We start from the raw sequence: 57,424 nt of genomic DNA on the forward strand, positions 1-57,424 counted from the left end.
CGGGCAGGTCGTGTACCGGCGTGACGCCGACCGATTTCAAATGATCGGCCGGGCCGATGCCCGACTGCATCAACAGCTTCGGCGAGCCGATGGCGCCGGACGAGACGATCACCTCGCGGTCGGCGCGCAGGATGTTTGTCTCGCCGCCGGGTCTGTCGACAATCTCCACACCAATGGCGCGGCCTTTCTCGACGACGATGCGGGTGACCAGCACGCCTGTCCTGACGGTGAGGTTCTTGCGATCGCGGATCGGCTTCAAGTAAGCGACCGAGGCGGAGGAGCGCCGGGCATCCTTTTGGGTCAACTGGTAATAGCCGACGCCTTCCTGGGCGGCACCGTTGAAATCCGGGTTGAAGGGAATGCCCATCTCCTGGCCGGCGCGGAAATAGGCCTCGCAGATAGGCAGCGGCGCAATCGGGTTCGACACGCCGAGCGGACCCTGGTCGCCGTGGAAATCGTTGGCGTAGCGCTGGTTGTTCTCGGCGCGCTTGAAATAGGGCAGCACGTCGCGATAGCCCCAGCCGGCCAGCCCTTCCTCCTTCTCCCAGGCGTCGTAGTCGCGCGCATTGCCGCGCGTGTAGATCTGGGCGTTGATGGAGGAGCCGCCGCCGACCACCTTGGCCTGCGTGTACCAGAAGACGCGATCCTTCATGTGCTTCTGCGGCACGGTCGACCAGCCCCAGGAGGCAATGCCCTTGGTCATCTTGGCGAAGCCGGCCGGCATATGGATATAGGGGTGCCAGTCCTTGCCGCCGGCTTCGAGCAGCAGCACGGAATTGGAGGGGTCCTCGCTCAGCCGGTTGGCCAGCACGCAACCGGCCGGACCGGCGCCCACGATGATGTAGTCGGTCATTATCTCATCCACTCACAGCCGGGGCACGGAAAGCGCGCCGTCGACATTAATGATCGAGCCGGTCGAAAATCCCAGTCTGCCGGCGGCGAGTGCCGCCACCATGGCGCCGATGTCGGAGGCTTCGCCCCAGCGTTTCGCCGGCACCAGGCCGCTGTCGATCAGCGCATCGTATTTGGCGGTCACGCCCGCCGTCATGTCGGTGCGGATGATGCCGGGCCGCAGTTCGAACACGCCGATATTTTCCGGGGCGAGCCTGAGCGCCAGGTTCTTCACCCACATGGAAAGCCCGGCCTTCGACATGCAATATTCGGCGCGTTCCGGAGAGGCCATCTCGGCGCTGACCGAGGTGATGGTGATGATCGATTTCGCATGATCGCCGGGCTGGCGCAGCATTGCCTTGGCGACGGCCTGGCTGAGGAAGACGGTGCCACGCAAATTGATGCCCAGCGCGCGGTCGAAATTATCGGGTTTGAGGTCCAGCAGGTCGCCCCGCACGACGGCGCCAACGCCGGCATTGTTGACGAGGCAATCGATGCGGCCGAAGGCCTGTGTGGCAGTGTCGACCAGGGAGGCGTGGCTGGAAAGATCGGCGATGTCGCATTGGGCGTAGGCAAACTTCGCGCCACGCGCGGCCAGGTTTTCCGCAAGCCGGTCGGCAGGCTTGTCGGCAAGGTCAGCGACAAGAATATCGAAGCCGGCGTCGGCGAGCGCCTCAGCGCAGGCCAGCCCGATACCACGCGCACCGCCGGTGACGATAGCCGCGGGGCGGGTCATTGGAAACTAGCCTTACGGACGTAGGCGCTGCCCCTCATCGCCCTGCCGGGCACTTCTCCCCGTTTAGTGACGGGGAGAAGGATGCCGTCATCGCCGCTTTCGCCAATCGCCAGCGCTGCAAAAAGGTCGCCGGCGTTGCGGCCAAGTCCCTTCTCCCCGTCCTTCACGGGGAGAAGGTGCCGGCAGGCGGATGAGGGGCGGCGCTGACCTTTCATCATGCAAGTTCCACCTTGCGGATATGGTCCGCCACCCGCAGCGCCTGGGCGGCGATAGACAGCGCCGGATTGACCGCCGCCGAGTTCGGCAGAAAACTGGCGTCGACGACGAACAGGTTCGGGTGGTCGAAGGCACGGCAGAACGGATCGAGCGGCGACGTGGCCGGGTCGTCGCCCATTTTCACTGTCCCGCACTGGTGCGAGGGCGTGCGCTTGTCGAAGGGCCGTGACAGCACGATGGGATACCCGCAGGCGCGAAAATTCGCGCGCATCACCTTGGTCAGCCCGTCCAGCGACTGCATGTTGGAGCGCCGCCATTGCATGACGATGTCCTTGCCGTCGACCATGATGCGGCTTTCGGGGTCGGGCAGGTCCTCGCACATCAGATACCAGTCGACCGCATGGCCGGCCATGAAATCGAGCACGAATTTCGGCACTCGTTTCACGTTGGCCCTCAGCATGTTGCCGTCGATCTTGCCGAGAAGCTGGACATTGCCGAGCGGTTTGCCGCCCTTGCCGTCGCTGAGATAATAGTCGTTCAGCATCAGCGTCTTCTGGTAGACGGCATCGTTCCTGCGGCGCGGATCGATCGCCAGCATGGCGCTCGAATTGTGGTTCATGAAATTGCGGCCGACCTGGTCCGAGCGGTTGGCAAGGCCTTTGCCTCCCCCCTTGCCATTACCGGGCGAGGGCGAGCGCAGCAGGATGACCGCCGAATTGACCGCACCGGCCGACAATATGACCAGTTTCGGCGCGACTTTCCTCGGCTCACCGTTCAGGCGGTAGTGAACCGCCGAGATGGTTTTGCCGTCAGCTGATGTCTCCAGATATTCGACATAGGCGCCGGTTTCGAGCTTGATGTCCGGATCGGTCAATGCCGCCGCCAGCGGTGCCGTCTGGGCATCCATCTTACCCTGCCCGGTGTTGGGAAACGCGTCCCAGCCGGTCCTGCCCTCCTTCAGCCAGGTGTCGATGTCGACGCCGAGCGGCAGCGAGGCCGGATGCAGGCCGAGCCCCTTGAGCTCGGCGCGGGCGCGCGCGATCGGCGCCTCGTCGGGCACCGGCTTGAAGGCATAGGGAATCGAGTGGAACGGCTCGGTCGGGTCTTCGCCGAGCGCGCCGCGCACACGAAACAACTGCTCGGCCCTGGAATACCAGGGTTCGAATTCGTCATAGGAGAACGGCCAGGCCGGCGAGACGCCGCCGAAGTGCTCCATGTCGGAGAAATCCTCTTTGCGGTAGCGGATCAGCACCGCGCCGAAGAATTTCGAATTGCCGCCGACATAGTAGTAATTGCCGGGGTTGAAGGCGGCGCCGCCGGCCTCGCGCCACATCTCCTTTGGCCGGTAGTGCCCGTCGACGAAGATCGAGCGTGTGTCGCGCGCGTGCGGCGTTGCCGGCAAGGGTTCGCCACGCTCCAACATCAGGATGGAGGCGCCGCTGCCGGCCAGACCGGAGGCGATCGTGGCGCCGCCGATGCCGGAGCCGATGATGACGATATCCGGGTTTGCCATGTCTAAAGGTCTTTGTTTTGATGCATGTCGTTGTCCCAAAACCGGACCCACTTTTGGGCGACAGGCATCAGCGAATACGGCTCTCGGTCGCCGGGTCGAAGAACACCGCCTTGGTCAGGTTGAAGGCCAGCGGGGTGTTGGTGCCCGGCTGGATGTTGGCATCGGCGCGCAGCCGCGCCACCACGCCCTTGCCACCGAGATTGGTGACGGCGAAAGTGTCGGAGCCGGCCGGCTCCACCACCTCGATATGGCAATCGGCGGTGGCGATTTGCGAGGCGTTGCGTTCGGCGCCTTCCGGATCGGTGAGCGCCTCCGGGCGAACGCCGAAGATGACCGGCTTGCCCTTGAACGCCGACAATCCGGCCGGCGCGTTGGCCATCGGCAAGGTGATCGGCTGGCGGGCCTCGCGGTCGAGCACGACGGCCAGATCGCCGCCATTGCCGCCAATGGTCGCCGGGATCAGGTTCATCGCCGGCGAGCCCATGAAATCGGCGACGAAGACATTGCTCGGGTTGTTGTAGATTTCGGCCGGCGTGCCGAATTGCTGCACCTCGCCGTCGCGCATGACGGCGATCTTGGTCGCCAGCGTCATCGCCTCGATCTGGTCGTGGGTGACGTAGACGATCGTCGTCCCCGTGGTTGCGTGCAGGCGCTTGATCTCGATGCGCATGTCGACGCGCAGCTTGGCGTCGAGATTGGAAAGCGGCTCGTCGAACAGGAACAGCTTGGGGTCGCGCACCAGCGCCCGGCCCATGGCGACGCGCTGGCGCTGGCCGCCCGACAGCTGGCTGGGCTTGCGGTTCAGCAGATGGCCGATCTGAAGCACCTTGGCCACCTTGTCGATCGCCTTCTGGCGTTGGTCGGCCGGCACGCCGCGCATCTCCATGCCGAAGGAGATGTTCCCGGCCACCGTCATGTTGGGGTAGAGCGCGTAGCTTTGGAACACCATGGCGATGTCGCGCTTGGACGGGTGAAGATCGGTGATGGTGCGGCCGTCGACGCGGATATCGCCCGAGGTGATCGTCTCCAGTCCGGCAATGGTGTTGAGAAGGGTGGACTTGCCGCAGCCGGAAGGACCGACCAGCACCAGGAAGCCGCCCTTTTCCAGCTCGAGATTGATCCCTTTCAGGATCTCGACCTGGCCGAAACGCTTCCTCAGACCATCAATTTCCAGAAAAGCCATTGGGTTATCCTTTGACCGCGCCCGCCATCAGGCCACGCACGAAATAGCGGCCGGCGAGCACGTAGACGAGAAGGGTGGGGAGTGCGGCGATCATCGCCGCCGCCATGTTGACGTTGTATTCGACGACGCCGGTCGAGGTGTTGACGACGTTGTTCAGCGCCACCGTCATCGGCATCGCGTCGCCTGTGCCGGCATAGGCGGAGGCGAACAGGAAGTCGTTCCAGATGTTGGTGAACTGGTAGATCACGGTGACGACGAAGATCGGCATCGAGTTCGGTAGCATGATGCGGCGGAAGATCTGGAAGAACGATGCGCCGTCGACCTGCGCGGCCTTCACCAGTTCGGTCGGGAACGCCTCGTAATAGTTGCGGAAGAACAGGGTGGTGAAGCCGATGCCGTAGACGACGTGGACGAACACCAGGTTGACCGTCGGATTGCCGAGGCCGAAGCTGGTGCCGAAGGTGTTCTGCAATGTCACGCCGAAGCGGCCGAGGCTGCCCAGGATCGTCGCCATCGGCAAGAGCACCGACTGGAACGGGATGAAGCAGGCAAACAGCATCAGCCCGAACACCAGCGTCGCGCCGCGAAAACGCCATTTGGTCAGCACGTAGCCGTTCAGCGCACCCAGCATGGTCGAGATCAGCACGGCCGGAACCACCATCTTGATGGAGTTCCAGAAATAGCCCTTGATGCCGGCGCAGGTGAGGCCAACGCAGGTCTCCCCCCAGGCCTTCAGCCAGGGGGCGAAAGTCGGCGCCTTGGGCAGCGACAGCATGTTGCCGTTCTGGATCTCGTCCATGGTCTTGAACGAGGTTACCAGCATGACGAACAGCGGCATCAGGTAGAACAGCGCGAACAGCGCCAGCAGCCCGTAGATGACGATGCGGTTGACGAGTTTGACGTTCATGCCGCCGGAGGAGGGGCGGGCGGGAGTGGCGACAGCACTCATCGCGGCTTCTCCCTGAGTTCGGAATAGAGATAGGGCACGATGATGGCGACGATGGTCATCAGCATGATCACGGCACTTGCCGAGCCGACCGCCATTTCGTTGCGCTTGAAGGTGTATTCATACATGAAATTGGACGGCAGCCAGGCCGAGCCGCCGGGTCCGCCGCTGGTCAGCGCCACCACCAGATCGTACGACTTGATGGCAAGGTGCGCGAGCACGATGAAGGCCGACAGGAAGATCGGCCGTAAGAGCGGAATGACGATGCGGCGGTAGAGCTGGAAAGTGGTGGCACCGTCGATCTGCGCCGCCTTCATGATCTCGCCGTCGATGCCGCGCAGCCCGGCCAGGAACATCGCCATGATGAAGCCGGAAGCTTGCCAGACGCCGGCGATGACCACCGTGTAGATGACGAAGTCCTTGTTCTTGATCCAGTCGAAATGGAAGCTCGTCCAGCCCCATTGATGCAGCGTCTGCTCGAGGCCGAGACCTGGGTCGAGGAACCATTTCCAGGCGACGCCGGTGACGATGAAGGAGAGCGCCATCGGGTAGAGGTAGATCGGGCGCAGCACGCCTTCGCCGCGGATCTTCTGGTCGAGCAGGATGGCCAGGAACAGGCCGAGCGCCAGGCAGATCAAGATGTAGAGAAAGCCGAAAATGCCCATGTTGGTGATCGACGTGTACCAGCTCGATGGCGGGTCGGTGTCGAAGGTCCAGCGCCACAATCGCTGATAGGCGCGCCCGCCCGTAATGGCGTAGGAGGGGAAGGTCTTGGAGTTGGTGAAGGACAGATAGATCGTCCACAGGATGAAGCCGTAGACGAAGACGATGGTGATGGCGAAGCTAGGCGCCAGCACGATCTTGGGCAAGGCATCCTGCAGGCGCGAGCGCACCGAGGCGCGTGACCGTTCCGGCGTCAGTTTGATCTGGGTTGTCGCTACACTGCTCATGGGGGTCCTCCCGTCGGCTTCCGGCCGATCGGCCTCAGAGACCGGGAACCTTCCCCGCCGGAGCGGGGAAGGTGTTTTGGTGCGTAACGCTTACTTGGCGTCGTCGATCGCCTTGACCAGTTCGGTCACGGCTTCGTCCGAGGTCTTGATCTGGCCGTGGACGAACTTGGAGACGACGTCCTTGTAGGCATTGGCGACAGCCGGAGGCGCGCCGTAGCCCTGGGCCAGCGAGCCGAACAGCGTGCCGCCTTCATTGGCCTTCTTCAGGTCGGCGATGCCCTTCTTGCCGCAAGCGTCGAAGTCGGTGTCAGGCACGTCGGTGCGGGCCGGAACCGAACCCTTGACGACGTTGAAGGCCGACTGGAAGCTCTTCGACAGAGTGGCGGTGGCCAGAGCGACCTGGGCGGCCTTGCGGTCGTCCGGGACGTTGAACATGCCGAACATGTCGGAGTTGTAGATCACCGAGCCGTCGGTGCCCGGGAAGCGGTAGCAGAGGAAGTCGGTGCCCGGAGTCTTGTTGGCGGCATGGAATTCGCCCTTGGCCCAGTCGCCCATGACCTGCACCAGCGCATCCCCCTTGATGACCATGGCGGTGGCGAGGTTCCAGTCGCGGCCCGAGAAGTTCGGGTCGACATAGGTGACGAGCTTGGCGAGGTTGTCGAACGACTTCTTCATCGTGTCGGACTTGAGCGATTCATCGTCCAGGTCGTTCATAGCCTTCTTGTAGAACTCCGGCCCGCCGGTCGACAGCACGACGGAATCGAACATGGTGGCTTCCTGCCAGTTCTGGCCGCCAAGCGCGAGCGGGGTGACGCCGGCCGCCTTGGCCTTGTCGAGCAGGGCGATGAAGTCGTCGAAGGTCTTCGGCTCGGTGCCGCCGATCTTGTCCATCACCGCCTTGTTGATCCACAGCCAGTTGACGGAGTGGACATTGACCGGAGCAGCCACCCACTTGCCGTCATAGACGGAGAATTTCTGCAGGGCGGCCGGAACCGACTTGTCCCAGCCTTCCTTCTTCGCCGTCTCGGTGAGATCGCCCATGACGCCGGCCGCGGCATAGTCGAGCACGGTATAGCCGAGCATCTGCGAGGCGGTCGGGTAGTTGCCGGCCGCGACCATCGCCTTCAGGGCGGTCATGGCGGCATCGCCGCCGCCGCCGGCCACCGGCACGTCCTTCCAGGCATAGCCTTCCTTGGCGAGATCGCCCTTGAGCACGTTGAGGGCGGCGGCTTCGCCGCCCGACGTCCACCAATGCAGCATCTGCACTTCCTTGACGTCTTCCGCATGGGCCGCGAAAGCCAGGCCCGATGCGAGCGCCGTTCCGATAAGCAGTTTGCGCAACATGTACTTCCTCCCTTGTTGCATTACACGACCGGTGGCAGCCCACCGGGTTCTTCCCAACTCAGCCGACCCACCATCCGGTGCGCTGGCCGCGATGAAACTGGATTGTCTTTTCCTCGGTATAGTCCTCGACGGCGCGCTTGCCGAGTTCGCGGCCCAGGCCCGACTGCTTGTAGCCACCGAACGGCAGTTCTGGATAACCTTCCATGAACGTGTTCACCCAGACCGTCCCCGAACGCACGCCCCGCGCCACCGACATGCAGGTGTCGATGCTGGCGCTCCACACACCCGCCGAGAGACCATAGGGCGTGTTGTTGGCGATGTGCAACGCCTTTTCAATCGTTTCAAAAGTCAGCACCGAGAGCACCGGCCCGAACACTTCCTCGCGGGCGACGGCCATGTTTTCGGTGACGTTGCGTAAGATCGTCGGGTCGAGATAGTGGCCGGCATTGGAAGGCAGTTGCGCCCCGCCGCTGTAGATGCTGACGCCGTCGCTCGCGGCTGCGGTCACGTAGTCGGTCACCTTGGCCAGATGGTCGGACGAAATCATCGCGCCGACCTTGGTCAGGTCGTCAAGCGGGTCGCCAACCGTTACCTTGGCCGCCAGCGCCTTCACGGCGGCCAGGAAATCGTCGGCGATCGCCTCGTGCACGATCAGCCGGCTGCCGGCATTGCAGCATTCGCCGGCATTGAAGAAGCCGCCGAACACCGCTGCATCGGCGGCGGCGGCTAGATCGGCGTCGGGGAAGACGATCTGGCCGTTCTTGCCGCCGAGCTCCATCGAGACCTTCTTCAGGGAATTCGAGACCGAGGCCATGGTCATCTTGCCGACACGGGTGGAGCCGGTGAACGAAACCATCTCGACCAGGGGATGGCTGACCATCGGCGCGCCGACATCGCTACCCAGACCGGCGAGGATGTTGACGACGCCGGCGGGCAGGCCGGCCTCGATCAGGATGTCGCCGAGAACGAAGGTCGAGGCCGATGTCATCTCGCTCGGCTTGACCACCGCCGTGCAGCCGGCGGCGAGCGCGAAAGGCAGTTTCTGGCTGACGATCAGGAACGGAAAATTCCATGGCGTGATGATCGAGACGACACCGATCGGCTCGCGCAGCACGACGCCCAGCATGGTATCGCCGAGATTGGCGTAGCTCTCGCCGTGCAGCGTGCGGGCAAGCGAGGCGGCATAGCGCCAGATGTCGACGGCGCCGCCGATCTCGCCGCGCGCCTGGGCGATCGGCTTGCCCGATTCCAGCGCATCGAGCCGGGCGATCCCTTCCAGCCGCGCCTCGATCAGGTCCGCGGCCTTGAGCAGGATCGCGGCACGCTCGGCTGCCTTCATGCGGGGCCAGGGGCCGGTTTCGAACGCCTTGTGCGCGGCCTGCATCGCCGCTTCCACCTCAGCCTCGCCGGCCTGAGCATAATGTGAGACGGTGAAGCCGTGGCCGGGGCTCCTGCGTTCCAGCACTCGGCCGTCGCGGGCATCGACATGCTTGCCGTCGATCAGCAGCTTGTATGCTTTCGGCGCGGCGGCAGCCTCGGCCGGCATGGAAATCTTCAGAGCTGCATTCATGTGATTTCCACTCTGTCCTAGGAACGCGAAAAGACGGGCTTCTGCCTTATCTTAAAGGCGTCGACGCCGGCCTTGAGATCCCCGGTGAGCGCAATGAAGCCGCTGGCAAGGGCTTCGGTGGCGGCAGCGCTTTCCTCGCCTTCGGCAACTGCGATCATCAGCTTGGCGGCTTCGGTCGCCAGCGGGCCGCGCTGGGCGATCTTTTCGGCCCAGGCCCTGGCTTCATCCGACGCCTTGCCGGTCTCGACGACGCGGTCGACGATGCCTAGCGCAAGTGCTTCGGCGGCCAGGAAAATCTCGCCGCCGAGAGCCATGCGACGCACCGTCTGCGCGCCGAAGCGGCGCACCGCGCGTTGCGTGCCGGACCAGCCGGGGACGACGCCGATCGAAGTTTCGGGAAAACCGAGCTTCGCCTGGGTTTCCGCCACACGAAAATCACAGGCGACGGCCAGTTCCAGCCCGCCGCCGAGCGCATGGCCGGACAGAACGGCGATGGTCGGTTGCCGCAGCCGTGCCAGCCGGTCGAAGACCCGATGGCCATAGCGCACCCATTGCACCTGGAAATCGGCGGCACTCATGCCGCCCCAGGCCTCGACATCGCCGCCGGCGCAAAATCCCTTGCCTTCGCCGCACAGGAGAACGACGCGCACGTCTTCGGCGCTTTCCGCTTCATCCAGCGCCGCCTCCAGCGCGCGCAGCATCGGAATGTCGAGCGCGTTGAATTTTTCCGCCCGGCGCAAGGTAATGACCCCAATGGCGCCATCCTGCTCGAAGGTGACGAGGCGTTCAGCCATGCGCGCCTCCGAGCGCGGCGCCGCCATTGAGCGACAGGCCGATCGGCCGATCCTGATAGAGCGCGGCCGGCGTCACCTTGAGGTCGTTGGCTACATTGAGCGGGATCTCGGCTTGACCAAGCACATCGCGCTCGAGGTCGACGCCCGGCGCCAGTTCCGTCACCATCAGCCCGTCCGGCGTCAGCTTCATCACGCAGCGCTCGGTGACATAGGTGATGTCCTGTCCCTGCGCGACGGCGCGCTTGCCCGAGAAGGAGATGTGCTCGACCGCCTCGACGATCTTCTTAACCTTGCCTTCCGCGTCGATGCGGATGCCGCCATTGGCGAGCGACAGCTTGGCGCCGGCATTGAAGAAACCGGAAAACACGATCTTCTTCGCCCGCGCCGTGATGTCGACGAAGCCGCCGGCCCCGGCGGTGACATGCGGTCGCGCCGAAAGTTTCGAGACGTTGACCGAGCCGTGGCGGTCGATCTGCAGGAAGGACAACAGCGAGGCGTCGAAGCCGCCGGCCTGGAAGTAGATGAACTGGTGCGGCGAGGGCATGATCGCCTCGGCGTTGGAGGCGCAGCCGAACTTGAAGTCGAGCAGCGGCACGCCGCCGACGGCACCCTGTTCGATCACCCAGGTGACCTTGCCGTGCTGGCCTTCTTCCAGGAGGATGCGTGGCACGTTGGCCGAGATGCCGAAGCCGATGTTGACGGCCATGCCGTCGCGCAACTCCATGGCGACGCGGCGCGCGATCACCTTCTGGACGTTCATCTCCGCGTTGCGGAAGCTCGACAGCGGCCGGAAGATCTCGCCCGAGATCGCCGGATCGTAAGGCGTCAGCGTCGTCTGCAACTGGTCCGGCGCCACCACGATATGGTCGACCAGCACGCCGGGCACGCGCACGTCGTGCGGCTTCAGCGTGCCGTTCTCGACGACGCGCTTGACCTGCGCGATGACGATGCCGCCATTGTTGCGGGCGGCGAGCGCCTGTTCCAGCCCGCCGAGATAAGCGCCCTCATGCTCGTAGGTCAGGTTGCCGCGCTCGTCCGCCGTGGTGGCGCGGATGATCGAAATGTGAGGGACGATGGCGCGGAAATAGAGCCACTCCTCGCCGTCGAATTGCTGCACCGAGACGATCGGCTCGTTCGCCGCGTCGTTCATGGCGCAGCCCTGGTGGCGTGGGTCGGCGAAAGTGTCGAGCCCGATCTTGGTCAGCACGCCCGGCCGCTTGGCGGCTGCTTCGCGATGCATGTCGAACAGGATGCCGGACGGCACGTTATAGGCGGCGACCGAATTGTCGCCGATCATCTTCCAGATCTGCGGCGGTTCGGCGGACGAGGGGCCGGACGGATAGGAGCCGCACAGCGTGCGCTTCAACAGGCCGGGCTTGGCCAGATGATCGATGCCCTTGATGCCATACATGTCGCCGGCGGCGATCGGGTGCAGCGTGGTGATGTCCTTCGGATGGCCTTCGCTGTCGAAGCGTTCGCCGATGGCAGAGAGCACGGCGTCGGGACAGCCAAGGCCGCTCGACGACGAGACCGAGACGACCATGCCGTCCTTGATCAGGCTGGCTGCCTGCGCCGATGAAACGACCTTGCTCAATTCATGCTCCCGAGTTTCGGGTCGATCTTGAAGGCTCTGGCGAAATTGCCCGATTGCAATGCCGCCTCGGCCGTGGCGAGCGGCCGGATCATGCCGGCGCCACTCAGACGCCACTTGATGCTCATACCGCGCCTCCCGCGGGCCGGTTCCGCGTGCGGCGATCCGGACCACAGCTTTCCCTGACCACGAGATTGACGGCGCCGATATGGTCCTCGGCGCGCGTGGTGCGCGATTGGATCATCTTGAGCATGACATGGGCGGCGCGTTCGCCGAGGCCGGCGGTGTTGACCGCGACGCTGGTCAGCGCCGGCACATAGTGTTCGGCCTCGACCACATCGTCGAAGCCGACGACGGCGAAATCCGCGCCGGGCTCGAGTCCGCGCTTGCGCAGCGCCAGCATGGCGCCGAAGGCGACGGCATCGTTGAAGCAGAGCGCCGCGGTCGGCGGCTCGGCCAATGCAAACGAGGTTTCCAGGCAAGCCATGCCGCCCTTGCGGTTGGTCTCGCCCTCGATGACCAGAGCGTCGCGGGCAGCGATGCCGAGCGTCTCGCAGGCCTCATGAAAGCCGCCCAGGCGCTCGTGGTAGACCACCAGGTCGGACGAGCCGCCGAAGAAGGCCAGGCGGCGATGCCCCTTGCCGATGAGATGAGCGGTGGCGAGATAGGCGCCACGATGATTATCGGGGGTGATCACCGGGATGCGGCTTTCCGGCAAGCGGCGCATGGCGAAAACGACAGGCACGCCCGCCAACTCCAGCCGCCGGAAGGCGCCTGGCGTGGTGCCGCGCGCCGGCGAAACGATGAGGCCGGCGACGCCTTGCTCCATCAGGGATTTCAGGACCTCTTCCTGGCGTACCGGATTCTCCGCCGTATTGGCGATGAACGGCACGATGCCGGCCGACTGGAAGACGCGCTCCATGCCAACCGCCAGTTCAGCGAAGAACGGATTGGTGAGATCGTTGATGACCATGCCGATGACGTTGGAATGGGCCTTGCGCAGGTTGGCGGCGCCGCGGTTGTAGACATAGCCCACATCCTCGATCGCCTTGCGAACCTTGACCGCGGTCTCGGGACGGATCAGCCCGCTGCCCTGGAGCACGAGCGACACCGTCGATTTGGACACGCCTGCCTCGCGGGCAATGTCGAAGATCGTCGCCTTGGCCCGGCTGGCCATCCCGATGTCTCCTCCCGGTTTTCTCGATCAAATTTATTGGAACGTTCTAATCACTGGGCCATGGGTGAGTCAATTGGGTTTCTTTCTCCATCGGAAGAGGCGATCATACGTGCTCTAACAACATGCAGGTCAAGGCGCTTGGTGTTGCGACGCAGCAATGGTGCTGCGGCGCGCTTCGAATCTTAAAGGTCTTGATTTATTGGAACGTTCCATTTATTAGGCGCGACCTCAGGGAGAGATCGATGGATATTGCCTTGCCTGGCGAGGGTGGCCGCAGCCGCCGCTACGCACTTGTCGGACAGCCCGTCCAGCCAGACATCGGCGCGCGGTTCCCGCGCATCGCCTTTGCCGCCGCGCATGTCGTTGCCGATCCTCTGGGAATGACCGATCCGTGGTCGCGGCCCGTTGTCGACTGGGACAGGACGATGGCGTTTCGTCATCATCTGTGGCGGCTCGGCTTCCGCATCGCCGAGGCCATGGACACGTCGCAGCGCGGCATGGGTTTCGACTGGACGAATGCAAAAGAACTGATCCGCCGTTCGATCGCGGAGGCGCGCAGCGTCGCCGGCGCCGATCTCGCCTCTGGCGCGGGCACGGACCATCTGGCGCCGGCGTCGGCCAGGACACTGGACGATGTGATCGCCGCCTATGAGGAGCAGTTCGCTTTCATCGAAGGGCAGGGCGGCAAAACGATCATGATGGCCAGCCGCGCGCTCGCCGCCGTCGCCAAGGGCCCGGACGACTATGCCTTGGTCTACGACCGCATATTGGGCCAGGCCTCCGGCAAGGTCATCCTGCACTGGCTGGGCGACATGTTCGACCCGGCCTTGAAGGGTTATTGGGGCAGCGACGATTTCGAGGCCGCGCTCAATACGGTGGTTGCCATCATCGAGCGGCACGCCGACAAGGTCGAAGGCATCAAGATATCGCTGCTCGATGCAGGCAAGGAGGTCGCGCTCAGGAACCGGCTGCCGGATGGTGTGGTGATGTTCACCGGCGACGACTTCAATTATCCCGAACTGATCGCTGGAGACGGCAAGCGGCATTCGCACGCGTTGCTCGGCATTTTCGACGCGATCGCTCCGGTTGCCAATGCGGCGCTGGCGAAGCTGGCTGACGGCGATCGTGCCGGCTACGACGCGCTGATGGCGCCGACGGTGCCGCTGTCACGAAAAATCTTCGAGGCGCCGACCGAATATTACAAGGCCGGCATCGTCTTCATGGCGTGGCTCAACGGCCACCAGGACCATTTTTCGATGGTCGGCGGCATGCAGTCGGCGCGCGGCATCCGCCATTATGCCGAAGTCTTTCGCCTCGCCGACCAGGCAGGCTTGCTGGCCGATCCGGACATGGCGATTGCCAGGATGAAGAGCCTCTGCGCGGTCGCGGGCGTCTGAGCGGTACAGCTTTGCCCGTAGCCAGCCACTCGAGCGTTGTGGCTGACTCTTGCAAAACCCGCTGATCGCATCGGTAGCGCGAGCGCTCCGATGGATGATGATCGAATCCCGCACGCGCCGAGACGCTTGGCCGCCGAGTGCTTGATCTGAAAATTCGCAGCCGCGTTGAACCATTTTCTCCCTGGATGCGACCCAGCGGCGTGTACCAACACGATCCATTGAGGAGAAATTTATATGACTATCTCGAGAAGCGTCCTTCTGGCCGCCATCGCCGTTTCGGTGCTGGCCGGCTGCAAGACGACCAACACCAGGGACTGCGATAATCTGAAGCCGAACCTGACCTACCATGGCAAATGCTGCGGCGTCGGCGACACGCCTTGCCGCGACGGCAATGGCGGGCATGACAGGCCGGGCAACACCCCTGATCCGACACCGCAATGATTCGATGAGGGAATAAGGCAGTGGGGAAATCAGGGCGCGCAGCAGCGGCCAGGGCCCTACTGCCCTATCTCATCTACTCAGCCGGCTTGGATCTGGATGGTGGGCGTGACAGGGATTGAACCTGTGACCCCTGCAATGTCAATGCAGTGCTCTCCCGCTGAGCTACACGCCCATCCGAAGCCGCGCATACACCATTTTTGGTCCGGCGCGTCAATAGCAGGAAAAGAGGAAAACACGTCGTCTCACAGCAGACCGTGGACTGACGCCGGCGGCTTGCGGAAGGCGGCTCAGGCCGCCTGCAGCATCTTCTCGACCTCGTTGACGAGATCGCGCAGGTGGAAGGGCTTGGACAGCACCTTGGCGTCTTTTGGCGCCTTGGAATCCGGGTTCAGCGCGACGGCGGCGAAACCGGTGATGAACATGACCTTGAGGTCGGGGTCGATCTCGGTGGCGCGGCGCGCCAGTTCGATGCCGTCCATCTCGGGCATGACGATGTCGGTCAAAAGCAGCGAGAACGGTTCCTCGCGCAGCCGCTCATAGGCGCTGGCGCCGTTGTCGAAATCGCTGACCTGGTAGCCGGCGCGTTCCAGCGCCTTGACGAGGAACCGACGCATATCGTCGTCGTCTTCCGCCAGAAGAATGCGTGCCATGATATCCCGTCCGAATCACCCGCCCGAGCCTGCCGCCGGGGCAGCCCGTTAACCATCCTGTATATGAGGAGGTGACGGTAAACATCAAGTGAACGCGGCGAAGCATTATCCGCATTTGGCAGGGCCAGGCGCGCGGCGAAATGCTGGACACGCGGCCAGCAAGGTGGCAGTTTCATGCCATGATGCACTGGTGTTTTCGGGTTCGTTCAAATTGAAGACGGCAGCCGAGGATTTTTCGGTCTTTCCACCCTTCGAAATCCGGTCGGGCGCCGAGCAGCGCGTCCCCTTCCTGTTCAACTCGCCGCATAGCGGCCGATACTATCCCGAACGCTTCCTTGCCATGGCGAGGCTCGATCGCAACGCCATCCGCCGGTCGGAGGACTGCTATGTCGACGAGCTGTTCGGCGGCGCGGTGGCGCTCGGCGCGCCGATGCTGGCGGCGAATTTCCCGCGTGCCTATCTCGACGTCAACCGCGAGCCCTGGGAACTCGACCCGCGCATGTTCGCCGAGCCGGTGCCGTCCTTCTGCAACATCCGCTCCGCGCGCGTGGCCGGCGGGCTCGGCACCGTGCCGAAGCTGGTGGGCGAGGGGCTCGACATCTATGCGGGCCGCTTGCCGCTCGCCGAGGCGGTCGGACGCATCGAGGCCGTCTACAAGCCCTATCACGAAACGCTGAAGCGGCTTTTGACCAGGACCCATGCCCGTTTCGGCTTTGCCGTGCTGATCGACTGCCATTCGATGCCGGCGAGCATCCGGGTCGGCGACAGCGGGCTGCGGCCGGATTTCATCGTCGGCGACCGTTTCGGCATCTCGGCCACCGCGGCCTTGACCGAGACCGCGATCGGCCTGCTGACCGCGATGGGTTATACTGTTGCCCACAACAAGCCTTATGCCGGCGGCTTCATCACCGAGCACTATGGCCGTCCGGCGCGCCATCTGCACGCCCTGCAGATCGAGGTCAATCGTGGGCTCTACATGAATGAACGGACATTCGAGAAGGGGGCGGGCTTCGACGCGCTGGCCGACGACCTGACGCGATTTTCAGCCGATCTGATGGCAATGCCGGACCATCATTTCATCGACCTGCCGCTGGCGGCCGAATAAAACTCGCAGCCGGGCTCTCGGCTTAAAAAAAGACCGCATCGTTTGCACGATACGGTCGAAGTCTAGGGAGGAAACGCCCAAGGAGGGCATGGACAGGAAACCCTGTCCGAGGCTGAGGGTATTGTGCAGCGCACAAATGTCAAGCGATCACAGGTTTTTTAATTCAGAGTGATGTGGAAATTGGATCTCGATGACGTTCGCGTGACATTCTGGCAACAGTTATTGCGGCGGATAAATCGATAAACCGGCTTGTTTTGGTGGGAAAGTCGCGGCATGGCCGGCTCGGGCACGCCGCAACGCGGGAGAATCAATTGGACATCAGCATCGATTTCATGCGCCGTATCGCGCAAGCGGCGGCGGCCGAGACCTTGCCGCGCTTTCGCGCCCAGGGCGCGGTCGCCAACAAGGAAAAGGGCAGTTTCGACCCGGTCACCGAGGCCGACCGCGAAGCGGAACGCGCCATCAGGGCGCTGATATCGGCCGAGTATCCCGACCACGGCATTCTGGGCGAGGAGCATGGCAGCGAGAACATTTCCAGCCGGCATGTCTGGGTGATCGATCCGATCGACGGCACGCGCGCCTTCATCTCCGGCTTGCCGGTCTGGGGGACGCTGGTCGGGCTGACGGTCGATGGCGACGCGGTCGCCGGCATGATGGCTCAGCCCTTCACCGGCGAGCTGTTCTACGCCAACGCCTCGGGTTCGCACTATGAAGGGCCGGGCGGGCGGCGCAAGCTGACGACCCGCAAGACGACCCGGCTCGACGAGGCGACGCTGTTCACCACCACGCCGGCGCTGTTCAAGGGCGAGGCGCGCACGCGCTACGATGCGTTTGAAAAGCAGATCCAACTCGCCCGCTATGGCGCCGATTGCTACGCCTTCGCCATGATCGCCTCGGGCAGCGTCGACATCGTCGCCGATCCCGGATTGAAGCCCTATGACATCGTCGCGCTGATCCCGATCATCGAGAAGGCCGGCGGTGTCGTCACCACTTTCGACGGCGGCCCGGCGGAGAATGGTGGCGATGTGCTGGCGGCCGCGACACCGGAGCTTCATGCCGCCGCCATGGCTGCGCTGCGCGGCTGATATCGCCACTGGTCAGCGCGGTCGTATCGAACGCTGGAATTCCGCCGGCGTGCGCCCGTAGGCCTGCTTGAATGCCGCACTGAAATGGCTGTGGCTGGAGAAGCCGAGATCCATGCCCAGCGTGGTCAGATTGTCGTAGCGGCCAAGCAGGTCGAGCGCACGCGCCAGCCGCAGGCGCAGATGATAGCGATAGAGCGGCATGGCCTCGACCTGCTGGAACAACTGCGTCAGGTAGACCGGCGAGACGCCGACCTCGGCGGCAATCCCGGCCAGCGTCCAACGTCGCGACAGGTCCGAAGACAAAACGAGCTTGGCGCGGTCGACCAGCTTCTGCCTGCCCGGGCTGGCGCCCGCGACATGCGAGGTGCGCTCGCCGAGCGAGCGCCGCACCAGAGTCAGCGCAAGCGTCTCTGCCTCCAGCGTTTCGGCGACGTTGCGGCTCAGGCCGTGGCGCAGCAGCGCCACCAGCGCCTGTGCGCGCGGATCGATGCGCCGGCGCTGGCGCCGAAACGCCAGCATGCCGCCGAAGCGCAGCTGCTCCTTCGGCGCCAGCTCGCGCAACTGGCCTTCCTCGATGACGAGATCGAGGCAGGCGTCGCCGCCCTCGACGGGGTGGCTGACCCGATAAGGCTCGGCCTCGTTGAAGAACAGCAGTTGGTTGGCTTCCGCGACCGCGTCGTTGCGGCCGACATGGCGCACGAAGACACCGCGATAGGGAAACGCCAGATGCGTGGCGCCAGTGCATTCCTCATCGCTCCTGTGACGGCATGTGCCGCTGCAGACGACGTCCCTCACCCGGACGGTACCGGTGTCCAGAAGCGGCTGCACCGTGAATTGCGACATGGCCGTTGCGCTCGTCCCTCATGCCGGAAACGAATCCGGAATTGCGGATGGCAGTTTACGCAAGCGGCCTGCCCAATCCTGTCAGGAGACTTCTTCGACAGGCGCTTCTCAATCCCAAGAGCAGGTCGCTTTTCATTGAAAACGGCGACCTGCTCTTGCTTCTTGTTAGCGCCGCCTGAATTCCGCATAGGCCTGGCCGCGCGACAGCCCGATGTCCTTGAGCTGTTCATCGCTCATTTCGAGCAAGGCGAGGCGGCTTCTTCGTTTCTCCATCTGGCAGCCGAACCATCTCGCCGCCGCGACGCATTGGGCTTGCAAGGACCGCCGCATGGTCGTGGCGCGTGCTGCCGGCGCCGCGCCGGCCAGGCGCTGCGCTGCTGTGTAGTCGGCACACATTGCTCAATCCTCGCCTGCACCGGCCGCCGAGGCGCCGGCTTCGTTCAGCGCTTGCGCGCATTCCTCGCAGCAGACTTCGACGGTCTTGCCGCCGACCTTGACCCGGATCGGGTTGGCATCGAGCTGGCAATCGCAGGCGGCGCAGGTTTTCTCGGTCATGATCTCATCTCCTTGGCGTTCAATTCGACGCGGACAGATGAGCATTCCGGGGCGGCGGGGGCTGTCAGAATCTTTAGCACTTTGCCTGCCGAGGGGTCGGCTGGTGCGCTCTTCCTGACAACGGGGTGTCAGCTATGCCGGCCTGTGGAGATGCCGCGGCACCGGTCAGGCCGTTGGGTCGTCCGAGCCGGGGATGAAGGCGTCGAAGGCGGCGAGGAATTGTTCGCGGTAGAGGTCGACTTCCTGCAGGATCTCGTGCTTGGCGCCGTCGATCATCAACAGCGAACCGAGCCTCAGATTTCTGGCGTATGTTTCCACCGCCTTGGTCGAGACGACCTGGTCGGCACCAGCGGCGATGATCAGCAGCGGCACTTGGATGCGGGCCATGAAGTCGGGGTCGCTGATGGCTTCCGACGCCTTCGCCGCCGCCTGCAGCCAGCGGATCGTCGGGCCGCCGAGCGCCAGTTGCGGATATTCTTCATAGATGCGCGTGTTGCGGCGGTAGCGCTGCGGATCCGACGTCACCTTGTTGGCTTCGAAGGGCAGCGTGTGTCTTGGCCGTGGACCCCAGGCGGCATAGAGCCAGCCAAGCCCCAGGGCGCAGAAAACCGAACAGACCCGGCGCACCGTCCTGATCGAGACGGGCAGGTCGGGCAATGTCAGGAACGGCGCGATCAGCACCATGCGCCGCACGCGGTTCACCATCGACGGCGCTGCAAGCAGCGTGATCACCGCGCCGGCGGAATGGGCGAGGATGTAGTAGGGGCCACGGCAGTCCGGCAGCACGATCTCCTCGAAGAACTGCTCCAGGTCAGCCGTATAGTCGCGGAACGACCTGACATAGCCGCGCTGGCGATCGCGGATCAGCCGGTCGGAATCGCCCTGGCCGCGCCAGTCGAGGGTGGCGACGCCGAAGCCGCGGGCGGCGAGGTCGCGGATGGTCTCGAAATATTTCTCGATACACTCGTTGCGGCCGCCGAGCAGCACCACTGTGCCACGCATTGGACGCGCCACCGCCGCGAACAGGCCATAACGTATCTTCTTGCCGTCGCGCGTGGTGAAGAAGCCGCCCGTGGCGTTTTCCGGTCGCGGATTGCCCTCGACTTCGTGAAAAAAGGGTGTGTCGTGGAAAAGGTCCGTCATTCGGCGCTTCGTGCTTGGCGTCTTCGGGTGCCCGCCTGATAGGGCCGGCCCGTCAAGGTGATAGACGCCAATGCGTCAAAAGCAAAGGAATTCCGGGTGCGGCAAGACCGGCAACGGGGAAGGCCGGAAGCCGCTCGAAGGCGTGCTTCCGGCCCCTGTCGATCCGGGAGGAAGGGACGTTAACACCCGGTTCGGCCTCGTTGCGGATGCATGGGAAGTCAGATTTCCAGCGCCGCTAGTCCTTGAAGTTGACTGGACCATACCAGCTTCTGTCTGAACGCGGACCGAAGCGCCGGTTCATCTGCCGTTCATCAGGGATCACCGGAGCACGAGCGAACAGACGGATCCGCCGCCAATCAAAAATCTTGAAATGGCTCAGTCCGCTTCCCAAATGTCTCCTGCGGCCGCCAATGTCGGGGCCGCTGGTCCAGCCGAAACGCCGCTCACGGGTTTCGCACCGGCCATACGCAAACCATGTTGCTCAACAGGAGAACACCTCATGCGTCACGTTGATTTTTCCCCGCTTTACCGTTCGACCGTCGGCTTCGACCGTCTCTTCACGATGCTGGATTCGCTCGCGCAGCCCGATGGCGCGCAGACCTATCCTCCCTATAACATCGAGCGCACCGGCGAGGATTCCTACCGCATCTCGATGGCGGTTGCCGGCTTCTCGGATGAAGAGATCTCGATCGAAGCCCATCGCAATGTGCTGACCGTGAAGGGTGAGCGCAAGGACGAGGGCACCGGCGAAGGCTCCGAGTTGCTCTATCGCGGTATCGCCTCCAGGTCCTTCGAGCGCCGCTTCCAGCTTGCCGATCACGTTGAAGTCGTCGGCGCCGCGCTGAAGAACGGCCTGCTCTTCGTCGACCTCAAGCGCAACATTCCCGAGGAATTGAAGCCGCGCAAGATCGCGATCACCTCGGCTCCGGCCAAGGCCAAGCAGATCGAGGCCAAGACCGCTGCGTAACTCCTAAAGTCTCCTCCCGAGACGGAAGCGGCGCCGAAAGGCGCCGCTTTTTTTGTTGTCCGTGGGATCGCTGTTATCCGGCGATCAACTGGCCGAAACGATCGACCTCCTCGGAGGTGGTGGCGAAGCTGGTGACGAAGCGATAGAGCAACTCGTCCTCACCGACATGGCCGTCAAAGCCATGCGGCCTGTGCCAGTCGTAGAAGGCGGCGCCCGCCGCCTGCAGTTTCTCGGCTTCGGTGTTCTTGATCACCGCGAACACCTCGTTGGCCTGCGGCAGCCAGGCGAGCTTGGCCGTGGCCGAATCCTCGATCGCCGCGGCCAGGCGCGCGGCCATGGCGTTGGCATGCCTGGCGGTGTCGAGCCACAGCCCGTCCTTGAAATAGGCTTCGAACTGGGCCGCGACGAAGCGCGACTTCGAAAACAGCTGAGCGGCACGCTTGCGCAGGAAGGACAGTTCCTTGGCCCGGTCGAGGTCGAACAGGACGATCGCCTCGGCGCACCAGCAGCCGTTCTTGGTGCCGCCGAAGGATAGGATGTCGACGCCGCGTTTCCAGGTCATTTCGGCCGGCGTGGTGTCAAGCGCGGCCAGCGCATTGGCAAAGCGGGCGCCGTCCATGTGCAGCGGCACGGAATGGTGTCTGGCGATCGCCGCGATCGCTTCGATGTCGGCCAGGCCATAGACCGTGCCGACCTCGGTCGACTGGGTGATCGAGACGGCCATCGGCCGGCCCCAATGCACTACTTCGCCGGCGAAACGGCTGATCGCCCTGTCCAGATTGTGCGGCTCGATCTTGCCCAGGGACCCATCGACGGCGTGCAGCCGCGAGCCGCCGGAAAAGAATTCGGGCGCGCCGCACTCGTCCTCGATGACATGCGATTCGCGGTGCGCGAAGGAAATGCCGCCGGGCTTGTTGTAGGCCGTCAGCGACAGCGAATTGGCGGCGGTGCCGGTCGCCACGAAGAACACGGCGACTTCCCGCTCGAAAATCTCGTTGAAGCGCTGATAGACGGCCTGGTCAAGGGCACCATCGCCATAGGCGGTCGAAAAGCCGCCGGTATGGGCCGAGAGGCCGGCCGCAATGCTTGGGTGGGCGCCTGCCCAATTGTCGGAAGCGAAGAACATGCGTTTGCCTGTGTTGGGAAAATCGCCGGGACCTTGACCGGTTTCATGGCATGCCCGCAAGAGCCAGCCACCAGAAAACGGGTAAAGCCAGCGTCAGGCCCGCAGCGCCGTCTAAGACCGAAGCTTGCGGTTTGCGCTCGCCTCACGAAATATTGTGTCGCGGGGCGGCCAAGTTTTTTGTGAATCGGTCTTGTGTGGGTCCTGGATTTCTGTCATAAAAATTTAGGACAGTAGTGCTGTCTTATTTTGTCGCACAAAACAGGCTGGATTGGCGTATCGTTTGGGCCACTCCGGCTTTTGTCGCGAGCGACAGGTGGACGGACCAGCTCTGGCCTGTACGATACCAGATGTGAACCCAGCGGCGTGCCGCCTGGTTCGGCGATTTCGCAAGACGTGCCGCAAGGATGAAGGGCGAGCCCAAGTGCTCGCCAAGGCAAACCAGCGCCCCAGGCTGACCAATGCCCTGTGGTGCGGAACGGAGGATAGGACAATGACGGAATTGACGCTCTCTGCGACGAACGGCCAGGCCGCGCAGACGGAAGCGGCCGCCGTCAAAAATACCTCGGCCAAAAATCGCTCGACTACCGGCGGCCTGAGCGCCCAGGGCCTCTACGACCCGCGCAACGAGCATGACGCCTGCGGCGTCGGCTTCATCGTCAACATGAAGGGCGTGAAGTCGCATCAAATCGTCAAGGACGGGCTTGCCGTGCTCGAGAACCTGACGCATCGCGGCGCCGTTGGCGCCGATCCGCTGGTCGGCGACGGCGCCGGCGTGCTGGTGCAGCTTCCGGATGTTTTTTTCCGTGAGGAGATGGCGGCCCAAGGTATCGAACTGCCACCGGTTGGCCAGTACGGCGTCGGACACTGGTTCATGCCGCAGAATGAAGCGCTGCGCGCCCATATCGAGGATATCATCGCCGAATCGGCACAGTCCGAGGGGCTGCCGCTCATCGGTTTCCGTGACGTGCCGGTCGACAATTCGTCGCTGTCGAAGGCGCCTGATATCGTCGCGTCCGAGCCGTTCCACCGCCAGGTCTTCATCGGCCGCACGCCCGACATCACCGACGACGAGGAATACGAGGCCAGGCTCTATCTGCTGCGCAAGGTCATCTCGGGCCGCATCTACGCCGAGAACGACAACAAGGACATTGGCGCCTATTGCGTGTCCTTGTCGGCGCGCACCATCGTCTACAAGGGCATGTTCCTGGCCTACCAGGTCGGCGCCTATTACAAGGACCTCAAGGACCCGCGTTTCGAGACCGCGCTGATCCTCGTCCACCAGCGCTTCTCGACCAACACCTTCCCGTCATGGAAGCTGGCGCATCCCTATCGCATGGTTGCGCATAATGGCGAGATCAACACGGTGCGCGGCAACAACAACTGGATGGCGGCGCGCCAGGCATCCGTCGATTCCGAACTGTTCGGCAACAACATCTCGAAGCTCTGGCCGATCTCCTATGACGGCCAGTCCGACACCGCGTGCTTCGACAACGCGCTCGAGTTCCTGTTCCAGGGCGGCTACAGCCTCAGCCACGCCATGATGATGCTGATCCCGGAAGCCTGGGCCGGCAACAAGCTCATGGATCAAGACCGCAAGGCCTTCTACGAGTACCATGCGGCGTTGATGGAGCCGTGGGACGGGCCGGCGGCGGTCGCCTTCACCGACGGCCGCCAGATCGGCGCCACGCTCGACCGCAACGGCCTGCGTCCGGCACGCTACATCGTCACCGATGACGATCGCGTCATCATGGCTTCGGAAGCCGGCGTGCTGCCGGTGCCGGAGGAGAAGATCGTCCAGAAGTGGCGGCTGCAGCCCGGCCGCATGCTTCTGATCGACCTCGCCAAGGGCCGCATCGTCCCCGACGAGGAGATCAAGTCGGAGATCGCGACCAGGCACCCCTACAAGACCTGGCTCGCCAACACGCAGCTCATCCTCGAAGACCTGAAGCCGGTCGAGCCGCGCGCGCTGCGCAAGGATGTCAGCCTGCTCGATCGCCAGCAGGCGTTCGGCTATACCCAGGAAGACACCAAGCTGTTGATGTCGCCGATGGCGACCACCGGCCAGGAAGCCGTGGGCTCGATGGGCACCGACACGCCGATCTCGGCGATGTCGGACAAGTCGAAGCTGCTCTACACCTATTTCAAACAGAATTTCGCCCAGGTCACCAACCCGCCGATCGACCCGATCCGCGAGGAACTGGTGATGAGCCTGGTGTCCTTCATCGGGCCGCGGCCGAACATCTTCGACCTGGTCGGCAATTCGCGCCGCAAGCGGCTCGAAGTGCGCCAGCCGATCCTGACCAATGGCGATCTGGAAAAGATCCGTTCCATCGGCCACACCGAGGACCGTTTCGACACCAAGACGATCGACATCACCTATGGGTCGAGCGAGGGCGCCGCCGGCATGCAAGGCGCCGTCGAACGTCTGTGCGAGCGGGCCGAGGCGGCTGTCGCCGGCGGCTACAACATCATCATACTGTCCGACCGCCAGCTCGGACCGGACCGCATCGCCATTCCCGCGCTGCTGGCCACGGCCGCTGTGCACCACCACCTGATCCGCAAGGGGTTGCGCACCGCGGTCGGCCTGGTCGTCGAATCGGGCGAGCCGCGCGAGGTGCATCATTTCTGCTGCCTTGCCGGCTATGGCGCCGAAGCGATCAATCCCTATCTCGCCTTCGACACGCTGCTCGACATGCACAAGCGCGGCGAGCTGCCGGAAGAGGTCGACGCTTATGAAGTGGTGTCGCGCTACATCAAGTCGATCGGCAAGGGCATCCTCAAGGTGATGTCCAAGATGGGCATCTCGACCTACCAGTCCTATTGCGGCGCGCAGATCTTCGACGCCATCGGGCTGAAGTCGGATTTCGTGCAGCAATACTTCACCGGCACCGCGACGCTGATCGAAGGTGTGGGGCTCGATGAGGTCGCGGGCGAAACCGTCAGCCGCCATACGGATGGTTTTGGCAGCGATCCGGTGCTGCGCAACAGCCTGGAGGTCGGTGGCGAATATCTGTTCCGCATGCGCGGCGAGGCGCATATGTGGTCGCCGGACGCGGTCGCCACCTTGCAGCACGCCGTGCGCCAGGGTTCATGGGACACGTTCAAGGAGTATTCCGCACAGATCGACAGCGAAACGGCCCGCGCCCAGACCATTCGCGGCCTGTTCAAGATCAAGTTGGCGGACGAAACCGGGCGCAAGAAGGTGGCGCTCGACGACGTCATGCCGGCGGCCGAGATCGTCAAGCGCTTCTCGACCGGGGCGATGTCGTTCGGTTCTATCTCCAGGGAGGCTCACACCACGCTGGCACGCGCCATGAACCAGATCGGCGGCAAGTCGAACACCGGCGAGGGCGGCGAAGAGGCCGACCGTTATCTGCCGCTGCCTGGCGGCGGCAAGAACCCGGAACGCTCGGCGATCAAGCAGGTCGCCTCGGGACGGTTCGGCGTGACGGCGGAGTATCTCGTCAATTCCGATGTCATGCAGATCAAGGTGGCGCAGGGCGCCAAGCCTGGCGAGGGCGGGCAGTTGCCCGGTCACAAGGTCGACGCGACCATCGCCAAGGTGAGGCACTCGACGCCGGGCGTCGGCCTGATCTCGCCGCCGCCGCATCACGATATCTATTCGATCGAGGATCTGGCGCAGCTGATCTATGACCTGAAGAACGTCAATCCGGCGGCCGACGTCTCGGTCAAGCTGGTGTCGGAAGTTGGTGTCGGCACGGTTGCCGCCGGCGTCGCCAAGGCGCGTGCCGACCACATCACCATCTCGGGCTATGATGGCGGCACCGGCGCTTCGCCGCTGACCTCGCTCAAGCATGCCGGCAGCCCTTGGGAGATGGGCCTTGCCGAGACGCACCAGACGCTGGTGCTGAACGGCTTGCGCTCACGCGTGGCGCTGCAGGTCGATGGCGGCTTGCGCACCGGGCGCGACGTCATTATCGGCGCGCTGCTCGGCGCCGACGAGTTCGGCTTCTCGACCGCGCCGCTGATCGCGGCCGGCTGCATCATGATGCGCAAGTGCCATCTCAACACCTGCCCGGTCGGCGTCGCGACGCAGGACCCGGTGCTGCGCAAGCGCTTCAAGGGCACGCCCGAGCACGTCATCAACTTCTTCTTCTACGTGGCCGAAGAGGTGCGGGCGCTGCTCGCCGAAATGGGCTTCACCCATATCGACCAGATCATCGGCGACGCCGACCTTCTGGAAAAGCGCGACGTGATCCAGCACTGGAAGGCGCAAGGGCTGGACTTCTCGAAGATGTTCTACAAGCCCAATGCACCGCATGAGGCGGTGCATTGGACCGAGCGGCAGAAGCACCCGATCGACGATGTGCTCGACCGCAAGCTGATCGAACTGGCCAAGCCCGCGCTGGAGGCCAAGCAGCCGGTCAAGATTGAGGTCGATATCCGCAATGTCGATCGCTCGACGGGCGCCATGCTGTCGGGCGAGGTGGCCAAGCGCTTCAGGCACAAGGGCCTGCGTGAGGACACGATTCAGGTCAAGCTCACCGGAACCGCCGGCCAGTCCTTCGGCGCCTTCCTGGCGCGCGGCATCTCGTTCGAGCTCGTCGGCGCCGCCAACGACTATGTCGGCAAGGGCCTGTCGGGCGGGCGCATCGTCATCCGGCCGCCTGAAGAGGCAAGGATCGTTGCGGCCGACTCCATCATCGTCGGCAATACGGTTCTCTATGGCGCCACCGAGGGCGAGGCCTATTTCGCCGGGGTCGCCGGCGAGCGCTTCGCGGTGCGTAATTCGGGCGTGGCCGCCGTCGTCGAAGGCGTCGGCGACCATGGCTGCGAATACATGACCGGCGGCGTCGTCGTCGTCATCGGCAAGACCGGCCGCAACTTCGCCGCCGGCATGTCGGGCGGTGTCGCTTATGTGCTTGATGAGGCGGGCGATTTCGCCGAGCGCTGCAACATGGCCATGGTCGAGCTGGAGCCGGTTCCAGAAGAAGACGACCTGATGGAAAAGTTGCTGCACCATGGCGGCGACCTCGACCACAAGGGCCGCGTCGACGTCTCCGGCGACATGACCAGCCATGACGAGGAACGGCTCTACCAGCTGATCTCGAACCACGTCCACTATACGGGTTCGGTGCGCGGCCGGGAGATCCTCGACGACTGGACGGCGTTCCGGCCGAAATTCCGCAAGATCATGCCGGTCGAATACCGCCGCGCGCTGATCGAGATGGAACGCATGCGCATGGGCGTCGCGGCGGAATAGATTTTTGAGAATTGCCGGGGAGCGCAGGCTTCCCGGCCCCCTTCATCGACTGTTTGACCTCGGGCTCAAGGTTGCCACGGCTGCCTCAAGAGGTTAACGGGTGCGGCGAAAACCGTACCATCTGGACAGCAGGAACTGGACTATGGGCAAGGTAACAGGCTTTCTCGAAATCGACCGGCAGGTGCACAAGTACCAACCGGCCTCCGACCGCATCCGGCACTTCCGCGAATTCACGCTGCCGATGTCGGACAAGGAGGTCGAGAAACAGGCCGCGCGCTGCATGGATTGCGGCATTCCGTTCTGCCACGGGCCGACCGGCTGTCCAATTCACAACCAGATCCCCGACTGGAACGACCTCGTCTACAACAGGGACTGGGACAACGCGATCCGCAACCTGCACTCGACCAACAATTTCCCGGAATTCACCGGCCGTATCTGCCCCGCGCCCTGCGAGGAAGCCTGCACGCTGAACCTCGAGGACATTCCGGTCGCCATCAAGACGGTGGAGCAGGCGATCGCCGACAAGGCGTACGAGACCGGCCATATCAGGCCCTATCCGCCGGAAAAGAAGACCGGCAAGCGGGTTGCCATCATCGGCTCCGGCCCGGCCGGCATGGCGGCCGCCCAGCAGCTCGGCCGCGCCGGTCACGACGTGCATGTCTATGAGCGCGAAAGCCGCCCGGGCGGGCTGATGCGCTACGGCATTCCCGACTTCAAGATCGAGAAGCACTATATCGACCGGCGTATCGAACAGATGCAGGGCGAGGGGGTCACCTTCCATTGCGGCGTCAATGTCGGCGTCGACAAGCCTGTGACCGAGCTGCTCGCCGAACATGATGCGGTGCTTTATTGCGGTGGGTCTGAAACGCCGCGCGCTGCCGGCATTCCCGGCGACGATCTCGGCGGCGTGCATGATGCGATGCCCTATCTGGTGCAGCAGAACCGCCGCGTCGGCGGCGAGCCGATCCAGTCGGTTGCCTGGCCGTCGCATCCGATCATCGCCGGCGGCCAGCATGTCGTCGTCGTCGGCGGCGGCGATACCGCCTCCGACTGCGTCGGCACCGCCTTCCGCCAGGGCGCCGTGCGCGTCACCCAGCTCGACATCCGCCCGCAGCCGCCCGAGAAGGAAGACAAGCTCGCGGTCTGGCCCTATTGGGCAACCAAGATGCGCACCTCATCCTCGCAGGCCGAGGGCGCCGAGCGCGAATTCCAGGTGGCGACGCTCGAATTCATCGGTGAGGAAGGCCAATTGACCGGCGTCAAGTGCTGCGAGGTCGACGAGAAGCGCAAGCCGATCGCCGGCACCGAGTTCGTCATCCGCGCCGATCTCGCCTTCATCGCCATCGGCTTTGCCGGACCGGCGACGGCCGGCGTGGCCGCCGAACTGGAAGGCGAGATGAAGATCACCACCGACAGCCGCCGTTCCAGGAATGTCGACGCCAATGACCGCGACTACAGGACCAGCGTCGATCGGCTCTACGCGGCGGGCGACGTGCGCCGCGGCCAGTCGCTGGTCGTCTGGGCGATCCGCGAGGGTCGCCAGGCCGCACGTTCGATCGACGAAGCGCTGATGGGGACGACCGTCCTGCCTCGTTAAGGGGTGATCGCCGTCGTGGTGTCAGCGGCGGCCGTGGCTGGCGGATTGGCTTTCGGAGGCCAGGAAAAATCGTCTGCGCGTCCAGGCGAAGCCTCCGGCGCCTTGCCCTCGATCACCAGCCTTTCCCCGGGAAGCGCGGGATTGGCCTTGGCCGGCGGGGCGGAACCGAGCAATTCGGTGCCGCCGTCGAGCGCGGGGTCACTGAGCAGCATGGGTTGGGTGCGATCGATGACGATGGGTGCGGCGGCCGGAGCCGGTGCCTCGACGGGGGCGCCCGCCGGCGCCGTTGCCGGTGCCACACCCCCCGGCGCGGCCAGTCCAAGGATCTTCAGCAGCGGCTTTTCGGTATAAAAGGCAAGCTTGCGCTTGCCGGCCTTGGACACGTTGATGCCGTCATCGGCGCGCAGCCGAACGGGCTGGCCGTTCATGTCGGGGCCGCTGGTGATAAAGGCGCCATTCTCGTCGACAAATCCGTCCCAGACATCGACGAATTCGCCGCCGTGGCTCTCGGCCGCCTTGTGGTAGATATCGTTGAAGGCCAGCATGTCGGACGTCATCTTCGGCACCCGGAAGGCCGGCATGCCGACCCACAGGAAAGGCACCTTGGCGGTGGCGATCGTCTTGCCGAGTTCATCGGTGCGGCGCTCGTATTCCTTGGTCCAGTTTTCGGAACGGGGTTGCTCGCGCACGTCGCCGACCTTCATCTGCTGGCGGTCGTTCGAGCCCAGCATGACGACCACGGCGGCGGGCTTTTCGGTTTCGATCAGCGATTTGATCTGTTCGGGCCAGTTGTAGAAATCATCGCGCACGAAGCCCGACGAGCCATTGCTGCGGACAACGATCCTGACGCCGGTATTCTCGGCGAAGGCGTCGTCCAGCCCTTCTCCGAGGCCCGCCGCCATGAAGTCGCCGACCACCATGACAGTGCGGGCATCAGGCGCTTTTTCGACCACGGGCGTGGCAGGCTCGGCGGGTGGGCGGGGCGCACGCGGTTTCTTCTTCGGCTTAGGCCGCGCCTTCTGGATGTCCTGCGGCGGCTCTATGCGCTCGCTACGGCGCGGAAACAGGAGGTCGCGCAAGGACCAGCCCCGGCTCTGCTGCGGCTGCTCCTGCGCCATGGCCGGGGCATGGATGGCGCTGGCCACGGCCATGGCAAGCACGGCGAAGGTCAGGATCAGCACCGGCATGCGACGAACGAACGTGCCGATGCGCGCAGCCCAAACCAATCGCTACCTCCCTACTCAACTCCGTCAGGCTTTATTTCTGCCTGAGCCATTTCAGCACTTCCATGCTCGGATAGCCATCCTGGGTCAAGCCGACCTTTGCCTGATAGGCCATGATGGCCGTCTTCGAGCCGTCGCCGATCTTGCCGTCGAATTTGCCATCATAAAGGCCATGCTGGGAAAGCCGCTTCTGCAACTCTTGCCTTTCCTCGAAGGAGAGCTTGGTGAAAGGCCGCTTCCAATCCTGGACAAGGCCGTTGCCGCCGGCGATTTCATCGGCAAGCAGACCAACGGCGAGCGCGTATTTGTCGGCATTGTTGTAGGCCTTGATGACGGAGAAATTCCTGATCATCAGGAAGGCCGGTCCGCCGCGGCCATCCGGCACTTTCAGCGTCGCCTTGTCGGTGAGGTTCTTGAACGGCTTGCCGCTGGCCCTGACGACGCCGAGCGCCTGCCATTGCGCCAGCGTCTTGGATCCGGCGGGAAGTTTCCCCGCCGGCAGCTCGACCTCATAGCCCCAGGTCTTGCCGGCCTGCCAACCGTTCTTCTTCAGCAGGTTGGCTGATGTCGCGAGCGCATCGGGAATGGAATTCCAGATGTCGCGCTTGCCGTTGCCGTCCATGTCGACGGCATAATGCTGGTAGCTGGTCGGAATGAACTGGGTCTGGCCCATGGCGCCCGCCCAGGAGCCCATCAGGTGGCTTTCGTCGATATCGCCGGTTTGCAGGATTTTCAGGGCCGCGACCAGCTGGGTGCGGGCGTATTTCGACCGCTTCGGATCGCCATAACCCAAAGTCGCCAGCGAACGGATGACGTTGCGCATGATGTCGTCGCGCTTGAGGATCTCGCCATAGTTCGATTCCATCGACCAGATGGCCAGGAGAATGTAGCGGTCGACGCCAAATCGCGCTTCGATCCTGTCCAGCCAAGGCTTCCACTTCTTCGCCATCTGCTGCCCGACGGCAACGGACTGGTCATGGACGCGGTTGTCGAAATAATCCCAAGCGGGGGCGGTGAATTCGGGCTGGGTGCGGGCCTTCTCCAACACCACCGGATCGGGTTCCTTGATGTCCCGGAAAGCCTGATCGTAGACGGAGCCGGAAACGCCGCCCGCCACGGCGGTGGCGCGGAAGCTGGCGACCCATTGCCGGAAACCGGCGTCGGCGAAAGCCGGCCCGGTGGGCATCAGCAAAGCAAGCGAGAGGCTGGCGGCCGTCATGACGCTGGTGAGAATTTTTGCGGCATTGCGAACGGACATCTTTTCCTCCTTCTTTGTCTCAGGAAAGACCATTCATCGCCGAACCGGGTTAGGAATTAGTTTACCATAGGTGTCGCCTGGAACGAAAAGACACCTCGATGCTTTAACCGGTGGAAGTTTCCCTCACCCGCTCCCGTATTCTTCAATTCCGGCGTGAAAATGTCGCGAGACGGATTGCGGAGCCGGCCAGCAAACGGATAATTGAAAGCATGAAGAGAGTTCGCAAGGCAGTTTTTCCGGTCGCCGGTCTCGGCACGCGGTTCCTCCCGGCCACCAAGGCTGTTCCGAAGGAGATGCTGACCGTCGTCGACAGGCCGGTCATCCAGTATGTCGTCGATGAGGCGCGGGAGGCGGGCATCGAGCATTTCATCTTCGTCACCGGCCGCAACAAGGCGGTCATCGAGGACCATTTCGATATCCAGTTCGAGCTCTATGACACGCTGGCACAGCGCGGCAAGGACGAGCAGCTTGCCCGCCTGCAGCGGCTGCAGCCGGCGCCGGGCCAAACCAGCTTCACCCGCCAGCAGGTGCCGATGGGGCTGGGCCATGCCGTCTGGTGCGCGCGCGAACTGGTCGGCGACGAGCCGTTCGCGCTGTTGTTGCCAGACATGATCATGCAGTCGGAGAAGAGCTGCACGAAGGCGATGGTCGAGCTCTACGAGGAAACCGGCAACAACATCGTCGCCGTGCAGGAATGCGACCCGGCCGAGGCCCATAAATACGGCATCGTCGGGCGCGGCGAGGACACGCATCACGGCTTTCGCATCACCGAGATGGTCGAAAAGCCGAAGACCGGCACCGCGCCGTCCAACCTCTACATCAACGGCCGCTACATCCTGCAGCCGGAGATTTTCAAAATTCTCGAGGGCCAGGAGAAGGGCGCCGGCAACGAAATCCAGCTCACCGACGCAATGCTGAAGCTGGAAAAGGAGCAGGCCTTCTACGGCTACCACTATCAGGGCCGCACCTTCGACTGCGGTTCGCCTGAAGGCTTCGTCGAGGCCAATGTCGCCTTCGCGCTCTGGCGCAGCGACATGAACCAGAGCATGGCGGGCGTCATCCGCACGCTGCTCGACGAGATGAAGCCGTCGGAGCGGCGCGGCGCCGCGTTCTAGGATCCACACTCGTCAGCGCTGCACTTTCACGCCGAGATAGATGCTGTTGGCGGTGTAGTCGCGGCCGGGCAGGTTGCTGGTCAGCTTTTCGGTTCTTACCCGGCTGGTGAGGCCGGCATAGCGGTTCAGCCACCAGGTCAGCCCGGCCTCTGCGCTCAAGATCCTGTCATGGCCGTCAATGCCGACATAGTCGCGCCAATCCAGGCCCAGGGCCGCATTCGCGGTAAGATTGGCACGGATAAGGCGTTCGCCGGTCAGGCGGCCGGAGTAGAGGATATCGCCGCTCTCGCCCGCTGTGGTCGTGGTCTCGACGGTGGTCTTGCCGGTCAGGCCGATCGTGGTGCCGCGTTCGGGCGACCATTTTAGATCGGCGTTGACGGTGGCGCCCGAAATCGCTTCCAGGCTTTTGTCGTCGACCGCTTCCCTCAGCCATCCGGCCGAGAATTCACCCGACAGCTTCTCACCCATGTCGAGTTGCAGGCCGGCACGGGCGCCGAGGCGCGTCGAGGAGCGCTCGAAGCCTTCATTGTCGATGCGCTGGTCGTAGACCCGGCGGCCGACCTCGATTTCGGTGAAGGGGGTGAGGGCCGGGGAAATCTCGTAACCGGTGCGCAAGGTCGTGGTGTAGAGCGTGTTGTCCTGATCTTTCTGCGACAGCGAGGTGCCGTCCGAGAGCTCGGCGTCGCCATAGAAGTCGTGCGAGACCGCGCCGGTCAGCGTGTACTGCATCTTGCCGACCGCCTTTTCGACGCCGAGGCTGCCGTCGATTGTCTGCCGCAGCGGCTGCTTGTCGACGCCGGCGATGGCGTCGGGCGACGACGCCGATTCCGGCACGGCTTCGTAGCCGAGCTTGGCGATGGCGCGCAGCTCATTGTCGAGGTCGACATTGAGCTGGCCTTCGATGCGGCCTTGCGCATCGTGAACCGGGTAGCCCGACACACTCTCGCGGAAAGTGCCGTAGCCATCGATCGTCGCGGAGTTCTCACGCCAGTCGGAGGCGGCGGTAAAGCGCAGCGCCGTCTCGGACAGCAGCGCCGACGTGCCGGCACTGCTCGAATCGCCGTTCGTCGTGGCCGTCAGGCCTTGTTCGATGGTCGGCCGGATGACGAAGGAGCCCCATTTGACGCCGGTGGCGGCGAACGGATCGTCCTCGGGCTTCTTGTTCTGGCCTTCGATCGCGGCGGTGCGCTCGGCGCCGGGGTCGAGTTTCTGCTTGTCCACACTGTCGACGGTAAGTGCGCGGCGGTTGGCCGCTTCCTGGTCCGCCACGGTGTCGTCGGTATCGTCCGTCGTCGCCGTGGTGGTCGCCGTGGTGGTTGGATCCGTAGCCGCCGTTTTGCTTTTTTTCTTCTTGGACTTGTCGGCTGCCTTGTCCTTTGCCTTGTCGGCCGCGCTCTGCCTTGCGGTTGAAGTGCGGCGCGGCTTGGGCGGCGTCGGTGTGTCGGCGGAGGTATCGTCGCTGGCCTGGGGCGGATCGAAGACGCTGGTGGTCGGGTCCGCGGCACCCGTGTCGTCAGGCACGGCGCCGGCGCTGGCCGGCAGATAGGTGCGCGCCGGCGCATTGTCCTGCGCGGCAGCCGCCGCTTGCTGGGCAAGGACCAGGTTTCTCGCCTTGCGCTGCTGATCGGACAGGATCGCCGATTCCGAGACTTCTCCACGCAGTTCCGTTTCCTGGGCAAGGAGGGGCGCGGGGCGCAGCAAGGCAAGGACGCTGGTCGCCAGCAACAAGGCGCAAACCGCCTTGCCCCGTCGTCCTCTCGATTTTTCTGGCTGGACCCCGGACATCGCCACCACTGCTTGCGCGGCGCACGCGCGCCATACTTACCGAACCGTAAATGGGGATGGTTAACGGAGGGTTGAGGCGGCGCGCGCCACCGGCTTCAAACGTGATTTCCGCAAGCGAGAATGCGGATCCGCCTCGTGCTCTGAGTTTTGATCCTCGTGGTTGCCCTGACCGCCGCACAGATTCGGCCGTCATGCGGACGGCCATTTCCGTTGGACAGGTGGGCGGCAAAGCGCTAATCGCATCATCCATGCATGCGAGACCTCTCGATAAGAAGCCCCTGGACAGGCAAGCGGCGATCGAATCGGCGCTGAGAACGGTGGCAACCGAGCAGGTCGGGATCGCGGCCCTTGCCGAGGCGCTGGAGAACGGACTGGCGGCACCCTTTGCCGAGGCCGTCGACATGATCTCGAAGATCGAGGGCCGGCTCATCGTCACCGGCGTCGGCAAAAGCGGCCATATCGGTTCCAAGATCGCGGCGACGCTGGCCTCGACCGGCACGCCGGCCTTCTTCGTCCATCCCGTCGAGGCCAATCACGGCGATCTCGGCATGATCGCCAGGGACGATGCCATCATCGCCATATCGTGGTCGGGCGAAAGCCCCGAGCTCAAGGGGATCATCGCCTATTCCAGGCGTTTCTCCATCCCGCTCATTGCCGTGACCTCCGGAGAGACATCGGCGCTGGCGCGCGCGGCCGACGTCGTGCTGCTTTTGCCGCGCGCCCCCGAGGCCTGCCCGCATGGCCTGGCGCCGACGACGTCGACGCTGCTGCAACTGGTCGTCGGTGACGCGCTGGCGATCGCGCTGCTCGAGGCGCGCGGCTTCACGCCCGACCATTTCCGCACCTTCCATCCCGGTGGCCAGCTCGGCGCCAATCTGACCATGGTCTCCGAGATCATGCGGGTCGGCGACCAGATGCCGCTCGCTTCGCTCGGCACCAAGATGCCGGAAGCGGTGATGACGCTGTCACAGAAGAAGGTCGGCTGCGTCCTGATCGTCGACGCGAATGGCGAACTGGCCGGGATCATCACCGACGGCGATGTGGCGCGCAACCTGCACCGCAACCTGGCCGACGTCATCGTCGATGAGGTGATGACGCGCACGCCCAAGACGGTCGACCCGCAGACGCTTGCCGGCACGGCGATCGCGCTGCTCAACGAGCACAATATCGGCGCGCTGGTGGTGACCAGGGACAACATGCCGCTCGGCGTGGTGCATTTCCACGACCTGCTGCGCATCGGCGCCGCCTAAGGTGTGCTGATACTCAGGTGAGGCCGGTCTGCAAATAGCGGCGTCCTGCGCTTCCCCGTTCTACTGCGTCGCAGTAGAACTGAGCTCACGTACAAAAAGTACGCTCCGCTCCGGTTCTCGGATGCCACTATTTTCGACGCGGCCTGACCTGAATCTCAACACCCCATGCACGTTGGCGCTGGAGTTCAGACGCGCTCCACCGTCAGTTCCAGATCGGTGTCGGCGGCGGCGGTGACGCGTACCTGGGTGCCGGCGGGCAGGTCCGGGCCGGAGACGCGCCATAGCGTGTCGCCGAGTTTGATGCGGCCGCGGCCGTCGCGGATTGGTTCGGCGAGCGTCGCCATCCTGCCGACCATCTGCGCGCCACGGCGGTTGAGCAGCGGCTGGTCGGTCGGCTGGTCGCGTCCGCCCATGAGTTTCTTGCCGACAAAGGCCGAAACCAGCGACAGCACCAGGAACAGAAGCACCTGGACCTGCCATGTCCAGATGGCGGCATCCCAAATCAGCAGCGATACCGCGCCGACGATGAGCGCGGCGATGCCGATCCAGAGCATGAAGAAACCGGGCGCGATGACCTCTACCACCAGCAGCACGAAGCCCAGAACCATCCAGTTCCACGGGCCGAGTTCAGAAACGATGCGGTCGATCATGAGAGTGGCCTATCTCAGTTTTCGGAGGGCCTGACGACGGGCGGACGCGCGGCCTGCCGTTGCGCGCCGGTCGTGCCTTCGCTGCGGAAGACTTCCTTGGCGATTTCGCCGATGCCGCCAAGCGAGCCGATCAGCGACGACGCCTCGAAGGGCATCAGCACGATCTTGCTGTTGGTGGCGGTGCCGATCTTGCCCAGCGCCTCGGTGTATTTCTGGGCGACGAAGTAGTTCAGCGCCTGGACGTCGCCCTTGGAAATCGCTTCCGACACCACCTGCGTGGCGCGGGCTTCGGCTTCGGCGGAGCGTTCGCGCGCCTCGGCGTCGCGGAAGGCGGCTTCCTTGCGGCCTTCGGCTTCGAGGATCTGCGACTGCTTGAGGCCTTCGGCGGCCAGGATCTGCGCACGCTTGTTGCGCTCGGCGGTCATCTGGCGACCCATCGATTCGATGAGGTTGGCCGGCGGATTGATGTCCTTGATCTCGACGCGGGTGATCTTGATGCCCCACGGATGCGCCGCCTCGTCGACGACGCGCAGCAGGCGCTCGTTGATGGCGTCACGGTTGGACAACAGCTCGTCTAGGTCCATCGAACCCATGACGGTACGAATGTTGGTCATCGTCAGGTTGAGGATGGCGTTCTGCAGCCCGGCAACCTGATAGGCGGCCTGGGCGGCGTTGAGGATCTGGTAGAAAGCAATGCCGTCGACACCGACGATGGCGTTGTCGCGGGTGATGATCTCCTGGCTCGGAACGTCGAGCACCTGTTCCATCATGTTCATCTTGGCACCGATGCGATCGACGAACGGCGTGATGAGATTCAGGCCGGGGCTCAGTGTCTTGGTGTAACGACCAAAACGTTCGACGGTATAGTTGTAGCCCTGCGGAATTGTCTTGATGCCTTTGAACAGCACCAGCACGACAAGCGCGACCAGAACAACGACCGCAATATCGAAACCACTGAAATCCATTTGGCTCTCCCTCAGAGGCAGGCCGCGCGAGCCATTCCCGCACAGCCGGCTTGGCCAAAGACTTAAGTGTGTTTCAGCAGCGTTACAATCAGGTGATGAGGGATTGTTTACGGGGATGCACTCAAGGGTTGAAAGCAAACAGGCTTGCATCCGTGTCTTCGAGCCCGCCGATCGAGGCCGAGACGATCTCGGACGCGATGCGCGAGAAGGTGATGCCGTTGCCGCCATAACCCATCACGGCATGGAGGCGCGGGTGGCGGGGAATGGCGCCGATATAGGGCAGGCCAGTGGTCGTGGTGCCGAAGGAACCGGTCCAGGCGAATTCCGGCCTGGTGTCGAGACGCGGCAACAGCCTGCCAAGCTTTTCGGCAATGCGTGCGCTCTTGGCGGGGATGAGTTCGTCTCGCTGGGTCTCGTCGGCGAAATCCTCGTCCTCGCCGCCGCATATGACACGGCCATCGGCGGTTGCCCTGACATAGAGGTAGGGATCCGACGCCTCCCAGATGAACGCCGCGCCCGGCCACAGCTTGCGCGGTTGCGGACGCGTCGCGATCGCCCAGGTCGAAATGATCTGGTGGGCGGCCGCCGGCACGATGTCGATGAGTTCGTAACCGGTGGCGAGGACAACATGCCGTGCCGTGATCGTGGGGCCGTCCCTGGTTGCCACGATCACCTCGTTCGCACTGTCCCTGATGACCGTGGCTTCGACGGGCGCGTAGAGACGTGCCTTGCGCTCGAGCGCCTTGAGCAGCAGTCCTGCCGTCAGCTTGCGTGGATCGAGCGCGATGTTGCCATGGCTGAGGATGGCGCCGGCGCGATCGATGCCGAACGCCTCGGCGAGTGGCTGAAGGGTCAGATAGGTCGCGGCGATGCCAGCTTGGCGTCGCGCCTCGGCTTCCTCGCGCAATTCCGAGGGCCCGAGCACGGTTCCGGCCAGATAGAGCGAGTGGCTGCGGCTCATGCCGCAATTGATGCCGAGTTCCGCGATGCGGGCGGCAAGGTTGGAAACGGCCAGCCGTGAGCGTCGCCAGGCCTGCTCGGCGGGAGCTTTGCCGATCATCCGCGAAAGCGTTGAAAGCGGCTGGTCGATTTCGAACTGGACCAGCGCCGTGGTTGCCGCCGTCGAGCCCTTCAGCGGCCCGCGCCGGTCGAGGCAGATCACGGCGTGACCATCGGCTGTCAGTGCCTCGGCCATCATGGCGCCGCTGATGCCCATACCGACGATCAGCACATCGGTCTTGACGTCCCGGGTCAGACTGCCGGTCGGCACCGCGGGCGCCCGATAGGCGGACCAGACAGGCCGGCCAGTTGTGAGATCGAGTTTGCGGGGCATTCAGTTCTCCGGGACCTCTTTGTTTGACGCAATTCCGGACGGAAAACCGTTTCATGCTTTTCCCGGAATTGCTTTAGACCCAGCCCAACAGTTCGCGCCGCACCATCGCTTCGATCACCGCCATGCCTTCCGGAGTGTCGTTGAGGCAAGGGATGTGGGCGAAATTCTCGCCGCCCGCGTGATGGAAGGTCTCGGCTGCCTCGCGGCCGATCTCGTCCAGCGTCTCGATGCAATCGACGGAAAAGCCGGGATTGACGATGGCGATCGACTTGACGCCGTCCTTGGCCAGTTTCTCGACTGTCTTGTCGGTGTAGGGCTGCAGCCATTCCTGCGCGCCGAAGCGCGACTGGAAGGTGGTGATCAGTTTCTTGTCATCCCAGCCGAGTCGTTCACGCAACAGCCGCGTCGTCTTCTGGCAGTGACAGTGATAAGGATCGCCCTTCTCGAAATAGGGCTTTGGGATGCCGTGATAGGAGGTGATGACCACCTCCGGCTCGAAATCGAGTGTTGCCAGATGCTGCTCAATCGAACGCGCCAGCGCCTCGATGTAGACCGGCTCGTCATAGTAGGGCGGCACACTGCGCACCGCAGGCGCGCGGCGCATCTTCATCAAAGCGCGAAACAGCTGGTCGTTGGCGGTTGCGGTGGTGGTGGCCGAATACTGCGGATAGAGCGGAAACGAGAGGATGCGGTCGCAGCCCTGCGCAACCAGCCTCTCAGTGACGCTCGCCGTCGAAGGATTGCCGTAGCGCATCGCCCAGTCGACGACGACATTAGGCAGGTCGCGCAGCGCCTCGGCAAGCTTTTCGCCTTGGGCGCGGGTGTAGGTGCGCAAAGGCGACTCGTTCTTCTCCCGATTCCAGATCCTGGCGTAGTTGGCGCCCGACTTCTTCGGCCGTGTGGTGAGCACGAGACCATAGAGGATCGGATACCAGATTGCCTTGTTGAGCTCGATGACCCTTGGATCGGAAAGGAATTCCCGGAGATAGCGCCACATCGGCTTGAAATCGGTGCCATCAGGCGTGCCGAGATTGACCAGCAAGACGCCGATCTTGCCGGCCTTGACCGGCGGATGTCCAGCCGGTAACGGGCCGACGGCCTTGGCGGCTTTGGCATCGACAGGGGTGGAAAGCGTCATAAGAGTTCTCCAGGAGACGCGAACCTAACCATCTTGCGCGCGCTTTCAATGCAGCGTCTGGCCGCACCTTAATCCGAAAACACTAAACCCACCCGGTTTCCCGGGCGGGTTGGTGTTGGAAGAGGCGAAGCGGCGTTACTTCGCCGGGATGGTCAGTGTCGCGCCCGGCACAAGCCGATGCGGCCTTTGATCCTTGTTCGCCTCATAGATGCGTTTCCACTTGGTCGCGTCGCCATAGGCTTTCTTCGCCAGATCCCAATAAGTGTCCCCGGTCACGATGACATGGCTGCCGGTGGCCGGTGCGGCTTCGGCGCGCTTTGCCGGCTCGGCGGGCGAGGGTGCCGCCGGGGCGGGAGCGGCCGGCGCCGTCTCGGCAGGCTTTGCCGGTTCGGCTGCCGGCGGGGCCGGCGGTGGCGGCGCGTTTTCCGTCGATATGGCTGGTGGCGTGTTGGCGATATCGCCTGAGTTGGCGGGCAATTCCGGCATCGGCGCCGCGGCATCGGCGGGCTTTGCCGGTTCAGCCGGTTTGGCGGCCTCGGCCGGCACCGGCGCTGCCGGGGCGGTCTCCGCAGGCTTTCCTGGCTCGGCGGGCTTGGCCGGCTCGGTGGCGGGAGCCGCCGCTGTCGTCGCGGCGATCTCGGTGATGCGGCCGTCGAGCTTCGGCGTATAAGGCCGGTGGGCGCCGAGGTAATCGGCAACGACCTGTTCGAGGCCAGGGCCGTAATCATAGGCGTTCTTGGCTTTTTCGGCGAAGACCTTGTAGCCGTCGCCGCCCTGGCGAACATAATTGTTTGTGGCGACCAGATAATCCTTGTCCGGACTGATCGGCGTCCAGGCGCCGTTTTCCATCACCTCCACCGATTTCACACGGCCGGCGTTGGGCGCGACCGACCTGTCGAAAGAGTATTTGAGGCCCGCCACCTGCGGGAAGCGGCCGGCGCTGTCCTCGATCTGGCTGAGGCCGCCTTCGAGGCCGGCGACCAGGTCCTTGCCGGAAATCTGGAAGGTCGCCAGCGTGTTCTGGAACGGCAGCACGGTCAGCACCTCACCCATGGTGACGGTGCCCTTGTCGATCGAGGCCCGCAGGCCGCCGCCATTGGAGATGACGATCTCGACGCCCTGTCCCTTGACGCGGTCGAGGATGGCGTCGGAGACGAGGTTGCCCATCGCGCATTCCTTGGCGCGGCAATTCTCACGGCTGCCGTCGATCACGTCGGTGGTCTCGGCCACTTCCTTGTTCTTCAGCGCTTCGATCGGCGCGCCGAGTTCCTTGATGCGGGCAAGCACCGCTGGATCGGGGGTGATCGACTTGTCGAGATAGATCGGGTCGCCGCTCGCCGATTTGACGACGCCATTGTCGTCGAACACCACCTTGAACTCGCCGAGATATTTCGAATAGGAGGCCGCCTGCACCACCGGCACCTTGTAGCCGCCGGGGTTGTCGACCATCGTCGGGTAGGGGCCGGCCGCCTTCGGGTCGGTGTTCGACAAAAGCGTGTGGCTGTGGCCGCCGACGACGACGTCGATGCCGGGGATCTTGGCGATGACGTCGCGCTCCCTGTTATAGCCGATATGGGTCACGGCGATGATCTTGTTGACGCCTTCTCCCTTGAGCTTCTCGACCTCGGCCGTGATCGACTTGACGTCGTCCTCGATCGTGATGTTGGGGCCGGGGGAGGCGAGTTCGGGCGTGTCGTTGGTGACGGCGCCGATGATGCCGATCTTCTGGCCGCCGACCTCGACCACGATGGACGGCTTGACGCGGTCGCCGAGCTTGGACTGAGCGTTGGCCTTGACGTTGGCGCCGAGCACGGGGAACTTGATCATGTCGAGGAATGGCGCCAGCGCTGCTTCGCCGTCGTCGAATTCATGATTGCCGAGCGCCATGGCGTCGAACTTCATGTCGTTGAGGAACTCGCCTTCGACCTTGCCCTTGTAAGTCGTGTAGAACAGCGAACCCTGGAAATTGTCGCCGGCGCTGAGCAGCAGCACGTTCTGGCCTTCCAGCTTCTTGCGCTCCTGGGCAATCGCGGTGATCAACCGGCCCGCGCCGCCGATGCACTCGCCCTTCGTCTCCTCCTCGGCCGAGCAGGTCGATTCATATTTGTTGTTGCCTTCGATGCGGCTATGCCAGTCATTGATGTGGAGGATATTCAGTGTGTAGTCGGCAAAGGATGCGCCGGCCGACAGGCCAAGCGTCGACGCGGAAAGGGCGGCAATGGCGGCAAGCTTCTTCATCTTCGTCTCCCGGTAGGCTGATCAGAGGCGTCTAACGCCTTTGCTTGACTGGGGTATAACAGCCAGCGTTTTGATCATGTTCCCATCGCGTTCCAGCCGACGCAAGCGGAAATCCAGGCGAGCTTTGCCGGCATAAAAAAGACGGCGGCCAATGGCCGCCGTCCTCGAGCAAGCAAATGTTCGCCGGTTCAGGCGCGTCGCGTCAGGACGAAATTCTGGCCGGCCGAACTGGTGCAGTTGAGCTGGCTGGTCGACACCAGCAGGCAGTTGAAGCTGACGCCGGTCTGGCGGATCAGCGAGGTGCCGTTGATCTGCACCGAAGTGGCGCCGGTCATCGTGTAGCTGCCATCGGCCAGCTTCTGGCCGGTGTCGGTGGCGACGGTCGTGAACTTGCCGCCGTTGAAGGTCGACAGGCCGGTGCCCTTGGCATCGATCCAGGAACCCTCGACACCTTTCGGCGTGGTTGCCATCGGCGGCTGGTCGGGACCGCTGGTGGTACAGGCAGCGAGCATCGAGACAACGGCGCCCGCCACGCCCATAGAAAGAACTTTGCGCGCAATAGTCATATGAAATCCTCTCCAAACGCGTCGGTCCAAAAATCGGGCCGATTTCTGGAAAGCGCGACGCGAACGTCCAAACTGCTGGGGTAGGCTTTATGCGTCCAACGGGACGCACATCGCCACTCCAGGCCGCATCCCTTCAATCGCCCGATTTCCGGGCGATTGCAAGGCAATGGGGTAGGGTCCGCGCGATGCTATCGGACGAGGATGTTGCGGAATTGCCACGGGTCGCTGCGGTCGAGGTCCTCCGGGAAGAGGCCCGGGCGCCTATCGAGCGGGGTCCAGTCGGTATAGTAGCCCTTGACCGGTCCGAGATAGGGCGACTGCACCTCCAGGCAACGCTTGAAATCCATCTCGTCGGCCTCGACGATGCCTGCCGCCGGATTTTCCAGCGCCCAGACCATGCCGGCCAGAACCGCCGAGGTGACCTGCATGCCGGTGGCGTTCTGGTAGGGAGCGAGCTTGCGCGCCTCGGCGAGCGAAAGCTGCGAACCGTACCAGTAGGCATTCTTGTCGTGGCCGTAGAGCAGGACGCCGAGTTCGTCGACGCCGTCGACCAGCTCGTTCTCGTCGAGCACATGGTGCACCGGCTGCGGCTTGCCGGCGGCGCCGAACATCTCGTCCAGCGACAGCATCGCGTCGTTGCAGGGATGGTAGGCGTAGTGGCAGGTCGGGCGGTATTGAACCTTGCCCTTCTTGGAGCGCACGGTGAAGAAATCGGCGATCGAGATCGCCTCGTTGTGGGTCACCAGCAGGCCATACTGCGCGCCCGGGGTCGGACACCACGAGCGCACGCGCGTGTTGGCGCCGGGCTGTTCCAGATAGATCGCGGCCTTGGAGCCGTGCTTGTGTTTCTTGCCGTTCTTTGGCATCCACTTCTCATGCGTGCCCCAGCCGAGTTCGGCCGGCTGCAAGCCTTCGGAGATGAAGCCCTCGACCGACCAGGTGTTCCAGAACACGTCCATCGGCTTGGGCTTCTTGGCGCGCTGGGTGTCGCGCTCGGCGATATGGATGCCCTTGACGCCGGCCTTCTTCATCAGCTTGGCCCAGCCCTCGCGATCTTCCTGCGCGGGCTCGGAGAACTCCATGCCAAGATCGGTGGCCAGATTGACCAGCGCCTGCTTGACGAACCATGACACCATGCCGGGGTTGGCGCCGCAGGTGGAGACGGCGGTGGCGCCGCCCGGCTTGTCATGCTTTTCCTTGATCAGCGCCTCGCGCAGCGCATAGTTGGTGCGGCTGGCATTGTCGGCCTTGGCGTCGAAATAGAAGCCAAGCCAGGGCTCGACGACGGTGTCGATGTAGAGCACGCCGAGCTTGCGGCAGAGCCGCATCAGGTCCACCGAGCCGGTATCGACCGACAGGTTGACGCAAAAGCCCTGGCCGCCGCCATTGGTCAGAAGCGGCGTCAAAAGCTTCTTGTAGTTCTTCTCGGTGACCGCTTCCTGAACGAAGGCTATGCCGCGCTCGTCGAGCAGCTTGCGGTCGGTATCGCGCGGGTCGAGGACCGTCATGCGCGACTGGTCGAACTTGAAATGGCGTTCGATGAGCGGCAGCGTTCCGCGTCCGATCGAGCCAAAGCCGATCATCACCACGGGGCCGGTGATCTCACCGTAAACGGGCCAGTTTTCATTCGCCATTTTATCGAGCACTCCTTCAACTACAGCAGAAAGCCAGGCATTTTCGCCCGACGGCCATGCGCTACATCACAGATCAATGTCACAAACCAGTGAAAAGCGCCAACTGGAGGCTAGCCACCCTTGGCCATGTGGTTAAGGACCGACACCAGCCGGTCGCGGTCCGATGTCAGGCCCTTATAGTCGAGCTGGTCGAGATCGAGCGCTTCGAGCTGGGCGGCAAAGGAGATTGCGAGGCTCGCCCGGTCCGGATGCCGCGCCAGTACGGCGAGCGGGTCGAGATGGATGCGGATGGTGAACAGGATGTCGCGCGAGGCCGGCAGTTTGCGCAGCGTTTGGCGCTCGACACGGATGAAGGCGTGCGCCTTGACGTCGCCGTCGGGGAAACGCGTCGGCCGGTTGGTGGCACGGTCGATGCGCTCGACATTGGACAAGGGATGGTAGAGCGCATTGTCGGCCTGGATCGACCAGTTGAAGCGCTCGACCGCCTGGCCCTGCAGGCCGTCGAACATGCGGTTGATGAGATCGGCCGGCCTGCTGCCCGGCCCAAAACCCGGCACCGGCTCGTGGATCCGCTGCAGCGGCTTGCCGAATTTTTCGGTGAGCGACCAGGACGAGGGAAAGCACAGCGAGCCGGCGGCCAGACGCCAGCCGTCTTCGCCCCGGCGCATGAGGATCAAATCTTCCTGGACCAGCAGCGAAGCCGCGACCAGGGGTGCGCCGGCAAGGCTGGAGGGGATCGGGGGATGGTCCGTCGCGCCAACGACAGCAACGCCCGCATCGACGCGCCGGTGCGTGCCGGGAAATCGTTCCGGCAGGTGGGCGCCAAGCAATTCGAGCACCTCCTGCTGGGCGCCCCGCGTGCCGTCCTCCTCGACGAAGACCTGCTCGGGAATTTCGGCATAGAGCCGGCGCTTCTCGGCGAGATAGGGCAGCAGGTGACCGTCGACCTCGATCCAGTGCGCGGGGTCGAGCGGCTTCAGCCCGATGGTGAAGAGTTTCGACGAACCGTCATAGGGAGTGTGGGCGGGTAGGGGTGTCATGCCTCAGATCAGTTTGGCTTCAGATTAGTTTGGCCGGGATCAGCCCGCGCAGCGAATTGCCGACGAACAGCGCCTTGGCGGATTTCAGGTCATCCAAGCTGTAGATCGCTTCACCGGCGCGGCCTTCATCCAGAAGCGCGGCGCGCAATACACCAGGCAAGAGGCCGCAATCGAGCCGCGGCGTCGCCAGCATGCCGTCGCCGAAATCGGCGAAGACGTTTGTGATCGTGCCTTCGCAGATATCGCCGCGTTCATTGGCCAGCAGCACTTCATCCGCCTGGGTGACGAGATATTCGGAGCGGGCATGGGTGTAGAGCTGCCGCCGGCTGGTCTTGTGGCGCAGCAGCATGTTGCTCGAATCGAGCCTCGTGCGTGCCAGCCGCAGCGTCCACACCTTGTCGGCAGCAAGCGGTTCATAGGGTTGCGCCGAGGCGTTCGCCTCGCCATTGCGCGACAGAGCGAGCCGCGTGCGCATGGCGGTGGATGATCGATCCACGGCGCCGCTCAGCGCTTCGCCGACCTTTTGCGGGTCATGGCTGAAGCCCAGTTCCACCGCCGAGCCATAAAGGCGCGCAAGATGGCGGTCGAGGCGCAGGAAACCCGAGGCGGGTTCCCAGCGCATGGTCTCGATCAGCTCGAAATCGGCGACGTCCCGGTCGCGAAGCGGGCTTTGAGCAGACACTCCTGATACTCCTCCTCGGCAACCGAATCGAAGACGATGCCGCCGCCGACATTGTAGACGGCCTCGCCGCTGGCAAAGAGCGAGATGGTCCGGATCGCCACCGAAAAGCGCATCGTGCCGCCGGGTGCGATCCAGCCGATGGCGCCGCAATAGACGTCGCGCGGCGTGCCCTCCAGCTCGTGCAGGATTTCCATGGCGCGGATCTTCGGCGCGCCGGTGATCGAGCCGCAGGGAAACAGCGCCGCGAAGATCTGGCGTATGCCGAGGCCGGGCAGCAACCTGGCCCTGACGTCGCTCACCATCTGGTGGACGGTCGGGTAGGACTCGATGCGGAACAGTTCCGGCACCTCCAACGTGCCGACCTCGCTGATCAGCGATATGTCGTTGCGCAGCAGGTCGACGATCATCCGGTTCTCGGCCTGGTTCTTTTCGTCGTTGCGCAGGAAATTCTTCTGCCGCTCGTCCTCGTCCCTTGTCACGCCGCGCGGTGCGGTGCCTTTCATCGGATGTGTCTCGATCATCCCCGCGGCATTGATCTCGAAGAACAATTCGGGCGAGCGCGACAGGACGATTGGGTCGCCGAGCGCGACCAGCGCGCCATATTTCACCGGCTGGCGTTCGGTCAGCGCGTCGAAGGCGGCGAGCGGATCGCCAGACCATTGCGCGTGCACCGGAAAGGTGAGGTTGCCCTGGTAGCAATCGCCTTGCCTGATGTGCCGATGCAGCCGCGAGAACCGCTTCTCGTAATCCTCGAACGACCATGTCGCCCTGGCGTCGAAGATCGGACCGTTGGTCGGCGGGCCGCGTGGCGGCACCGCCTCTTCGTCGGGGGCATCGAAGACCCCGAGGCAGACCAGCGGAGCTCGGCGCCGGCCCGGCAGCAAGGGAACGAGTTTCGGTTCGAGCAGGTAACCGGCCTCGTAGGAGAAATAGCCGGCCAGCCATTTGCCGGCGTCGTGCGCGGCCTGCGCCGCTTGCAACGCCGCCTGGAAGTCCTTGGCCTCATGCGCGACGATGAGATCGGCCGGCCGCTCGAAAACGAGCTGGCGCGCGCTTTCGTCGTTGCGGAAAATTGCGGCGGGCAAGGACATGGGAACCGGGATCGATGAAGCCAACGATCGCTCTATATGGGGGGCCGGGCCTGTGCAATCGAGGGAACGGCACCCTGTCCCTCAAAGCCGACTTCTGGCCTGACGCTGAAACAAAACCGGCGGCGCCCTGGAGCGCCGCCGGTTTTGTCCTGGCTTGTCGCTCAGGTGTTGCTTGCGGTTCCTGCGGTCGGAAACTGCTTGGCGAATTCGGCCTCGTTGCCGGCGGCGAGCAGCCTGGCCTGCTCGATCCAACGTTCGCGCGCGATGCGGCCGTCGAAGTTCATCACGTCCTCGATCCGCTTGATGTCGGCAGCGGTCCAGGCGGCGATCTGGGCGAAGCTGGTAACGCCTTGCGCCTTGAGCAGCTTCTCGTTGACCGGGCCGATGCCGATCAGCCGGCGCAGATTGTCGGGCTTGCCCGACGCCGGCTTGGCAGCAGCCGGGGCAGCCTTCTTGGCGGCGGGCGCTGCCTTGGGCGCGGCCGAGGTCTTCGCCGGAGATTTGGCCGCCGCGGGTTTCGGCGCCGCCTTGGCCGGGGCGGCCTTCGCGGCGGCCGGCTTGGCTGCGGCCGGAGCGGATTTGGCTACGGCAGGCGTGGACATCAGGGCTGCCGGCGGCTGAGTTGACGCCTTTGCCGCGCCGGCGCCAGTCGAGGCCTGCGCCTCGCGCAACTGACGCTCGAGGTCGGAGCGGGTCTTGCCGCATGCATTGAGTTCGCCGGTCAGGCGATCGCTGTCGGCGCGCAGCTTGTCGCGCTCGCCGCGGGTGCGGTCGAGGTCGCCGCGCAGGCTGTCGAGCTCACCGCGCAGACGCCCCCAGATGAACCAGCCGACCAACACGCCTACCAGGAACGCCAGGATCACGTAGAAAAAAGTGCCCATTGTCTCTCTCCAGTCAGATCCGTCTGCCGTGGGTCATGACCTTCGGCGCGGGACTACTCGATGATGGTTCCGCTGATACACGGAACAGCCGGCTTCGGTTCGAGCTGTCGGCGATCGGCTTTCCAGCCCATGGTCAACGGTCGTTGTCGCGTTCGCCCGAGCGCACGGCTGGCTGAGATTTCCCTCGCCGATCCGCATGCGCTCCGGCTGAGCTTGGAGCGAAGGCTATCATAGAGCTTGCGGAAAGCTATCGGAAAACGTCCCGCGGAGAGTTCTTCAAGAACAAATATTTAGGGCAAGAATAGCCAAGCCAGACATGCATCCCGGCTAAACTGTTCTTGCCGGGCGAGAGACGTCTCAACCGTCGAGCGTTTCCAGTTCGTCGATCAGGCCGCTGATCACGCCGAGCCCGATCTGCCAGAAGGCGGGGTCGGTGGCGTCGAGACCGAAAGGCGCCAGAAGCTGCGAATGATGCTTGGTGCCGCCGGCACGCAGCATCTCGAAATATTTGTCCTGAAAGCCGCGCTCGGCATTCTGGTAGACCGCATAGAGCGAGTTCACCAGGCAGTCGCCGAACGCATAGGCATAGACGTAGAAGGGCGAGTGGATGAAATGGGGGATGTAGGTCCAGAACGCCTCGTAGCCTTCGCGCAGCTTGATCGCCGGCCCCAGGCTTTCGGCTTGAACCTCCAGCCAGAACTCACCGAGCCTGTCGGATGTCAATTCGCCGTTGCGGCGCTCGGCATGCACCTTGCGCTCGAATTCATAAAAGGCGATCTGGCGCACCACCGTGTTGATCATGTCCTCGACCTTCTGGGCGAGCATGGCCTTGCGCTCGCGCCGGTCGGTGGTCCGCTCGAGCAGCGAGCGGAAGGTCAGCATCTCACCGAAGACGGATGCCGTCTCCGCCAGCGTCAGCGGCGTCGAGGCCATCAGCGCGCCCTGGCCGGCGGCCAGCACCTGATGCACGCCGTGGCCGAGTTCATGCGCCAGCGTCATCACGTCGCGCGGCTTGCCCATGTAGTTGAGCAGCACATAGGGGTGGGCCGACGGCACGGTCGGGTGGGCAAAGGCGCCAGGCGACTTGCCCGGACGCACCGGCGCGTCGATCCAGTTGCGGTCGAAGAAGGTGCGCGCGATCTCGGCCATCTCGGGCGAGAAGCGGTGATAGGCCGACAGCACCGTGTTCCTGGCCTCGTCCCAGCCGATCACCGCCTGCGGCGTCTCCGGCAGCGGCGCGTTGCGGTCCCAGTGGTTCATCACCTCCATGCCGAGCCAGCGCGCCTTCATGGCGTAGTAGCGGTGCGACAGGCGCGGATAGGCGTCGCGCACGGCGGTGGCGAGGGCATCGACCACGCCGCGCTCGACGCGGTTGGCGAGATGGCGTGAATCGGCGATGTCCTCGAAGCCGCGCCAGCGGTCGGAAATTTCCTTGTCCTTGGCCAGCGTGTTGGTGATCAGCGTGAAGGTGCGCAGGTTCTTGCGGAAGGTGGTGGCCAGCGCCTCGGAGGCGCGCCGGCGGACCTCGCCGTCGGCATCCTGCAGGCGGTTGAGAGCCGGCTCCAGGGTCAGCTCCTCGCCGTCGATATCGAAGCGAAGATCGGTCATCGTCTCGTCGAACAGGCGATTCCAGGCGCCGCGTCCGGTGATCGATTTCTCGTGGAAAAGCTGCTCGACGCGATCCTCGAGCTGATAGGGCTTGTCCATGCGCAGATCGAGCACCCACGGGCGGTAATGCCCAAAGGCGGGGTCGCTGGCCAGCGCGCCTTCGATCGCCGCGTCGTCGATCAGGTTCAGTTCGAGCGCGAAGAACAGCAGGTGCGCGCTGGCGTCGGTCATCTTCTCCTGGATGTCGCCATAGAGCTTGGCGCGCTTCGGATCGGCGGTGTTGCCGGCATAGACGAGGCCGGCATAGGAGACGATGCGGCCGATCAGTTCCTCGAGCGCTTCGTAGGCGCCAAGGGCCTCGCCAAGCCGGCCGGCGGCGCCGCGCCCGGCCTCGGCTGCGAGCGTGCCCTTCCAGCGGGCCTCGAACGCGACGGCGTCGGCCGCTGCTTTGGCAATGTCGCGCTTCAGTTCCGGCGCGTCCATACCGGCATAGAGATCGGCGAGGTTCCATTCCGGCAGATCGCCAAGCCCGGCCGCGCCCTGACCGGACACTGGCGCCGCAATCCGCCGATCAAACATCATGCGCATAGAGATACCTTCTTTGAACCAACTGGCCTTCTTTGAACTGGCCGGCGTTGAAGCCCGTGGCCAGAATCAGGGGAGCCAGACTCAACGAGGATGGAAAAGCCGGTCAAATCCTAAGGAATTCGTTCACCGGGTTTTTTGAAACCTTATTTAGAACCCTGTGCCAAGATGATCCATGGGGAATTCGGGCGCGGGCAGACCAAGACAGTCATGACAGGTTCCATACTCATAGTCGATGACGATCCCGTGCAGCGCCGGCTGCTCGAGGCGGCGGTGACCCGGTTCGGCCACACGGCGATCGTCGTCGAAGGCGGTGCCGCCGGCCTCGAGGTTCTCGACGGGCGTGGCGCCCGCGACGTGTCGGTCGTGATCCTCGACCTTGTCATGCCCGGCATCGACGGCATCGGCGTGCTGAAGGCGATGCGCGAGCGCGACATCAGCGTGCCGGTCATCGTGCAGACCGCGCAGGGCGGCATCGAAACCGTGGTTTCGGCGATGCGTCATGGCGCCTTCGATTTCGTCGTCAAGCCGGCTTCGCCCGACAGGCTGCAGGCCTCGATCTCCAATGCGCTGAAGGTCGAGGCGGTCGAGGGCGAGGTCAAGCGCACGTCGCGCAAACGCGGCGGGCTGCTGACCTTCAAGGACATGATCACCCACAGTCCGGCCATGGACAGGGTGATACGCCTCGGCCAGAAAGCGGCGGCCTCAAACATCCCGATCCTGATCGAGGGCGAATCCGGCGTCGGCAAGGAACTGGTGGCGCGTGCCATTCAAGGCAGCGGTGACCGCCGCTCGAAACCCTTCGTCACGGTCAATTGCGGCGCCATCCCCGACAATCTGGTGGAATCCATCCTGTTCGGCCATGAGAGAGGCTCGTTCACCGGCGCCACTGACAAGCACACAGGCAAATTCGTCGAGGCGCATTCCGGCACCCTGTTCCTGGACGAGATCGGCGACCTGCCACTCGACGTGCAGGTCAAGCTGCTGCGCGCCGTCCAGGAGGGCGAGGTCGATCCCGTCGGCGGCCGCTCGACCGTCAAGGTCGACATCCGGCTGATTTCAGCGACGCACCGCAACCTGTTGCAGCAGGTCAAGGACGGCAAGTTCCGCGAAGACCTGTTCTACCGGTTGAATGTCTACCCGATCTTCGTGCCGCCGCTGCGCGACCGCCGCGAGGACATTCCCCATCTGGTCTCGCATTTCATGGAGAAGGTGGCGCCGGCCGACCCGCGTCACCGGCTGCAAGGCATTTCGGCGGCAGCGCTTGGCATTCTGCAGGCCTATGACTGGCCCGGCAACATCCGGCAGCTCGAAAACGCCGTCTTCCGTGCCTCGGTGCTGTGCGAAGGCGAGATGCTGACCGCCGATGATTTCCCGCAGATCCGGGCGCAGGTCGAAGGCACGGTCAATCTCGAAGCCGGCGACAGGTTCGAAGCAAGTGGCGCGGCGGCGCCGCTGGCGCCGCGCGACGAGGACATCGTGCCCGACGAGACCGATTCGACGGCTGTACGTGAACAGCCGGTCGCCTCGCAGCCTCGCTTCGGTACGCTGCGGGCGCTCGACGAGCGCGGCAATGTGCGGGCGCTGGCCGACGTCGAACTCGAAATGATCCAGCTCGCCATCGACCACTACAACGGCCAGATGAGCGAGGTCGCTCGCCGGCTCGGTATCGGCCGCTCGACGCTTTACCGCAAGCTGAAGGAATATGGCATCGACCCGGAAACCGGCCGCGTCGACAGGCTTGTTTCCTGAGCCGCAAGGCCGGGACCAGTTTCCTCTGTCACGACATGGCGCCGACGCCGGATTATGGCGGCCGGACGGCGGCGCTCGACAGGCCATTGTTCACGCATTGAGGCCGATGGTAACAGATCGTGTTCGGTCAAGGTCGGAATCATGATCTAAACCAGCGGTTTACCAAGAAACCTTGCGGACAATTTTTGACGGGATATCGCCATGGTGTTACCGCATTTCGGCTTCAATAAGCGATGATTAACCATTAGGATCGATATTCGGATGTGATAACGACACGTCCGTTTGGGCAAATCCGGGGACAAACGGCAGCCTGCAAGGCCTTTTGATTTGAACAGAATCGAACGACTCACAAACGGGCGGCACCATCATTTGAGCGTCTGGCCGAGATGGCTGGCGGCGGTGATTGTCGCATTTGGTTTTGTTGCCGCGGCCGCCACGGGCGCCCATGCCGAAGTTCGTTCGCTGAAGCTCTACCATCTCCATACGCACGAGAAGGCCGAGATCGTCTACAAGCGCAATGGCCGCTACGTTCCCGAGGGCCTGCGCAAGATCAACATCATCCTGCGCGACTGGCGCCGCAACGAGCCGACCAAGATGGATCCGCGCCTGCTCGACCTGGTCTGGGAAGCCTATCGGGAAAGCGGCGCCACCGATTATATCCAGGTCGTCTGCGGCTATCGCTCGCCGTCGACCAACTCGATGCTGCGCAGCCGCAGCCGGGGTGTCGCCGAGAAAAGCCAGCATATGCTGGGCAAGGCGATGGATTTCTATATTCCCGGCGTGCCGCTGAAGAAGCTGCGCAATATCGGCCTCAAGATGCAGGGCGGTGGCGTCGGCTATTACCCAACCTCCGGTTCGCCGTTCGTCCATATGGACGTCGGCAATGTGCGCCACTGGCCCGGCATCAGCCGCCAGGAACTGGTCAGCCTGTTCCCCAATGGCAAGACGCTGCATGTGCCGAGCGACGGCCGGCCGCTGCCGGGCTACGAACAGGCCCTGGCCTCCTACAAGTCGCGCAAGGGCACTGGCACACCCAATATCGAACTGGCCAGCGCCGGCGGCAGCGGCAAGAAATCCGGTGGCTTCCTGTCCGCCTTCTTCGGTGGTGGCGGCGACGACGAGGCCGATGACAGCGCCGATGTCGAGACCGCTTCGGCTGCCCCGGCGCCCAGGGCTAAAAACCTGAAGCCGGTCGCGACCGCCAAGACCAGCAACCTGCCGGGCATCGCTATCGTCGCGCCCGAGAACGCCCAGCGCGCGAACATTCCGCAGATTGCCGACGAGCAGGCTCCGGAGCCGGAGAAGGACGCGCCGGAGACGATCATCGCGGCGCTGCCGGCCAAGGAAATCCCGCTGCCCGATTTCGCGCCGCGGCCGAAGGCCGATGTCGGCGCACAGACGCCTGAAAACGTTCCCTTCGCCACGGCGGATGCGACGGCCACCACGGAACAGGCAGTGGCGACCGCGCAGGCGCCGGCCAACATGCCTTTCAGCAAGGCTGATCCGGCAGCGCTGGCCGCGGCTGCGGCCGCCGATCCGGCGCAGGTCGCCGTCAACAACATCCCCTTGCCGACATGGCGTCCCGAACGCACGCTGCCGGCGGATCTCGCGCCGCCGCCCAGCAAAGATGTGCTGATGGCGCTGGCCGATACGGCTGATCACGGCAAGACCGCGACGGATGCGTTCTCCGTACTGCCGAGCGCGCGTCCCAAGCCGGACGCCGTCAAGGCCGTGCTCGACGAGGCCAATGCGCAGGTCGGCAATGGCGACGAGTATCAGCTCGCGTCCTTGTCCGCGGAACCGCGCTCGGCGTTCAACGATCCGTCCGGTGTCGATGCCGCTTCGCCGCGCCAGGCCGTTGCAGCCCGTCCTGCCGGTTCCGATCCGGCCGCCGCGATCGGCGCCGGTGTGAAGACGACCCGCAAGGAAGCCAGGGCAACCGTCCGCGACCAGAAGCCCGGCCCCAGGGCCGTGGTGGTTGCCGCGGCACCGCAGGCCGCCCGCTGGGCGCTGACCAGTGGCGAGAACGTCGCCACCGTTTCCAGCGCGACCACCGCGCCGGGTTACGCCTACAACATCGTGCATACACCGCCGAGCGAGGTCTATACGGCCGGCTTCCAGTCGGGCAACCAGATGGCCGACGCCAACCGTTTCACCGGCAATGCCGTCAAGTTCATGTCGGTCGCCCGCTTCCAGACCAAGTAGCGCACGGACCAGACCATCGCTGAAGCCGCGCCGGGCGACCGACGCGGCTTTTTGCTGTCCGGAGGCGCGATGCGCGGGGTTCTTCTGTATCACTCGCGGGAGCGCGCCTGTCGGCCCGGCTGTGATGCCGGTCAGGCGAGGGCGACGCCCGTAACCGGACGATCGTTGCGGGAGAAAATCGGCGGAAGGCCGGCGAGGATCACGCGCGGCTGAACTTCTCGTGAAGCCGGAACGGGCCACCCCGTTTCCGGGTTAAGGTGGGTACGTTCCAACCTGGGGATATTCATGAAGAAGATGTTATTGGCGACAGCTCTAACGCTGGCGGCTGCCTCGGCCGCCATCGCTCCGACGCAGGCGGCAACCGTCGTCGTCAAGACCAATGACCACATGCATGCCAAGCACTGCAGGACCAAGGTGGTCACGCACTGGAGGCATCACCACAGGGTGATTGAAAAGGTCAGAGTCTGCAACTGACCCTTGCTTGAAGGGAAGCAATGCGGCCCGGTCGGCGAAGGTTCGGCCGGGCCTTCTGCGAACCCCTTGGATTTCTAGAGCGCGTCGCGTCGAAACGAATTCCGCGCCGCGCTTTCGACGTGCATTAGTCCACCTCAAGCGCGGCTGCTTCGCCTCGCGCCAGCAGCCGCGCGGCGTCACGCGCGGGCGGCAATCCGAATTGGCGGGCATATTCGCGGGTGAACTGCGAAGCGCTCTCGTACCCCACCTCAAAAGCGACGCGCGCGGCGTTGCCCGGCTGGGCGATCAACAGATGGCGCGCCTCCAGCAGGCGGACCTGCTTCTGATACTGGATCGGGCTCATCGCTGTCGCCGCCTTGAAGTGGCGATGAAAGGCGGCGTTGCTCATATGGGCCAGGTCGGCCAGCTGTCGCACCTCGATAGGCTCGTTGTAATGCGTCCGGATCCACGCCGTGGCGCGGCGGATCCGCGACAGGCGGCCGTCGGCGCGGGCAAGCTGGTGCAGCTTGCCGCCTTGCGGACCTTGCAGCAGCCGAAACAATATCTCCCGCTCGATCATGGGAGCGAGCACGGAAATCTCGGCGGGCCGGTCGAGCAGCCGCAGCATCCGGCGCCACGCATCGAGCAGGTCCTCATCGGCCAGGCAAGTCACAAAACCGTCGCCACCGACCGCCGGCTCGTGGTCGATGAGCAAGGTGGCGATCGATCCGACATCAAGGGCGAAACCGATGGCCAGGTAAGGGCAGGCGGCACTTGCTTCGATCAGCTGGCTGGTGGCGGGCGTCTCGACCGCGTAGAAGAAATAGCTGCCGGCCTCATAACGAAGCGTACGGTCGCCGAGCAGCACCGATTTCGCGCCCTGCAGCACGAACAACGCCGTTGGCTGACAAAGCTCCGGCAGCGGTGGCGACAGTATCTCGCTGCGGCCGATCGTGACGCGGGGGATCGCCGTCCGTGTCCGTCGTCCATGCGCGTGGCGGGCTGCGATCGCGATCAATTCCCGAAGCATTTCGTTCATCGTTTCAGCATTGCCCATCCACGGGTAGAGCGCAACCAAGTGAGAGTTTTAGGCAAGAGCATGAGAGCTTCCGGCGCGCGAAGCAGGCCGGCTTGCGTCATTTCTGGGATCACGAAAAAGGAGACTTTGCGATGACGACACAGAAGACCGCTCTGGTGACCGGCGCCAACAAGGGCATCGGCCTCGAGACCGTCCGGCGGCTTGCGGGGATGGGAATCAGGGTCTGGCTCGGCGCCCGCGATCCAAAACGTGGCATGGCCGCGGCCGGGGTCTTGCGCACCGAGGGGCTCGACGTCGTATGGCTCGAACTCGACGTCACCAGCGACGAAAGCGTGGCCGCCGCCGCCAGCGTCGTCGCGGCAAGCGCGCCCAGTCTCGATGTGCTGGTCAACAATGCCGGCATCGCGCCTGGATATGTCGATGCGCTCGGTCCGGACGGCCGCTACGAGCGGCTGCCGAGCCAAGAGAACATTGCCGACATGAAGGCGACCTATGACGTCAACGTTTTCGGTCCGATCCGCGTCACCCAGGCGTTCCTGCCGTTGCTTTCGGCAGCACCCGGAGCCCGCATCGTCATGCTGAGCAGCAATCTCGGTTCGATCGCGCGCGCGTCCGACAATCTTGCTGAAAACCAGTCACCTAATATCATGGGGTATGGCAGCTCCAAGACTGCGCTCAACGCCATCACCGTGGCATTCGCCAGGGAACTCGCGCCGCGGGGCATCAAGGTCAATGCCGCCGCGCCCGGCTATACAGCGACCGATCTCAATGGCGGCAAAGGCTACCGCACGGTGGAGCAGGCAACCGAGATCGTCGTGCGGCTGGCAACGCTGGATAGTGATGGCCCGACAGGTGGATATTTCGACGACAACGGCCCACTGCGCTGGTGAACCCGAGGGGGGTTATTTCCCGAGCTTGCTCGCGGCCCGTGCGAGCGCCTCGATCTCGTCCCACTTGCCGGCCTTGACCAACTCGTCGGGGGCAACCCAGGAGCCGCCGACGCAGACGACGTTTGGCAAAGCGAGGTAGTCGGCGGCGTTCTTGCCGGTGATGCCGCCGGTCGGGCAGAATTTGACGTCCGCCAGCGGCGAGGCGAAGGCCTTCAGCGAAGCGATGCCGCCGGACTGTTCGGCCGGGAAGAATTTCAGGAAGCGCAGGCCGGCCTCGCGCGCGGCCATGATCTCGCCTGGCGTGATGGCACCGGGCAGCAGCGGAACCTCGCTGTCGGCGGCGGCCGCCAGAAGCTGACTGGTGATGCCGGGGCTGACGATGAAGCGCGAACCGGCGCTGGCTGCCTGGTCGAACTGCTTGCTGTCCAGAATGGTGCCGGCGCCGACGATGGCTTCCTCGACCTCGCCCGCCACGCGCCGGATCGCTTCGAGCGCATCCGCGGTCCGGAGCGTGATCTCGATCGCCGGCAAGCCGCCGCGCGCCAGAGCACGGGCCAGCGGCACCGCATCGGCAACGCTGGCGATCTTCAGCACCGGAATGACCGGCTGGCCATTGAGGAGCGACAGGAGTTTTTCGGTCTTGGTCGGCATCTGTCTCTCCTTGTCGGGGTCGCGTCGAGGGATTTCAACCGATTAGCAGACGGGTATTGCCCTGTCCACGGAACCGGTCGCGGCGCGATGTCACGCGGTGCCGCCCAGCTTAACGGTTATTCGCCGACAGGGCCATGACAAGGCAGCCCGAACCCGTTTCGCCTTGAATCGGCTTTCGCGAGCGTCTAGGTGCTCTGGCAATGACAACACCGCCCGCGCCATCCCAGCCAGTCCGCGTCGCCGCGCTCTATCGCTTTGCCCGGCTCGACGCCTTCGAGGCGTTGCGCGCGCCGCTCGCGGCCTTCTGCTGCGGGCGCGGCATCAAGGGCACGCTGCTCCTGGCGCATG

Annotated in this window: 49 protein-coding genes and 1 tRNA gene (2 of these 50 running past the window's edge); 14 read left to right on the plus strand and 36 right to left on the minus strand. The window is 64.0% G+C overall.

The window, feature by feature from the left end; genetic code table 11:
- From FJ948_RS11400 to FJ948_RS11455, 12 genes are all read right to left on the minus strand, one after another.
- Positions 1-856 carry the 5' portion of a choline dehydrogenase gene (locus tag FJ948_RS11400; protein WP_181173654.1) on the minus strand. Its footprint begins 776 nt before the window's first position, so 856 of the gene's 1,632 nt are visible here — the first part of the coding sequence; the start codon lies at positions 854-856; its stop codon lies beyond the left edge, outside the window.
- A 9-nt stretch (positions 857-865) separates the two neighbouring features.
- Complete coding sequence (locus FJ948_RS11405; RefSeq protein WP_140704342.1) at positions 866-1,627, minus strand: 3-ketoacyl-ACP reductase; 762 nt, start codon at positions 1,625-1,627, stop codon at positions 866-868.
- Between the two features lie 214 nt (positions 1,628-1,841).
- The gene (locus FJ948_RS11410; protein ID WP_140704344.1) at positions 1,842-3,356 is read right to left on the minus strand and encodes a GMC family oxidoreductase; all 1,515 of its coding nucleotides are present in this window, start codon (positions 3,354-3,356) and stop codon (positions 1,842-1,844) included.
- Between the two features lie 67 nt (positions 3,357-3,423).
- On the minus strand, positions 3,424-4,539 hold the full coding sequence (locus tag FJ948_RS11420) for an ABC transporter ATP-binding protein (protein WP_140704346.1): 1,116 nt from the start codon (positions 4,537-4,539) through the stop codon (positions 3,424-3,426).
- 4 nt (positions 4,540-4,543) lie between these two features.
- Complete coding sequence (locus FJ948_RS11425; protein ID WP_140704348.1) at positions 4,544-5,488, minus strand: carbohydrate ABC transporter permease; 945 nt, start codon at positions 5,486-5,488, stop codon at positions 4,544-4,546.
- The gene (locus FJ948_RS11430; RefSeq protein WP_140704350.1) at positions 5,485-6,435 is read right to left on the minus strand and encodes a sugar ABC transporter permease; all 951 of its coding nucleotides are present in this window, start codon (positions 6,433-6,435) and stop codon (positions 5,485-5,487) included. The genes FJ948_RS11425 and FJ948_RS11430 overlap by 4 nt, the downstream gene beginning before the upstream one ends.
- Before the next feature lie 90 nt (positions 6,436-6,525).
- A complete protein-coding gene (locus FJ948_RS11435; protein ID WP_140704359.1) occupies positions 6,526-7,779 on the minus strand; it encodes an ABC transporter substrate-binding protein in 1,254 nt (417 codons plus the stop codon).
- A 58-nt stretch (positions 7,780-7,837) separates the two neighbouring features.
- On the minus strand, positions 7,838-9,349 hold the full coding sequence (locus FJ948_RS11440; protein ID WP_140704361.1) for an aldehyde dehydrogenase family protein: 1,512 nt from the start codon (positions 9,347-9,349) through the stop codon (positions 7,838-7,840).
- Between the two features lie 17 nt (positions 9,350-9,366).
- Complete coding sequence (locus FJ948_RS11445; RefSeq protein ID WP_140704363.1) at positions 9,367-10,143, minus strand: enoyl-CoA hydratase/isomerase family protein; 777 nt, start codon at positions 10,141-10,143, stop codon at positions 9,367-9,369.
- Complete coding sequence (locus tag FJ948_RS11450) at positions 10,136-11,737, minus strand: acyl CoA:acetate/3-ketoacid CoA transferase (RefSeq protein ID WP_140704365.1); 1,602 nt, start codon at positions 11,735-11,737, stop codon at positions 10,136-10,138. The genes FJ948_RS11445 and FJ948_RS11450 overlap by 8 nt, the downstream gene beginning before the upstream one ends.
- The gene (locus FJ948_RS30900; RefSeq protein WP_281405356.1) at positions 11,734-11,862 is read right to left on the minus strand and encodes a hypothetical protein; all 129 of its coding nucleotides are present in this window, start codon (positions 11,860-11,862) and stop codon (positions 11,734-11,736) included. Before FJ948_RS30900 ends, FJ948_RS11450 begins: the two co-directional genes overlap by 4 nt.
- The gene (locus FJ948_RS11455; protein ID WP_140704367.1) at positions 11,859-12,911 is read right to left on the minus strand and encodes a LacI family DNA-binding transcriptional regulator; all 1,053 of its coding nucleotides are present in this window, start codon (positions 12,909-12,911) and stop codon (positions 11,859-11,861) included. Before FJ948_RS11455 ends, FJ948_RS30900 begins: the two co-directional genes overlap by 4 nt.
- 242 nt (positions 12,912-13,153) lie before the next feature.
- Between FJ948_RS11455 and FJ948_RS11460 the strand changes: the two genes are divergently transcribed.
- Both FJ948_RS11460 and FJ948_RS11465 read left to right on the plus strand, forming a co-directional pair.
- Positions 13,154-14,308, plus strand: coding sequence for a dihydrodipicolinate synthase family protein (locus FJ948_RS11460; RefSeq protein ID WP_140704369.1), 1,155 nt, complete (start codon positions 13,154-13,156; stop codon positions 14,306-14,308).
- 234 nt (positions 14,309-14,542) lie between these two features.
- On the plus strand, positions 14,543-14,749 hold the full coding sequence (locus tag FJ948_RS11465; RefSeq protein ID WP_140704370.1) for a hypothetical protein: 207 nt from the start codon (positions 14,543-14,545) through the stop codon (positions 14,747-14,749).
- Between the two features lie 97 nt (positions 14,750-14,846).
- On the opposite strand, the gene FJ948_RS11470 is transcribed toward FJ948_RS11465, so the two are convergent.
- Positions 14,847-14,921 (minus strand) — tRNA-Val (locus FJ948_RS11470).
- A gap of 115 nt (positions 14,922-15,036) precedes the next feature.
- Entirely contained in the window at positions 15,037-15,399 is a 363-nt protein-coding gene (locus FJ948_RS11475; RefSeq protein ID WP_006199474.1) for a response regulator, read from the minus strand.
- A 163-nt stretch (positions 15,400-15,562) separates the two neighbouring features.
- Between FJ948_RS11475 and FJ948_RS11480 the strand changes: the two genes are divergently transcribed.
- Both FJ948_RS11480 and hisN read left to right on the plus strand, forming a co-directional pair.
- The gene (locus tag FJ948_RS11480) at positions 15,563-16,504 is read left to right on the plus strand and encodes an N-formylglutamate amidohydrolase (protein ID WP_140704372.1); all 942 of its coding nucleotides are present in this window, start codon (positions 15,563-15,565) and stop codon (positions 16,502-16,504) included.
- Positions 16,505-16,815: 311 nt separating this feature from the next.
- On the plus strand, positions 16,816-17,589 hold the full coding sequence (hisN, locus tag FJ948_RS11485; RefSeq protein ID WP_140704373.1) for a histidinol-phosphatase: 774 nt from the start codon (positions 16,816-16,818) through the stop codon (positions 17,587-17,589).
- Positions 17,590-17,601: 12 nt separating this feature from the next.
- Here the strand turns inward: hisN and FJ948_RS11490 are convergent, their stop codons facing one another.
- The 4 genes from FJ948_RS11490 to FJ948_RS11500 form a co-directional block, all read right to left on the minus strand.
- Entirely contained in the window at positions 17,602-18,432 is an 831-nt protein-coding gene (locus tag FJ948_RS11490; protein WP_140704375.1) for an AraC family transcriptional regulator, read from the minus strand.
- Positions 18,433-18,597: 165 nt separating this feature from the next.
- Positions 18,598-18,828 (minus strand): DUF1127 domain-containing protein, encoded by a 231-nt coding sequence (locus FJ948_RS11495; protein ID WP_140704377.1) that lies wholly within the window; start codon positions 18,826-18,828, stop codon positions 18,598-18,600.
- A gap of 3 nt (positions 18,829-18,831) precedes the next feature.
- A complete protein-coding gene (locus FJ948_RS30250) occupies positions 18,832-18,987 on the minus strand; it encodes a hypothetical protein (RefSeq protein WP_181173637.1) in 156 nt (51 codons plus the stop codon).
- Between the two features lie 165 nt (positions 18,988-19,152).
- Complete coding sequence (locus FJ948_RS11500) at positions 19,153-20,130, minus strand: alpha/beta hydrolase (RefSeq protein WP_140704379.1); 978 nt, start codon at positions 20,128-20,130, stop codon at positions 19,153-19,155.
- 499 nt (positions 20,131-20,629) lie between these two features.
- On the opposite strand from FJ948_RS11500, the gene FJ948_RS11505 reads away from it, so the two are divergent.
- Complete coding sequence (locus tag FJ948_RS11505; protein ID WP_140704381.1) at positions 20,630-21,097, plus strand: Hsp20 family protein; 468 nt, start codon at positions 20,630-20,632, stop codon at positions 21,095-21,097.
- Between the two features lie 73 nt (positions 21,098-21,170).
- Here the strand turns inward: FJ948_RS11505 and FJ948_RS11510 are convergent, their stop codons facing one another.
- A complete protein-coding gene (locus FJ948_RS11510) occupies positions 21,171-22,223 on the minus strand; it encodes a low specificity L-threonine aldolase (RefSeq protein WP_140704383.1) in 1,053 nt (350 codons plus the stop codon).
- Between the two features lie 490 nt (positions 22,224-22,713).
- Between FJ948_RS11510 and gltB the strand changes: the two genes are divergently transcribed.
- Together gltB and FJ948_RS11520 are read left to right on the plus strand one after the other, a co-directional pair.
- Entirely contained in the window at positions 22,714-27,447 is a 4,734-nt protein-coding gene (gene gltB / locus FJ948_RS11515; protein ID WP_140704385.1) for a glutamate synthase large subunit, read from the plus strand.
- Positions 27,448-27,589: 142 nt separating this feature from the next.
- On the plus strand, positions 27,590-29,044 hold the full coding sequence (locus FJ948_RS11520; protein WP_140704387.1) for a glutamate synthase subunit beta: 1,455 nt from the start codon (positions 27,590-27,592) through the stop codon (positions 29,042-29,044).
- Here FJ948_RS11520 and FJ948_RS11525 read toward each other — a convergent pair.
- Together FJ948_RS11525 and FJ948_RS11530 are read right to left on the minus strand one after the other, a co-directional pair.
- Positions 29,041-30,270, minus strand: coding sequence for a DUF459 domain-containing protein (locus tag FJ948_RS11525; protein WP_140704389.1), 1,230 nt, complete (start codon positions 30,268-30,270; stop codon positions 29,041-29,043). The two genes, FJ948_RS11520 and FJ948_RS11525, sit on opposite strands and share 4 nt — an antisense overlap.
- A 31-nt stretch (positions 30,271-30,301) precedes the next feature.
- The gene (locus tag FJ948_RS11530; protein ID WP_140704391.1) at positions 30,302-31,525 is read right to left on the minus strand and encodes a lytic murein transglycosylase; all 1,224 of its coding nucleotides are present in this window, start codon (positions 31,523-31,525) and stop codon (positions 30,302-30,304) included.
- Positions 31,526-31,725: 200 nt separating this feature from the next.
- Here FJ948_RS11530 and galU point away from each other — a divergent pair, with 200 nt between their 5' ends.
- Complete coding sequence (gene galU, locus FJ948_RS11535) at positions 31,726-32,640, plus strand: UTP--glucose-1-phosphate uridylyltransferase GalU (protein ID WP_181173655.1); 915 nt, start codon at positions 31,726-31,728, stop codon at positions 32,638-32,640.
- Positions 32,641-32,652: 12 nt separating this feature from the next.
- Here galU and FJ948_RS11540 read toward each other — a convergent pair whose 3' ends face one another.
- A complete protein-coding gene (locus FJ948_RS11540) occupies positions 32,653-34,425 on the minus strand; it encodes an outer membrane beta-barrel protein (RefSeq protein ID WP_181173638.1) in 1,773 nt (590 codons plus the stop codon).
- Between the two features lie 248 nt (positions 34,426-34,673).
- Here FJ948_RS11540 and FJ948_RS11545 point away from each other — a divergent pair, with 248 nt between their 5' ends.
- Entirely contained in the window at positions 34,674-35,675 is a 1,002-nt protein-coding gene (locus FJ948_RS11545) for a KpsF/GutQ family sugar-phosphate isomerase (RefSeq protein WP_140704397.1), read from the plus strand.
- Positions 35,676-35,860: 185 nt separating this feature from the next.
- Here FJ948_RS11545 and FJ948_RS11550 read toward each other — a convergent pair whose 3' ends face one another.
- The 12 genes from FJ948_RS11550 to FJ948_RS11605 form a co-directional block, all read right to left on the minus strand.
- On the minus strand, positions 35,861-36,325 hold the full coding sequence (locus FJ948_RS11550) for an NfeD family protein (RefSeq protein WP_140704399.1): 465 nt from the start codon (positions 36,323-36,325) through the stop codon (positions 35,861-35,863).
- 14 nt (positions 36,326-36,339) lie between these two features.
- Positions 36,340-37,290: an SPFH domain-containing protein gene (locus FJ948_RS11555; protein WP_027146254.1), complete on the minus strand. Its 951-nt coding sequence runs from the start codon at positions 37,288-37,290 to the stop codon at positions 36,340-36,342.
- Between the two features lie 121 nt (positions 37,291-37,411).
- Complete coding sequence (locus FJ948_RS11560) at positions 37,412-38,623, minus strand: FAD-binding oxidoreductase (RefSeq protein ID WP_140704401.1); 1,212 nt, start codon at positions 38,621-38,623, stop codon at positions 37,412-37,414.
- Positions 38,624-38,696: 73 nt separating this feature from the next.
- A complete protein-coding gene (gene hemH, locus FJ948_RS11565) occupies positions 38,697-39,761 on the minus strand; it encodes a ferrochelatase (RefSeq protein WP_140704403.1) in 1,065 nt (354 codons plus the stop codon).
- A gap of 135 nt (positions 39,762-39,896) precedes the next feature.
- A complete protein-coding gene (locus tag FJ948_RS11570; protein ID WP_140704405.1) occupies positions 39,897-41,999 on the minus strand; it encodes a bifunctional UDP-sugar hydrolase/5'-nucleotidase in 2,103 nt (700 codons plus the stop codon).
- A 188-nt stretch (positions 42,000-42,187) separates the two neighbouring features.
- Positions 42,188-42,565, minus strand: coding sequence for a hypothetical protein (locus FJ948_RS11575; RefSeq protein WP_140704406.1), 378 nt, complete (start codon positions 42,563-42,565; stop codon positions 42,188-42,190).
- A 188-nt stretch (positions 42,566-42,753) separates the two neighbouring features.
- On the minus strand, positions 42,754-44,199 hold the full coding sequence (locus FJ948_RS11580) for a homospermidine synthase (RefSeq protein WP_140704408.1): 1,446 nt from the start codon (positions 44,197-44,199) through the stop codon (positions 42,754-42,756).
- A 110-nt stretch (positions 44,200-44,309) separates the two neighbouring features.
- Positions 44,310-45,239, minus strand: coding sequence for a DUF3445 domain-containing protein (locus FJ948_RS11585; protein WP_140704410.1), 930 nt, complete (start codon positions 45,237-45,239; stop codon positions 44,310-44,312).
- A gap of 19 nt (positions 45,240-45,258) precedes the next feature.
- Positions 45,259-45,921 carry an aminotransferase class IV family protein gene (locus FJ948_RS11590; protein WP_140704412.1) on the minus strand — a complete coding sequence of 221 codons (663 nt, stop codon included), beginning with the start codon at positions 45,919-45,921 and terminating at the stop codon, positions 45,259-45,261.
- Positions 45,870-47,012 carry an aminodeoxychorismate synthase component I gene (locus FJ948_RS11595; protein WP_140704414.1) on the minus strand — a complete coding sequence of 381 codons (1,143 nt, stop codon included), beginning with the start codon at positions 47,010-47,012 and terminating at the stop codon, positions 45,870-45,872. The genes FJ948_RS11590 and FJ948_RS11595 overlap by 52 nt, the downstream gene beginning before the upstream one ends.
- A gap of 161 nt (positions 47,013-47,173) precedes the next feature.
- Positions 47,174-47,893, minus strand: coding sequence for a proton-conducting membrane transporter (locus tag FJ948_RS11600; protein WP_140704416.1), 720 nt, complete (start codon positions 47,891-47,893; stop codon positions 47,174-47,176).
- A gap of 357 nt (positions 47,894-48,250) precedes the next feature.
- Entirely contained in the window at positions 48,251-50,089 is a 1,839-nt protein-coding gene (locus FJ948_RS11605) for a M3 family oligoendopeptidase (protein ID WP_181173639.1), read from the minus strand.
- Positions 50,090-50,296: 207 nt separating this feature from the next.
- Between FJ948_RS11605 and FJ948_RS11610 the strand changes: the two genes are divergently transcribed.
- From FJ948_RS11610 to FJ948_RS11620, 3 genes are all read left to right on the plus strand, one after another.
- A complete protein-coding gene (locus tag FJ948_RS11610; protein WP_140704417.1) occupies positions 50,297-51,838 on the plus strand; it encodes a sigma-54 dependent transcriptional regulator in 1,542 nt (513 codons plus the stop codon).
- A 369-nt stretch (positions 51,839-52,207) separates the two neighbouring features.
- Positions 52,208-54,043, plus strand: coding sequence for a DUF882 domain-containing protein (locus tag FJ948_RS11615; protein WP_140704419.1), 1,836 nt, complete (start codon positions 52,208-52,210; stop codon positions 54,041-54,043).
- A gap of 285 nt (positions 54,044-54,328) precedes the next feature.
- Complete coding sequence (locus FJ948_RS11620) at positions 54,329-54,517, plus strand: hypothetical protein (RefSeq protein WP_140704421.1); 189 nt, start codon at positions 54,329-54,331, stop codon at positions 54,515-54,517.
- 124 nt (positions 54,518-54,641) lie between these two features.
- Here the strand turns inward: FJ948_RS11620 and FJ948_RS11625 are convergent, their stop codons facing one another.
- The gene (locus FJ948_RS11625) at positions 54,642-55,535 is read right to left on the minus strand and encodes an AraC family transcriptional regulator (protein WP_140704423.1); all 894 of its coding nucleotides are present in this window, start codon (positions 55,533-55,535) and stop codon (positions 54,642-54,644) included.
- A gap of 131 nt (positions 55,536-55,666) precedes the next feature.
- Between FJ948_RS11625 and FJ948_RS11630 the strand changes: the two genes are divergently transcribed.
- Positions 55,667-56,425 (plus strand): SDR family oxidoreductase, encoded by a 759-nt coding sequence (locus FJ948_RS11630; RefSeq protein WP_140704424.1) that lies wholly within the window; start codon positions 55,667-55,669, stop codon positions 56,423-56,425.
- A gap of 12 nt (positions 56,426-56,437) precedes the next feature.
- Here FJ948_RS11630 and FJ948_RS11635 read toward each other — a convergent pair whose 3' ends face one another.
- A complete protein-coding gene (locus FJ948_RS11635; protein ID WP_140704425.1) occupies positions 56,438-57,076 on the minus strand; it encodes a 2-dehydro-3-deoxy-phosphogluconate aldolase in 639 nt (212 codons plus the stop codon).
- A 200-nt stretch (positions 57,077-57,276) separates the two neighbouring features.
- On the opposite strand from FJ948_RS11635, the gene FJ948_RS11640 reads away from it, so the two are divergent.
- Positions 57,277-57,424, plus strand: partial view of a rhodanese-related sulfurtransferase gene (locus tag FJ948_RS11640; RefSeq protein ID WP_140704427.1) — the 5' portion only. 785 nt of this gene lie beyond the right edge of the window; 148 of the gene's 933 nt are visible here — the first part of the coding sequence; the start codon lies at positions 57,277-57,279; the stop codon falls past the right edge of the window.

It is taken from the genome of Mesorhizobium sp. B2-3-12 (genome assembly GCF_006442205.1).
Lineage (GTDB): Bacteria > Pseudomonadota > Alphaproteobacteria > Rhizobiales > Rhizobiaceae > Mesorhizobium.

What these genes read in the sequence shown, in the direction of transcription:
- FJ948_RS11495 (WP_140704377.1), bottom strand. Translation starts at nt 18,828, where the DNA reads ATGTGTGCCGACTACACAGCAGCGCAGCGCCTGGCCGGCGCGGCGCCG.
- FJ948_RS11620 (WP_140704421.1), top strand. Translation starts at nt 54,329, where the DNA reads ATGAAGAAGATGTTATTGGCGACAGCTCTAACGCTGGCGGCTGCCTCG.
- FJ948_RS11575 (WP_140704406.1), bottom strand. Translation starts at nt 42,565, where the DNA reads ATGACTATTGCGCGCAAAGTTCTTTCTATGGGCGTGGCGGGCGCCGTT.
- FJ948_RS11445 (WP_140704363.1), bottom strand. Translation starts at nt 10,143, where the DNA reads ATGGCTGAACGCCTCGTCACCTTCGAGCAGGATGGCGCCATTGGGGTC.
- FJ948_RS11545 (WP_140704397.1), top strand. Translation starts at nt 34,674, where the DNA reads ATGCATGCGAGACCTCTCGATAAGAAGCCCCTGGACAGGCAAGCGGCG.
- FJ948_RS11585 (WP_140704410.1), bottom strand. Translation starts at nt 45,239, where the DNA reads ATGACACCCCTACCCGCCCACACTCCCTATGACGGTTCGTCGAAACTC.
- FJ948_RS11500 (WP_140704379.1), bottom strand. Translation starts at nt 20,130, where the DNA reads ATGACGGACCTTTTCCACGACACACCCTTTTTTCACGAAGTCGAGGGC.
- FJ948_RS11425 (WP_140704348.1), bottom strand. Translation starts at nt 5,488, where the DNA reads ATGAGTGCTGTCGCCACTCCCGCCCGCCCCTCCTCCGGCGGCATGAAC.
- gltB (WP_140704385.1), top strand. Translation starts at nt 22,714, where the DNA reads ATGACGGAATTGACGCTCTCTGCGACGAACGGCCAGGCCGCGCAGACG.
- FJ948_RS11555 (WP_027146254.1), bottom strand. Translation starts at nt 37,290, where the DNA reads ATGGATTTCAGTGGTTTCGATATTGCGGTCGTTGTTCTGGTCGCGCTT.
- FJ948_RS11490 (WP_140704375.1), bottom strand. Translation starts at nt 18,432, where the DNA reads ATGTCGCAATTCACGGTGCAGCCGCTTCTGGACACCGGTACCGTCCGG.
- FJ948_RS30250 (WP_181173637.1), bottom strand. Translation starts at nt 18,987, where the DNA reads ATGACCGAGAAAACCTGCGCCGCCTGCGATTGCCAGCTCGATGCCAAC.
- FJ948_RS11625 (WP_140704423.1), bottom strand. Translation starts at nt 55,535, where the DNA reads ATGAACGAAATGCTTCGGGAATTGATCGCGATCGCAGCCCGCCACGCG.
- FJ948_RS11505 (WP_140704381.1), top strand. Translation starts at nt 20,630, where the DNA reads ATGCGTCACGTTGATTTTTCCCCGCTTTACCGTTCGACCGTCGGCTTC.
- FJ948_RS11460 (WP_140704369.1), top strand. Translation starts at nt 13,154, where the DNA reads ATGGATATTGCCTTGCCTGGCGAGGGTGGCCGCAGCCGCCGCTACGCA.
- FJ948_RS11475 (WP_006199474.1), bottom strand. Translation starts at nt 15,399, where the DNA reads ATGGCACGCATTCTTCTGGCGGAAGACGACGACGATATGCGTCGGTTC.
- FJ948_RS11410 (WP_140704344.1), bottom strand. Translation starts at nt 3,356, where the DNA reads ATGGCAAACCCGGATATCGTCATCATCGGCTCCGGCATCGGCGGCGCC.
- FJ948_RS11520 (WP_140704387.1), top strand. Translation starts at nt 27,590, where the DNA reads ATGGGCAAGGTAACAGGCTTTCTCGAAATCGACCGGCAGGTGCACAAG.
- FJ948_RS11605 (WP_181173639.1), bottom strand. Translation starts at nt 50,089, where the DNA reads ATGCGCATGATGTTTGATCGGCGGATTGCGGCGCCAGTGTCCGGTCAG.
- FJ948_RS11630 (WP_140704424.1), top strand. Translation starts at nt 55,667, where the DNA reads ATGACGACACAGAAGACCGCTCTGGTGACCGGCGCCAACAAGGGCATC.
- FJ948_RS11420 (WP_140704346.1), bottom strand. Translation starts at nt 4,539, where the DNA reads ATGGCTTTTCTGGAAATTGATGGTCTGAGGAAGCGTTTCGGCCAGGTC.
- FJ948_RS11540 (WP_181173638.1), bottom strand. Translation starts at nt 34,425, where the DNA reads ATGTCCGGGGTCCAGCCAGAAAAATCGAGAGGACGACGGGGCAAGGCG.
- FJ948_RS11440 (WP_140704361.1), bottom strand. Translation starts at nt 9,349, where the DNA reads ATGAATGCAGCTCTGAAGATTTCCATGCCGGCCGAGGCTGCCGCCGCG.
- FJ948_RS11560 (WP_140704401.1), bottom strand. Translation starts at nt 38,623, where the DNA reads ATGCCCCGCAAACTCGATCTCACAACTGGCCGGCCTGTCTGGTCCGCC.
- FJ948_RS11600 (WP_140704416.1), bottom strand. Translation starts at nt 47,893, where the DNA reads ATGGGCACTTTTTTCTACGTGATCCTGGCGTTCCTGGTAGGCGTGTTG.
- FJ948_RS30900 (WP_281405356.1), bottom strand. Translation starts at nt 11,862, where the DNA reads ATGAGCATCAAGTGGCGTCTGAGTGGCGCCGGCATGATCCGGCCGCTC.
- FJ948_RS11570 (WP_140704405.1), bottom strand. Translation starts at nt 41,999, where the DNA reads ATGAAGAAGCTTGCCGCCATTGCCGCCCTTTCCGCGTCGACGCTTGGC.
- FJ948_RS11635 (WP_140704425.1), bottom strand. Translation starts at nt 57,076, where the DNA reads ATGCCGACCAAGACCGAAAAACTCCTGTCGCTCCTCAATGGCCAGCCG.
- FJ948_RS11430 (WP_140704350.1), bottom strand. Translation starts at nt 6,435, where the DNA reads ATGAGCAGTGTAGCGACAACCCAGATCAAACTGACGCCGGAACGGTCA.
- FJ948_RS11550 (WP_140704399.1), bottom strand. Translation starts at nt 36,325, where the DNA reads ATGATCGACCGCATCGTTTCTGAACTCGGCCCGTGGAACTGGATGGTT.
- FJ948_RS11595 (WP_140704414.1), bottom strand. Translation starts at nt 47,012, where the DNA reads ATGTCCTTGCCCGCCGCAATTTTCCGCAACGACGAAAGCGCGCGCCAG.
- FJ948_RS11530 (WP_140704391.1), bottom strand. Translation starts at nt 31,525, where the DNA reads ATGTCCGTTCGCAATGCCGCAAAAATTCTCACCAGCGTCATGACGGCC.
- FJ948_RS11435 (WP_140704359.1), bottom strand. Translation starts at nt 7,779, where the DNA reads ATGTTGCGCAAACTGCTTATCGGAACGGCGCTCGCATCGGGCCTGGCT.
- FJ948_RS11510 (WP_140704383.1), bottom strand. Translation starts at nt 22,223, where the DNA reads ATGTTCTTCGCTTCCGACAATTGGGCAGGCGCCCACCCAAGCATTGCG.
- FJ948_RS11465 (WP_140704370.1), top strand. Translation starts at nt 14,543, where the DNA reads ATGACTATCTCGAGAAGCGTCCTTCTGGCCGCCATCGCCGTTTCGGTG.
- FJ948_RS11610 (WP_140704417.1), top strand. Translation starts at nt 50,297, where the DNA reads ATGACAGGTTCCATACTCATAGTCGATGACGATCCCGTGCAGCGCCGG.
- FJ948_RS11580 (WP_140704408.1), bottom strand. Translation starts at nt 44,199, where the DNA reads ATGGCGAATGAAAACTGGCCCGTTTACGGTGAGATCACCGGCCCCGTG.
- FJ948_RS11455 (WP_140704367.1), bottom strand. Translation starts at nt 12,911, where the DNA reads ATGGCCAGCCGGGCCAAGGCGACGATCTTCGACATTGCCCGCGAGGCA.
- hemH (WP_140704403.1), bottom strand. Translation starts at nt 39,761, where the DNA reads ATGACGCTTTCCACCCCTGTCGATGCCAAAGCCGCCAAGGCCGTCGGC.
- FJ948_RS11405 (WP_140704342.1), bottom strand. Translation starts at nt 1,627, where the DNA reads ATGACCCGCCCCGCGGCTATCGTCACCGGCGGTGCGCGTGGTATCGGG.